This window comes from Paenibacillus soyae, from assembly GCF_024623455.1.
Classification (GTDB): Bacteria; Bacillota; Bacilli; order Paenibacillales; family Paenibacillaceae; genus Pristimantibacillus; species Pristimantibacillus soyae.
Map to the genome: position 1 here is coordinate 1 of NZ_JANIPJ010000008.1, position 57,671 is coordinate 57,671.

General features: G+C 48.4%; 35 protein-coding genes. 27 read left to right on the forward strand and 8 right to left on the reverse strand.

The window, feature by feature from the left end; all coding sequences use genetic code 11:
* From NQZ67_RS12515 to NQZ67_RS12575, 13 genes are all read left to right on the forward strand, one after another.
* A partial coding sequence (locus NQZ67_RS12515) for a sulfatase/phosphatase domain-containing protein (protein ID WP_257445950.1) occupies positions 1-413 on the forward strand: 413 nt, incomplete at its 5' end.
* A gap of 41 nt (positions 414-454) precedes the next feature.
* Positions 455-1,708, forward strand: coding sequence for a hypothetical protein (locus tag NQZ67_RS12520; protein WP_257445952.1), 1,254 nt, complete (start codon positions 455-457; stop codon positions 1,706-1,708).
* Positions 1,709-1,910: 202 nt separating this feature from the next.
* Complete coding sequence (locus NQZ67_RS12525) at positions 1,911-3,542, forward strand: extracellular solute-binding protein (protein WP_257445955.1); 1,632 nt, start codon at positions 1,911-1,913, stop codon at positions 3,540-3,542.
* 183 nt (positions 3,543-3,725) lie between these two features.
* Positions 3,726-5,354, forward strand: a complete 1,629-nt coding sequence (locus tag NQZ67_RS12530; protein WP_257445958.1) for an extracellular solute-binding protein — start codon at positions 3,726-3,728, stop codon at positions 5,352-5,354.
* 42 nt (positions 5,355-5,396) lie between these two features.
* Positions 5,397-6,983, forward strand: coding sequence for a sulfatase family protein (locus tag NQZ67_RS12535; protein ID WP_257445960.1), 1,587 nt, complete (start codon positions 5,397-5,399; stop codon positions 6,981-6,983).
* A gap of 61 nt (positions 6,984-7,044) precedes the next feature.
* Positions 7,045-9,303, forward strand: coding sequence for a GH39 family glycosyl hydrolase (locus NQZ67_RS12540; RefSeq protein ID WP_257445962.1), 2,259 nt, complete (start codon positions 7,045-7,047; stop codon positions 9,301-9,303).
* A 133-nt stretch (positions 9,304-9,436) separates the two neighbouring features.
* Entirely contained in the window at positions 9,437-11,797 is a 2,361-nt protein-coding gene (locus tag NQZ67_RS12545; RefSeq protein ID WP_257445963.1) for a helix-turn-helix domain-containing protein, read from the forward strand.
* A 176-nt stretch (positions 11,798-11,973) separates the two neighbouring features.
* Positions 11,974-14,031: a BNR-4 repeat-containing protein gene (locus NQZ67_RS12550; RefSeq protein ID WP_257445965.1), complete on the forward strand. Its 2,058-nt coding sequence runs from the start codon at positions 11,974-11,976 to the stop codon at positions 14,029-14,031.
* Positions 14,032-14,263: 232 nt separating this feature from the next.
* Positions 14,264-15,919, forward strand: a complete 1,656-nt coding sequence (locus NQZ67_RS12555) for an extracellular solute-binding protein (RefSeq protein ID WP_371825297.1) — start codon at positions 14,264-14,266, stop codon at positions 15,917-15,919.
* A gap of 207 nt (positions 15,920-16,126) precedes the next feature.
* A complete protein-coding gene (locus tag NQZ67_RS12560) occupies positions 16,127-16,981 on the forward strand; it encodes an ABC transporter permease (protein WP_371825301.1) in 855 nt (284 codons plus the stop codon).
* A 14-nt stretch (positions 16,982-16,995) separates the two neighbouring features.
* Positions 16,996-17,877, forward strand: coding sequence for a carbohydrate ABC transporter permease (locus tag NQZ67_RS12565; protein ID WP_257445971.1), 882 nt, complete (start codon positions 16,996-16,998; stop codon positions 17,875-17,877).
* A gap of 30 nt (positions 17,878-17,907) precedes the next feature.
* A complete protein-coding gene (locus tag NQZ67_RS12570; RefSeq protein WP_257445972.1) occupies positions 17,908-19,029 on the forward strand; it encodes a glycoside hydrolase family 88 protein in 1,122 nt (373 codons plus the stop codon).
* Between the two features lie 342 nt (positions 19,030-19,371).
* On the forward strand, positions 19,372-22,416 hold the full coding sequence (locus NQZ67_RS12575; protein WP_257445974.1) for an alginate lyase family protein: 3,045 nt from the start codon (positions 19,372-19,374) through the stop codon (positions 22,414-22,416).
* Positions 22,417-22,870: 454 nt separating this feature from the next.
* On the opposite strand, the gene NQZ67_RS12580 is transcribed toward NQZ67_RS12575, so the two are convergent.
* Positions 22,871-24,148: a TolB family protein gene (locus tag NQZ67_RS12580; protein WP_257445976.1), complete on the reverse strand. Its 1,278-nt coding sequence runs from the start codon at positions 24,146-24,148 to the stop codon at positions 22,871-22,873.
* Between the two features lie 146 nt (positions 24,149-24,294).
* Here NQZ67_RS12580 and NQZ67_RS12585 point away from each other — a divergent pair, with 146 nt between their 5' ends.
* The 6 genes from NQZ67_RS12585 (at position 24,295) to NQZ67_RS12610 (ending at position 31,288) form a co-directional block, all read left to right on the forward strand.
* On the forward strand, positions 24,295-25,140 hold the full coding sequence (locus tag NQZ67_RS12585; protein WP_257445978.1) for a helix-turn-helix domain-containing protein: 846 nt from the start codon (positions 24,295-24,297) through the stop codon (positions 25,138-25,140).
* Positions 25,141-25,177: 37 nt separating this feature from the next.
* A complete protein-coding gene (locus NQZ67_RS12590) occupies positions 25,178-27,349 on the forward strand; it encodes a family 78 glycoside hydrolase catalytic domain (protein ID WP_257445980.1) in 2,172 nt (723 codons plus the stop codon).
* A gap of 139 nt (positions 27,350-27,488) precedes the next feature.
* Positions 27,489-28,637: a mandelate racemase/muconate lactonizing enzyme family protein gene (locus tag NQZ67_RS12595; RefSeq protein ID WP_257445982.1), complete on the forward strand. Its 1,149-nt coding sequence runs from the start codon at positions 27,489-27,491 to the stop codon at positions 28,635-28,637.
* A 43-nt stretch (positions 28,638-28,680) separates the two neighbouring features.
* Complete coding sequence (locus NQZ67_RS12600; protein ID WP_257445984.1) at positions 28,681-29,670, forward strand: 2-dehydro-3-deoxygalactonokinase; 990 nt, start codon at positions 28,681-28,683, stop codon at positions 29,668-29,670.
* Complete coding sequence (locus NQZ67_RS12605) at positions 29,664-30,293, forward strand: bifunctional 4-hydroxy-2-oxoglutarate aldolase/2-dehydro-3-deoxy-phosphogluconate aldolase (protein ID WP_257445986.1); 630 nt, start codon at positions 29,664-29,666, stop codon at positions 30,291-30,293. Before NQZ67_RS12600 ends, NQZ67_RS12605 begins: the two co-directional genes overlap by 7 nt.
* A 98-nt stretch (positions 30,294-30,391) precedes the next feature.
* Positions 30,392-31,288 (forward strand): AraC family transcriptional regulator, encoded by an 897-nt coding sequence (locus tag NQZ67_RS12610; protein WP_257445988.1) that lies wholly within the window; start codon positions 30,392-30,394, stop codon positions 31,286-31,288.
* Between the two features lie 50 nt (positions 31,289-31,338).
* On the opposite strand, the gene NQZ67_RS12615 is transcribed toward NQZ67_RS12610, so the two are convergent.
* A complete protein-coding gene (locus NQZ67_RS12615; RefSeq protein ID WP_257445990.1) occupies positions 31,339-33,252 on the reverse strand; it encodes a glycoside hydrolase family 127 protein in 1,914 nt (637 codons plus the stop codon).
* Positions 33,253-33,965: 713 nt separating this feature from the next.
* Positions 33,966-35,543 (reverse strand): sulfatase family protein, encoded by a 1,578-nt coding sequence (locus tag NQZ67_RS12620; RefSeq protein ID WP_257445992.1) that lies wholly within the window; start codon positions 35,541-35,543, stop codon positions 33,966-33,968.
* 196 nt (positions 35,544-35,739) lie between these two features.
* Between NQZ67_RS12620 and NQZ67_RS12625 the strand changes: the two genes are divergently transcribed.
* From NQZ67_RS12625 to NQZ67_RS12660, 8 genes are all read left to right on the forward strand, one after another.
* A complete protein-coding gene (locus NQZ67_RS12625; RefSeq protein WP_257445994.1) occupies positions 35,740-37,170 on the forward strand; it encodes an aldehyde dehydrogenase family protein in 1,431 nt (476 codons plus the stop codon).
* A 1-nt stretch (position 37,171) separates the two neighbouring features.
* The gene (locus tag NQZ67_RS12630) at positions 37,172-38,572 is read left to right on the forward strand and encodes a sulfatase family protein (protein ID WP_257445996.1); all 1,401 of its coding nucleotides are present in this window, start codon (positions 37,172-37,174) and stop codon (positions 38,570-38,572) included.
* Positions 38,573-38,739: 167 nt separating this feature from the next.
* A complete protein-coding gene (locus tag NQZ67_RS12635; RefSeq protein WP_257445998.1) occupies positions 38,740-40,995 on the forward strand; it encodes a helix-turn-helix domain-containing protein in 2,256 nt (751 codons plus the stop codon).
* A gap of 173 nt (positions 40,996-41,168) precedes the next feature.
* Positions 41,169-42,062: an ABC transporter permease gene (locus tag NQZ67_RS12640; protein ID WP_228551494.1), complete on the forward strand. Its 894-nt coding sequence runs from the start codon at positions 41,169-41,171 to the stop codon at positions 42,060-42,062.
* Positions 42,063-42,077: 15 nt separating this feature from the next.
* Positions 42,078-42,968, forward strand: a complete 891-nt coding sequence (locus NQZ67_RS12645) for a carbohydrate ABC transporter permease (protein ID WP_257446001.1) — start codon at positions 42,078-42,080, stop codon at positions 42,966-42,968.
* A 49-nt stretch (positions 42,969-43,017) separates the two neighbouring features.
* A complete protein-coding gene (locus NQZ67_RS12650; RefSeq protein ID WP_257446002.1) occupies positions 43,018-44,655 on the forward strand; it encodes an extracellular solute-binding protein in 1,638 nt (545 codons plus the stop codon).
* 93 nt (positions 44,656-44,748) lie between these two features.
* Positions 44,749-47,766, forward strand: coding sequence for a glycoside hydrolase family 2 TIM barrel-domain containing protein (locus NQZ67_RS12655; RefSeq protein ID WP_257446003.1), 3,018 nt, complete (start codon positions 44,749-44,751; stop codon positions 47,764-47,766).
* A 74-nt stretch (positions 47,767-47,840) separates the two neighbouring features.
* A complete protein-coding gene (locus tag NQZ67_RS12660) occupies positions 47,841-53,777 on the forward strand; it encodes an S-layer homology domain-containing protein (RefSeq protein ID WP_257446004.1) in 5,937 nt (1,978 codons plus the stop codon).
* A 151-nt stretch (positions 53,778-53,928) separates the two neighbouring features.
* Here the strand turns inward: NQZ67_RS12660 and NQZ67_RS12665 are convergent, their stop codons facing one another.
* The 5 genes from NQZ67_RS12665 to NQZ67_RS12685 all read right to left on the reverse strand — a co-directional run bounded on the left by NQZ67_RS12665 (position 53,929) and on the right by NQZ67_RS12685 (position 57,493).
* Positions 53,929-54,702: an IclR family transcriptional regulator gene (locus NQZ67_RS12665; protein WP_257446005.1), complete on the reverse strand. Its 774-nt coding sequence runs from the start codon at positions 54,700-54,702 to the stop codon at positions 53,929-53,931.
* Between the two features lie 172 nt (positions 54,703-54,874).
* Positions 54,875-55,426 carry a 6-phospho-3-hexuloisomerase gene (hxlB, locus tag NQZ67_RS12670; protein ID WP_257446007.1) on the reverse strand — a complete coding sequence of 184 codons (552 nt, stop codon included), beginning with the start codon at positions 55,424-55,426 and terminating at the stop codon, positions 54,875-54,877.
* A 6-nt stretch (positions 55,427-55,432) separates the two neighbouring features.
* The gene (gene hxlA / locus NQZ67_RS12675) at positions 55,433-56,065 is read right to left on the reverse strand and encodes a 3-hexulose-6-phosphate synthase (RefSeq protein WP_257446008.1); all 633 of its coding nucleotides are present in this window, start codon (positions 56,063-56,065) and stop codon (positions 55,433-55,435) included.
* Positions 56,066-56,221: 156 nt separating this feature from the next.
* On the reverse strand, positions 56,222-56,596 hold the full coding sequence (locus NQZ67_RS12680) for a winged helix-turn-helix transcriptional regulator (RefSeq protein ID WP_257446010.1): 375 nt from the start codon (positions 56,594-56,596) through the stop codon (positions 56,222-56,224).
* 123 nt (positions 56,597-56,719) lie between these two features.
* Positions 56,720-57,493 carry an AraC family transcriptional regulator gene (locus tag NQZ67_RS12685; protein WP_257446011.1) on the reverse strand — a complete coding sequence of 258 codons (774 nt, stop codon included), beginning with the start codon at positions 57,491-57,493 and terminating at the stop codon, positions 56,720-56,722.
* Between the last annotated feature and the right edge of the window lie 178 nt (positions 57,494-57,671).

A 57,671-nucleotide genomic window follows, 5' to 3' on the forward strand; every position in this document is an offset into this window, starting at 1 on the left:
CTGAGGGCAAGCAGCAGAGAGAATTAACGATGGGTCAATATAACCGGAATGAATTCGGTGTATATATGGCCGTTACGGAACGATACAAATATATCTACTCAGCGCCGGACAATAAGGAATGGTTGTTCGACTTGCAGGTTGATCCGGAAGAAACGCACAACTTCTTTAACAATCCTCTGTACAAGGATCAAGCGGAACGAATGAAACGCCAGTTGCTTGAGCAACTGAGAGCGGATCAATGCACGACGATGATTGACGGGGATGATTGGAAACGTTATGAGCCGCAGCAGCTCCCGCCAGAGCGTGACGCACTCTTGCTGCTCCAGGATCCGCCTGCAAGCATTCCTTGTATTCCTGGATATGAAAGAAAATTCGAGGTTAATCAAAACGATTTGTTTCGGATCAAATTTTAACAGGTGTCAGTGACTTTGCAGCGTGAAATGAGGAGAGAACCATGGACAAGACAGTATTAACAATCGAGGGCGAACAGTTTGTTATTAATGGAAGAAAAACATATTCGGAGATTGAAGGCAGTCCTTCTCATGTTCATGGCTTATTAATGAATGCGAGATTTGTTCAAGGTATATTCGATGACAAGCAAGACCCCAATCGATTCCATCGTTTTGGACGCAGGTTCGATCCGGATCAGAATACGAATGATCTTATTGCAGCATTGCCTGAATGGTATCGGGCAGGACTTCGAGCATTTACCGTTTGTTTTCAGGGCGGGGGTCCATGCTTTACCTTACAGAATTCAACGATCGATAATAATCCATTCTCCGAGGACGGCACTAGCATTGATCCGGCTTACGCGGATCGAATGGACCGTCTGATCAGAGCGGCTGATGAATGGGGCATGGTCGTTATTGTCAGCTACTTCTATACTGGGCAGACCGGACGACTGAAGGATGGCAAAGTGGTGTTGAATGCTGTTAGGGCAGCATCTCGCTTCTTGAAGGAAGGCGCTTATACCAATGTCATCATTGAAGTTTGCAATGAGCATAATATTGCGCGTGACCATCCATTGATTGCATCGAGCGAGGGAATGATCGCCTTGATGGAGATCGCCCGTTCGGAATCCGGGGGGATGCCTATAGGCTGCAGCGGCCTGGGAAGATATATTAATGAAGAGGTTTGCAAGGAAAGTGACGTTATACTCATTCACGGCAACTGGCTAACCCGTCAACACTTTTATAATCATATTCAGCAAGTGAAGGCATGGGCACCCGGAAAGCCGGTTGTATGCAACGAGGATTCGCCGGACATCAGTAAGATGGATGTGGCTTTTCGCACCTATACATCCTGGGGGTATTACAATAATATTACGAAACAGGAAGTACCTGCCGATTGGACGATTACACCTGGTGAGGATCAGTTTTTTGCTGAGCGTATGGCAGCAGAATTAGGTATTGACAGGCCTCCAATTCCAGAGGATGAACAGTTTTATCTACAAGGCTTTGAGGCGGATATGTCCTATGAAGGAAAACGTTGGATTCGGTTAGCGAGCTTGTATCCTGAGAAAATCAATTATGTGGACTTCTACCGAAATGGGGAGCTGTATTTCACAAGCTATGATAGTGTCCATGCTGTGAATCATAAGAAAAACTGGGAGATGGGCGCAGTAGAAATGAGCTCTGAGAAGGAGGAGTGGAGAGCAGTTGTCCATCTGCATGATGGAAGGATTATAGAGAAATTAGCCAAGCTATGATTGGATACGAATACGCTGCATGAAAGGAGTATTAGGCTTCTCTCATGCGGTATTCGGGGCTCTATTCTGTGTGTCTGAGCGATGTGCATGATTGGAGTATGGGCTGAAAACCAGTTATTTCGAAATAGCGTCATAAAGGGTTATAGTGAAAGCGTTACCTGCTGAACTTCTTGTGGAAAAAACGAAAGGGGAGTGTTACAACATGAAGAAAAAGATGTTGGTATTAGTGGTAGCTGTCTCAATGATGATGAGCATGATTGCTGCCTGTTCGACCAAGGAATCCGAAGAGAACAACTCCGAGAATGCTGCAGTTCCTCAAAACTTTAATGCGACCGGTTTCCCTGTTGTGAATGAGAAAGTGACGCTTAAGTTAATGGGAGCGAAGGCGGCCAATCAGGGTCCTTGGGATCAGATGATGTTTTTCGAGGAAATGGAAAGGTTAACAAACATTCATTTTGAGTTCGATACTCCGGACAACAAGGTGTTTCAAGAAAAGAAAAATTTGACCTTTGCCAGCGATAACTTGCCTGATGTATTTTTTGCGGGCTCTCTGACAACCTTTGATCAGATCAATTATGGTAAACAGGGTCTCCTTATACCTCTTGAAGATTTGATTGACCAGTATGCACCGAATTTCAAAGCATTGATGGATAAAAATCCTGCCATCCGTCGAGCCATTACAGCACCAGACGGTCATATCTATGCGTTGCCTCAAGTCTCAGATATCATTCGTGATATGATGTTCTTCCGAACCTATCTGAACGCAGAGTGGATGGAAGCGCTGGGCAATCCGCAGGTTGCGCAAACGACGGACGAGCTATTAGAGCTGTTAAAGCGTTTCCGTGACGAAGATCCGAACAAGAACGGGAAGCAGGATGAGCTTCCGTTATCCTTCCTTAATGTGAAGAATGATTCCTTGAATATTCCTAGAACGTATATCATGCCTGCCTTTGGTGTGCTTGAGGATAGACCGAATCAATCCCGCTTGCAGGTGTCCGGAGACAAGGTTAGTGCCGTATTCATGTCTGAGGGCTACAAAGAATTCTTGAAGTATATGAAGACCTTGCATGATGAGAAGCTTCTTGACCCAGAGATATTCACTCACACGGATCAGCAGCTGAAGGCCAAAGGGCAAGAGGGCTTGATCGGAATGACCATGCACGCTGCGCCGTTCTCCGTATTCAAGGTTGAAAAGCCTGAGGATAATGAAAAATATCCATTAGTGATGCCGTTAACGAGTGCTATGAACAGTGAGAAGCTGTTCACCCCGCGTCCTAATATTACAATCGGCACCTTTGCTATTACCAAAAATAATCCACATCCAGAAGCAACGATGAGATGGGTAGACTACTTGTATACGACAGAGGGCTTTATGCTAGGCAATCAAGGAATTGAAGGCGAGGCCTGGAAGTGGAAGGACGATAATAAAAACGAGTGGGAAAGAATTACGCCAGAGGGTATGAACAAGGAGGAGTTCCGCGCTCAGAACACACCTGATATTGGCTCAACGATCCCGCTTCTGAAAAGCATGGAGCTTAATTATAAACAAAATGACTTGGTCAACAATATTCTCAATAAGCAGGCGGATGAATTGTCGCAATACGCCAAAGAAGCTATGCCTCTGTTGTTCCTGTCGGAGGAAGAGGAGAGCCGGGCAAATATTCTGAAAAACGATCTGATGAACTACATCGCACAAATGGAAGCAAAGTTTGTACTTGGCAAAGAGAGCTTTGATAACTGGGATGCTTATGTGTCTACGCTTAAGAAAATGAATGTAGATGAATATGTGGAGATCTATCAGAAGGCGTATGATCGCTGGATAGCTACGAACTAAGGCTGTAATGTACGGCTGTCCTGCAAGTTAACCATGGAATATAGTAAAAAATAATGCTGGGAAGCTCCACTTTTGTTGCTGCTGTTGTCGGCTGCAATAAAAGTGGAGTTCAACCACCTGTTGTGTAAGCGCTTAATTTAGTGAGTTATTATCCATTTCGAGACAAGGGGGCGTTCATTGCATATGAAAAAGATGACGATCGTACTATCTATTCTAATCTTGTTTAGTATGTTGTCCGCATGCTCAACCGACAGCACTCCGCAACAGAGTGACAACAGCAAAGCGATACAAAATTTCAATGCTTCTGCTTATCCAATTGTAAACGAGAAGATAACCTTGAAGCTCATGGGATCAAAGTCGCCCCTGCAAGGCCCATGGGATCAGATGATGTTTTTTGAAGAAATGGAACGAATGACGAATATTCATTTTGAGTTTGAGACACCTGATGATAGTGCATATCAAGAAAAGAAAAACTTAACATTTGCGAGCGGAAATTTGCCGGATGTATTTTTTGGTGGGAAGTTATCCTCCTTTGACCAGTTCAACTATGGCAAACAGGGTTTGCTTATTCCTCTTGAGGATTTAATTGATAAGTATGCGCCTCATCTCAAGGCTTTACTTGACAAGGATCCTTCTATACGTAAAGCAATTACAGCGCCGGACGGTCATATCTACGCATTACCTCAAGTTTCGAATATTTCCCGGGATATTATGTCTCTTCGAACGTATCTGAACGCGGAGTGGATGGAGGCGCTGGGGAATCCGAAGCTTCCAGAAACAACAGATGAGCTATTGGAGCTGCTTAAGCGTTTTCGAGATGAAGATCCGAATAGGAATGGGAAGAAGGATGAGCTTCCTTTGAGTTTTAACAATGTTAAAGGCGATTCTTTGCATGATGCCAGAGCCTACCTGATGCCGGCATTTGGCCTGCTGGAGGATCGTTATAACCAATCGCGTTTGCAGGTTGAGGGAGATAAGGTCAGCGCGGTATTTTTGTCGGATTCCTACAGACAGTTCCTTACATATATGAATAAATTGCATGCCGAAAATCTTCTTGATGCCGAAATATTCACACATACCGATCAGCAGCTGAAGGCAAAAGGACAGGAAGATCGGATTGGCATGACGTTTCAAGCTGCGCCTTTTTTAATTTACAACGTTGATGTTGCAAATGTGGAAGCCAATGCTAAATACCCCTTGGTGCTGCCGTTAACAAGTCCAATAAATGATAAAAAGCTGTTTAGCCCGAATCCCCATATTGTAACAGGAACCTTTGCTATTACCCAAAAGAACAAATACCCTGAGGCAACCATACGGTGGGTCGATTATTTGTACACCTCAGAGGGTTTCATGCTCGGCAATCAAGGAATTGAGGGCGAAGCTTGGAAATGGAGAGATGAGAGTAAAACCGTATGGGACCGTCTTGTTCCGGAAGGTATGAAAGCAAATGAATTTCGTGCAAAAAACACACCGGATGTAGGTACGCCAATTCCACTTCTAAAAAGCAAGGAGTTGAACGATAAGCAGTCGGATGTACTTGCTGCGATTCTAAATGAACAGGCGGAAAAACTTACAGCCTTCGCTAAATCCCCGATGCCATTGCTCTTTCTAACAGAAGAAGAGGAGAACAGGATCAATATTCTGAAAAATGATCTGCTGATTTACATCTCTCAGATGGAAGCAAAGTTTGTTCTAGGTAAAGAAAAGCTTGAAAATTGGGATGAATACTTAGCGACCTTGAAGAAACTGAATGTAGACGAGTATGTCGAGATATATCAGAGGGCATACGACCGCTGGAAAAAAGCTGAATAATCACATTTAAAAATATAATTTCTACGTATGGAGTGAAGTGAAATGAACCAAAAATCATTAAATATCCTGTGGATTTCGTTAGAAGATACGAGTCCAAGGTTTGGCTGTTACGGAGATGCGGTTGCCCGAACGCCTCATATCGATCAGCTCTCAAGGGAGGGCTGCCGCTATCCTAATACGTTTGCTACTGCCGGCGTTTGTGCGCCCAGCCGTTGTGCGGTTATTACGGGGATGTATTCCACCTATATAGGCGGACAGCATATGCGGACCACTCATACGAACCAGGATACCCCTGAATTACCTACGCCTTATGAAATTGTTCCGCCTTCTTATGTCAAAGTATTCTCGGAATACTTAAGGGCACAGGGCTATTATTGTACGAACAATCTAAAAACCGATTATCAGTTTAAACCTCCTGTTACGGCATGGGATGAATGTGGACCAGATGGACATTGGCGAAATCGCGGAGCCAACCAGCCTTTTTTTGCGGTGTTTAATACGACCGTCACGCATGAGAGCAAGATGTGGCCTCAGGAAACGGAAGAAATTAAGACGAATCCGGATGAAGTCGTGCTTCCGCCATATTTGCCGGATACCCCGCTTGTACGTAAAGCTATAGCTCGGCATTATGACAATCTATCATTAGCAGACGACTACGTTGGTACTCTGTTGCAGCAGCTTGAAGAGGATGGCCTATCAGAGAATACGATAGTCATGTTATGGAGCGATCACGGCGAAGGGCTTCCCAGAGCAAAGCGGTGGACATATGATGCGGGCATTCGGGTACCGCTTATCGTTCGCTGGCCGGGTCAAATCCAACCGGGGACTGTCAATGAACGACTAGTGAGCTTGATCGATTTGGCCCCGACTGTATTAGAGCTTGCTAACCTCCAGATACCTGCTCACTTGCAAGGAAAGAGCTTTCTCCATGAGGGCGAAGAAAGAGGATACATTTATGCTACACGCGATCGTTACGATGAATCCTATGATATGGTGAGAGCGGTTCGTGATAAGCAATACAAATATATTCGGAACTATTATCCTAACCAGTCTTATCAGCTATGGATTCCGTTTCTGAATCAGCATCCGATCCAGAGAGAACTGTGGCGATTGCATGAGGAAGGGAAGCTGGAGGGCTTGGCTGCACAGTTTGTTGGGAATGGCAGACCTGCCGAAGAGCTGTACGACTGTGAAGCTGATCCCTACGAGCAGCACAATCTGGCCGGCAAGCCGGAGTATTCAGAGGTGCTTCGACGTATGAGAGAGGCCTTGGAGCAATGGAGAATGAAATACGATCGTCTTGGCGAGGTGCCAGAGACGGAAATGGTCGCACAGATGTGGCCCTCCGGCAAGCAGCCGCAAACTGCCAAACCGCGATTTGTAACTGTGGATGGAGGGATATGCGCTTCAGAGCTTATTGAGAGTGGAACAGTTAGTCGGCCGGCACTTGTTCAAATCCATTGCAGCACGCAAGGAGCATCTATTGCCTATAAGCTCGATGACAATTCACCTCAGTGGAGCTTGTATACAGGCGCCATTCGAATACCCGAAGACGTTGTACAGCTTCGTGCAAAAGCTATTCGTATAGGCTATCAGGAGAGTATAGAGACGGTGTTGGCATTTGAGTAGCCTTAAAAGAGATACAGCAGCCTAAAACGTTTGATCTTAAAATAAAGGATGGTGTTATAGCTTGAAGATATTAAGATTAGCAGTTGCGGGATGGCTAGTGGCAGCGATTCTATTAACCGGCGCAGGTTTACAGCCGATAGGAGCAGCCTCGGAGGAAGAAGCATCGGCTTACACCGGGATTAAGAAGGATTTGGGCACACTCATTCCGTTTTGGAGATATCATCCAGCGCTGGGTGAGCACTTGGGCGCACCTCTCAGAGCTTTTAAGACATTTGCAAGTGATGAAGACGTGACGTTCCAATACAACAATCGTCCGTATGAGAAAGAAGCGATTTTTGGAGATCATATAAATATCGTACGTTTCTTGGGAGGCTGGAGTCCGACTGGCAGAAATTATTATGGTACCAATCTTGGTGTAGAAGGTGTAGCTCAATATGATCTCGCATACCGCGATGAAGAAGGCAACATTCAGTACAGATTTGGAGAGGGAGTATCTGATGATCAGAATTATGTGAAAATTAGACTGGACCCCTACATCCAACATGGTTATACAAGACCTCGCATCGTGATTGACAATATACCTTATGCGTTCCCTGAGGTTCCGAGTGTAAGTGTCTATGGACAGAATGCGCCCCCAAGAGATTTGCAGGAGTGGGAGGACTTCATTGAAGCGTTGTGTCGTGAGTTGGTTCGGTTGTATGGCTATGACCTAGTGAATACATGGTCGTTCAGGGTGGCAACAGAAGGCAATGATCACAAGAGATTTACGGGAAGTATGGAGCAATTTCTTGCATACTATGAGGCTACGGAAAAAGGAATTACCAAAGTGCTTCCAGGAGCGGGGTTCGGCGCATACAACGGTTTTGGAGAGTTTGGGGAACACCTATCTACTGTTGCTTCTTATGCAAAGGAAAACGGTCTCAAATTCGATTGGATCGCAGCCTCCACCTATTCGGGCGGCGTTAACAAAGATCCTGATCTGGAAGCAGAAAAATTAAAAAATACGGTTCAAATGGTGAGGCAGCATGCTGCCGATGGGGAGCAATTACCCTTTGAGATCCACGAATACGGCTGGTTCTGGAGCAATGAATTTGGACTTCCGACCAGAGAGCAAGGCGCAAGAGGGGCAGCTGGAAATTTCCACTTCCTAATGAATCTGTTGGATGTAGGACTCAAGCAAATCTATCATTGGAATACGACCGAGGATGTATGGATCGACGATAACAATTATACCTTCCTTTCATCGCTTTTTTGGTTGTTTAGTATCTTAAATTACGCTGAAGGTGCGCATACTTATGAACTCCACACTCGCATTCCCGAGTCTACTGACATAGTCAATCAGAAATACAAGGCCGTTGGTTTCTTCGGTGCCAACAGCGGTATGGATATGCTTATGGTCTCTTCCTTTAATATGAAAAGAACGAATAAGGTAACGGGAGATGTGACCGTCTACATTCCGAAATCGATTGCTCCGAACTTGTCTGATCAGTCCAATATAACCTATACGCTCCTATCAGATGAAACAGATGTGTATCATCGGCTCAAGACGGACTTTGGGAATGCTGGGACACTTCAGTTGAAAACGCAAAAGCCGGGTGTCATATCCGATCCTGCAACAATGGGGGGCAGCACTCCAGAAGCCAATGATGTAATTGTCAATAATTACGAGACATATGAAGGCATGATGAAGGATTCCTTAACTCTCAAAGAGTATGAGGGAACACTTATTGATAAAGGGGATCATTACGAGCTTACAGTGAATACAACGTCCGACTCTGTCCTGGTACTTTCTTTTGAGGCTGTTGACCGTACACCGCCAGTCATTCAATTGTCTGTTTCGCCGAACGAAATCGTGCTCAACTCTGAAATTTTATACGTCGATGTGTCAGATGCAGACAGTGGCGTTGCTTCTGTCTCAATGACAATAGATGAAGCAGAATTTCCATATAACGAAAACCTTCCATTGTGGGATCTGCCTCTTGGTGAACACGTATTGAAGGTAACCGCAATCGATGAAGCGGGGAATCCGTCCATTCATACCCTGTCCTTTCAGCTAACAACCGATATAAATACGTTAATGAATCATGTTGAACGCGAAGTCGATCAAGGTCATATCGCAGTCCATATGAAGAACAGTCTACTCGTTAAGCTGAGATTCGCTCAAACGGTATACTCACGGGGTCATAAGCAAACAGTTTCACACCTGCTGAATTCATTTGTTAATCAAGTAGCTGCTCAATCTGGAAAAACGATTGAGACTATCGTAGCACAACGTTTAACGAGAGATGCAATGTATATCCATGAGAGGTTAAATAAGTAGTCAAATGAGATGCAAACTGTTACTTAAATCGTACTGCACGACTGGCCCGCTTCATTCATTGATTGCGGGCTTTTCTTCTAGTTCGTTTCTAGGCCATGAGAATTGAATGATCCTCTTGAGGAGAGAGTGCTGAATGAGAAGAAAACGCATCCAAAGCGTGACTATAACCTGGTTTCTTTCCTATGTCATCGTACTATTATTGCCGATGGTCATCAGTGTATTCGTATATCAGGAATATTCGAGGTCCTTAAAGAATGAAACAAGAATGGCCTATTCTTCTTTGTTGATGCAGCTGCAAGAGGCTGTCGACAATGATTTGGAAAGTATGAAGCGTTTGAGCCATCAGATCGCTTGGGATCAGAACATTCAGAACCTATTGAGATACACGAATCAAGATGTCTCGCAAGGGGGCTTCAGCTATGATTTGTTTTTGCTTGCCCAAAACTTATCACAATACAAGTCCACTTATGTAGATATCGACCAGTTCTATATTTATCTCTCAACCCCCTATCCGACGGTGGTGTTTCCCGGGGTTGTGAATGAACCGTTAATGGCTTATCAATTTGTTCATATGAATGAGACGTACTCCTATGAAGCATGGATTGGAAGCATGCAAGATAAAGTAAATCAGGGCTTAATTTCCATGCCGAGATTAGGAGATAAACCGGCAATTGCTTTCGTGCAAAGCTTTGAGAGTGCCCGCACTAGAGGGCCAGCCGGTATGAGTGTTGTGATGATTGATCAAGCACGAATTTTGTCAGTCATTCACAAGGTTCAGTTATTCAACGAAGGCAAAGTATTCATTGTTAATCCGAACAATGAACTATTGGTTTCCAGTGATGAAGCTTCCGAGGAGCTGCTGGAGGTACTGAAGCTAGAGCAACTATCATCTCCATCAGGCTATGTCAGCTTCGAGTCGGAAGGGCAGAGGTTTGAGGTCATCTACCTTCAGTCACCAGCTACTCAAACCAAATTCATTTCCATTGTACCGAGTCAAGTATTGTGGGAAAAAGCAGAAAAGGTACGAAGCTTAACTTATTTGAGTCTGCTGGCAAGTATATTAGTCGGGGTTATCCTGTCTTTGCTGCTCTTGCGGAAAAATTACGGACCCATTCGTCGCCTACTCCACAAGGTAACGGAGAAAGCAGGGGGCTCCGCTCTTCAACGCGAAGGGAATGAATTTGCTTATATTGAACATTCATTGAATCAGACGTATCTGAAGATGGACGAAATGTTGGTCGATATGAAGCAGAATCATCACGTGCTTCGTTCCTATTTCATCTCCAGATTGCTCAAGGGCAAGCTGGACTCCAGGCTGCAGATGGAGGATACCGCAGCGGCTCATGATATTAGCTTCATAAGTGAAGAGTTTGCGGTCATGCTGCTGCTTGTGGAGGACGCCGATGACTTCTACCAAAGAGTCGAATGGCTGAAGCCAACCGAGCAGCAGCAGATGCTTCAATTTATTATATCCAATGTCGTGGAGGAATTGGCCAAGCAAAAGCATAAGGGATTCGTGGTCGAAATAGACGATGTATTCGCATGCCTGATCAATCTCCATTCGTCCGAAGTCGAGCACAATATGAACGATCTGATGCAATTAGCACAGGAGGCGCAAAGCTTCTTGCATCAGTCGTACCAGATTAACTTGACAATATCGATCAGCACAATTCATAGCTCGTTGACTGGTATTCATCAAGCTTACCTGCATGCACTAGATGCAATGGAGTATAAGCTGGTGATGGGGAGAAGGGAAATCATACGGTATGACAAGATTCGATATGAACCGCGGGCGAATCAGAATAGGACCTATTATTATCCACTTGTGATTGAGCAGAAGCTTATCAACGCGGTAAAAACAGGCAATAAGGAGCTGGCTGTTCAATCGTTAGTTGACATTATAGAACAGAACTTCACCCATCACATTCAATCGCTTCCTATCGTTAAATGTCTAATGTTTGACCTTGCCAGCACCTTGTTGAAAACAATGAATGAGACTGACTTCGTTGAAGAGCTAGAAGGGAACACAGCAAGTATCATTGAACAATTAATGCACAGTCAGACCGTTCAGGATATGCAGGAACAGCTCATAATATGGGTGAGTAAGGTTTGCGAGTATACATTTGAGAAGCGTGAAAGCCAAATTACCGAGAGCCGGCAGCGTGCAGTCCAGGATCTTGTTCATGATGTAATGAGTTACATTGAAGCAAATGTGAGCGATGCCAATCTGAATGTAGCTATGATTGGTGAGCTCGTACAGATGAGTCCGACTTACGTATCAAAGCTGTTCAAGCAGCATACAGGGGACGGATTACTTGAATATCTGAACAAATATCGTGTTCAGCAAGCCAAAAAACTGATCGAGGACCAACAGATGGGCATTAAAGAAGTTGCGGAGAAGGTTGGCTATACAGAAGCGAACACTTTTATACGCATCTTTAAAAAATATGAGGGGATTACTCCGGGAAAGTATAGGGATTTCTTAATGAGGTGAAGCAGTCATAAGCCATTCTCTTCCCTAATTGTTCAGTTGGAAAATTGTAAGTGACATTTGAGGAATTGTCGATATACACGCGGGCTCTTTGTCTGTAGGATAGGGCACAAGAAGGGAGGGTAAGTAGCTGTTGAAGGTAAGTGAAGGATAAAACAAGTGAGAGGATGGTTGATGCAGTGGTAAAAAAGAGCATCTGCAGTGGTATTGTTCTCAGCCTAATCATCAGTACATTGTTTTGGATCAACGGTTCCGAGGCTATGGCATCTAATACTAAGCACGATCCCATTTCTAAGCACTACCCCATTGAAGATACCTATATTCGAAATGGCGCAGATTCAAATGAAAATTACAGACTTGCGAATGAAATTGGAGTCAAAGACAACAGCTCCTCAACAGGCAGAATTGGCTATTTAAAATATAATTTGTCATCGTATAAGAGCGATGTAGCTAACAAAGCGACTCTAAGGCTATTTGTGCGGTCTAAAACTACTGGAAGCATCATCAACAATATATTCGGTATTGCGAATGAAGTCTGGGATGCCGGCACCATGACGTGGAGCAACGGGTCGCCGTATCATGATGTGGCTTCCAATCTGTATCCCAGTATACAGGATATTACGACCAATATTGAGGGCGGATACCTGCTGGATCGCCAAATTATTACTGCGGCAGGCACGTACTATGAATATGATGTTACGGATTATGTCAATTCAGAGCTTTCCAGTGCAACTGATAAGATTATAGCATTCCTGCTTACGTCGGAAAATGATCTCAATGTAAACTATGACTCTATGGAATCGGGAAGCAATAAACCAGAGCTCATCCTAGAGCATCCCGCAACTGCTCATACAAAAGTTAAAAAGCTATCAGACACAATTCTTGCACAAGATGGATTAACCTTTGCTGATGTCAAGTTTGGTTTCTTTCCCAATGTATCAGGAGGCTCAATTGTTACGTATAACGGTTATCAATACACGGTCTATTACAATAGCGATAGGCATGTATGCGTAGCTCGAAGAGCAAGCGGCAGCGAAGCCTGGGAGATTGCTGAATTAACGGATTATTTGTTTACGTCCATTGATACGCATAATTATGCAACTCTCGGCATTTCCTCAGATGGCGTTATTCATCTGACCTTTGATCACCATGCCAATGATTTGCACTATCGCTCTTCCCAGCAAGGTATTGCAAATAACCCGGCTCAGGTTCAGTGGAGCTCCTCACTCTTCGGCCCGGTTACCAATCAATTATCGGGGAACACGATAACCGATCTGTCCTATCCCACATTCGTTCAAGCACCCAATGGCAACCTGCTCTTTATGTATCGCACAAGAGGCTCCGGCAATGGGTGGAGATTTCTGGCGACTTATGATTCAGCATCGCACGGGTGGACACTTAACGGGAAAATGATTCATAGCTCAGGGACTTATGTAGGCTCTTACACGGGTACAAGCACACAGCGCGGCAATTATCCATTAGGGTTTGTTTTTGACCAGAATGGGCGCTTGCATATGCCCTTTATATGGAGAGAGACGCCAGATGCGATGTCCAATCATGATATTAATTATATGTATAGCGATAATCATGGTCTTACTTGGAAGAACATTAGTGGAACTGTCGTCTCGCAGACAGGTTCAACCTATGCAACCGTTGAATCGCCGGGCATCATAGTATCGCCAATTCCCCAGAGACGAGGACTTGTCAATTCTAACTTTAATACGGCAGATGCTGATGCCGCAGGAAGAATTCACTTTATGTCACAGCATATGCCAGACGATACTCCCGATGCAGCCGCATCCAATGAAGTTGTAAGGAGATACTTCCATTATTGGATAGATGAAAACGGCAATGTCAACAAGACTAATTTACATGCTCAGGGCTCAAATTCGCCAGTGTTGTTAGCGGATAATGGCGATGCGTATTTTGTATATATTTCGAAAAGCTATACGTATACCAAAATTGAAGATCGAAAATTTGGGCAAGGCAAACTACGAATAGCAAGAGCGACTGCTGCAAGCAATTACACCGACTGGAATATCATCTACACCGATAACAGTCTGCCGGGATTGGCCGAAGGCTTGAGAATCGATGCCGACAGGTTTAAGAAGGATGGTATTATCTCTGTATTCGTGCAAGAAAACCCGAAGACAATGCTCGGGGAGGCAACAAAGGTGCGAATCATTGAATATGGAATTAAACAACCGTTTGGCCAACAGAACAAGTTGAAAACATAATGATAATATAACGGTTCTTCCTTTTTTCAGTGCTCATGCTGTGTGTCAGCAGGATCGTTTGCTGCTCGCAGCATGAGTTTTTTTGAAATTGTGAATGAAGCTGCAAAAATGATTAGCTGCATATCGAGTTTTGTAGATGGAATTTCGTAAATGATCGATATACGTTGTGGAAAATGGGCTTTTATAATCGGGAGGAGGAGTTGCAAAGCTCTCGACACAAAATGGGAGGTTGATGGTTACGGTGAGAAAGACAAAAACAAGCTTGTTGGCTGCAGTACTCGCGGTATTCATGATTCTAGTCAGTGTAACAACAGCATGCTCCAGCAATTCAGAGGAGACAGGTCAGAGCTCGAACTCTCCGACGCAAAGCGCAGCTCCTCAAGACAATTCGAACGAGGCGACGACCTATCCGATTCAAACGGACAAGAATCTTACGTATTGGGCAGGCATTAATTCCAATCTGGCTGGAATCCGATCCTCGCTCGATGAGGTTCCATTTTTCCAGGAATGGCAGAAGAGGACGGGCGTTCCGTTGACGTTCATTTCACCTACGGCGGGTCAACAGAAGGAAGCTCTCAATGTTATGCTCGCTTCTGGTGAAATGCCCGATGTGATTGAATACTCGTGGATTAGTTTCCCTGGCGGACCGGAGAAAGCCATTAAAGATGGCTACATTATTAGTCTAAATGAATTAATTGATCAACATGCACCGAATCTGAAAAAATATTTGGAGGAGCATCCAGAGGTTGATCGCTTGGTGAAGACAGATACTGGCAATTATTACGGATTCCCGTTTATTCGCGGAGATGAATCCCTCCTGGTCTTCCAAGGACCCATTATCCGCCAGGATTGGCTGGATGAGCTTGGTCTTGAGATGCCAACTACAATCGATGAATGGTATACCGTTTTGAAGGCGTTCAAGGAGAAGAAGGGAGCTACTGCACCATTATCGTTCCTAAGCGAAGGAAGGCTGGCAGCCCTAGGGAACGGAGCAATCATTGGAGCATTTGATATCAATCAAGGTTTCTATTTGGATAACGGACAAATTAAGTATGGTCCTGCAGAGCCCCGGTACAAGGATTTTCTAGCTACTATGAGCAAGTGGTATGCGGAAGGACTGTTAGACAAGAACATAGCGACAACGGATCAGAAAACGTTGGATGCAAATATCATTAGCGGAGCGACGGGTGTATCTCTTGGCAATGCTGGCTCACAGTTAGGAAAGTGGACACCGCTCCTTAGTGAGAAAGACCCGAGAGCGGTATTGGCCCCGGCGCCATACCCTGTCCTGAATAAGGGGGATGTTCCGAGATTTGGACAGCTGGATAATGCTTTCGCTGTTAATGGCACGGCTGCGATTACCTCGAAAAGCAAAAATCCGGAGCTGGCTGTGAAGATGCTTGATTATGCTTACAGCGAGGAAGGGCATATGCTCTTTAACTTTGGGATCGAAGGCGTCAGCTACACTATGGAGAACGGATATCCTACTTATACGGACTTAATGATGAAAAATCCGGATAATTTGGCTCCTGCCCAAGCCTTGTCCCTATATATCAGAGGCAATTATTTTGGTCCCTTCGTGCAAGATAAACGCTACAGCGAACAATATAACGTGCTGCAATCGCAGAAGGATTCTATTGAGGTCTGGAAGACGGATGCTAAGTCAACCAAGTTGCCTCCGATTACGGCAACACCTGAGGAGAGTACAGAGTTAGCGAAAATCATGACAGATGTGGATACACTTGTGAATGAAATGACGCTCAAAATTATTTTGGGAAGCGAGCCATTATCCAGCTATGAGTCCTATATGAAGAAGATGGAAACGCTTAACTTTGACAGAGCGATTGAAATTCAAGAAGCTGCTCTAGACCGATTCAATAAGCGTTAATAAGTACACGATAATAAGTACAAAGGTGGCTTAGAGCTCCCTAAGTCTGAGCCACCACCGCTTAACTTAAAGGCAATCAAGTAAATAAGGGGCGAGAGAATGAGACCTTCAGCATCCCCTAGCCATGCTGGGAAACCTGTTAAGAGCAAAGAATTTGTTGTTAGTCGCCTGGTGAAGGATTTGGCGCTGAACAGGTACTTATATATCATGATGATACCTGTTCTTGCGTATTATATCCTTTTTCAATACGGTCCGATGTATGGAGCTATCATTGCTTTCAAAGAGTATTCTCCGATTAAAGGAATCTTAGGAAGTGATTGGGTGGGTTTGACGCACTTTCAATCTTTTTTTGAAAGCTATTATTTCTGGCGCATTCTGAAGAATACGCTATTGTTAAGCCTGTACTCCCTTTGCTTTGAATTTCCAGCTCCCATCATTCTCGCTTTGTTAATTAATGAGGTCCGAAATAAACGGTTTAAATCCATTGTACAATCCGTAACCTACATGCCTCATTTCATTTCCCTGATCGTTATTTGTGGAATAATAAAGGATTTTACGAATAGCGGGGGCTTGATTAATACCTTTATTACCTATCTTGGCGGAGACGGGCAGGCAATGCTTCAGAAGCCAGAGCTCTTTCGGAGCATCTATATCATATCCGACATATGGCAAGGTATGGGATGGACATCCATTATCTATTTAGCTGCGCTCATGAATGTGGACCAAGAGCAATTTGAAGCGGCCCGAATCGACGGAGCCGGGAGGTTGAGGCAAATATGGAATGTATCCCTTCCAGGCATACTGCCAACTATTATCATAATGCTCATTCTCCGTATTGGCAATTTGCTTAGCGTAGGGTTCGAGAAGATCATCCTGTTGTATAATCCTGCGATTTATGATACTGCGGATGTTATCTCATCCTTTGTTTATCGTAAGGGCTTGCTCGAATTCGGATGGAGCTATAGTGCGGCTGTTGGTTTGTTTAATTCTGTAGTCAATCTGATATTGTTGGTGCTTGCCAATCGTCTGAGCAAAAAATTTAGCGAGAATAGCTTATGGTAAGGGGGGTGAGCAGCATGAAGACGAAAAAATCCGGACTTGAACGGACATTTGATATTTGCTTATATGCAGTCTTGTCGGTTTTGGTTGTCGTTACCTTGTACCCTCTCATCTATGTGGCATTTGCATCGATTAGCGATGCAGCATATATCGTTGCTCACAAAGGAATTTTGTGGAAGCCGGTAGGGGTCAATTTTGAGGCGTATAAAAGCGTTTTTGCCAATGATGCCATATGGAGCGGATACAAGAATACATTATTTATCATTGTATTTGGGGTTATGCTGAATTTATTCATGACGTCGCTGGGAGCTTACGTGCTGTCACGCAAAAATGTCATGTTGAATAAACCGATTATGATTTTTATCATCATTACGATGTTCTTTCATGGGGGTCTCATTCCCTTTTATCTGGTTGTGAAGGGTGTAGGACTGCTCGACACGCTTTGGGCGCCTATTATTCCATTTGCTATTAACACGTTTAATTTGATTATATTAAGAACCTCGTTTCAATCCATTCCAGATAGTCTGGAAGAAGCGGCTAAGATGGATGGTGCCAATCACTTTGTTATTTTGTTCCGTATTATTCTGCCTTTATCCCTGCCCATCATGGCGGTCATGACGCTTTATTATGCCGTGGACAAATGGAATGGATGGTTCTATTCTTCAATCTTTATTAGTGACAGAGATTTATATCCGTTGCAATTGGTCATCAGAGAGATTCTGATAGCAAACTCGACAGAGGGGATGACAGCTGGCGGATCAGGAAACGACTTATTCCAAATTGGCGAAACGATTAAGTATGCGACCATAATGGTGTCAACTTTGCCTATTCTAATGGTTTATCCTTATTTGCAGCGATATTTTGTTAAGGGAGTAATGGTTGGATCACTAAAGGGCTAGTCCATCGGCTAGCAGGGGGAGGATATTCAAATGGCGGATAGTTATTGGTTCGATCACGCCTGGGAACAGACAGTAGAGAAGGTGAAAAGGACGAGCAGGCGTATAGGGGTGTCCTATCCGCATCTCTCTATTGATGGAACTTATGATAATAATAAGAGCTTCTGGACCAAGGGCTTCTGGCCCGGTATGCTGTGGCAAATATATAGAGAGACGAAGGATGAGCGACTGAAGGGGATTGCCGTTGCAATAGAAGACGAGCTTGATGAAGTGCTGAACGGATTCTATGTCCTGCATCATGATGTAGGCTTTGTATGGAGCTTAACTTCAGTGGCACAGCATAAACTGCTGAGCAGTGAAGCTTCCAAGCGAAGAGCGCTTACCGCTGCAAGTCATCTCGCAGGGCGGTTTAATCTGAAGGGCAGCTTCATTCGAGCATGGAATGATCAGCAGGGCGGCGGCAGGGACAACCGAGGATGGGTCATTATTGATTGCATGATGAATCTTCCTATCCTTTATTGGGCGTCCGAAGAAACAGGCGATCCGCGTTTCAAGCATATTGCGATCGAGCATGCGGATACCGTGTTGAGAGAGCATATTCGTGAAGACGGCTCTGTTCATCATATTGTTTGCTTTGATCCTGACACCGGGGAAAGAGTAGGAGCAATGAGCGGCCAAGGCTATTCGCCTGATTCTGCGTGGTCGAGAGGCGCGTCATGGGCGATTCATGGATTCGCTTTGTCTTATCGGTATACAGGTGAGCAAAGATATCTGCAGGCAGCGAAGAAAGCAGCACATTATTTCATCGCCAGTCTGCCCGAGGACCATGTCCCTTACTGGGATCTGAGAGCGCCGCTTGAAGAGAATATGCCGAGAGACACTACGGCTGCAGCTTGTGCGGCGAGTGGATTGATCGAAATAGGCAGATCTGTGCCCGAACAGGAAAAACGATTTTATCTGGAGTGGGCAGAGCGAATCATGAAATCGCTCTATGAGAATTATGGAGCATGGGATACAGAAGAGGAAGCGCTGTTGGTGAAGGGGACATCCCATTACCCTGCAGGACTTGGCATTAATACGCCTATAATCTATGGAGACTACTTCTTTATGGAGGCGTTGTCCAAGCTGAGGGGCAATACAGAATTGTTTTGGTAATAAGCATCACTAAGCCTACAGCTTTGTCATAGGGGGGGAGGCTTAGCTGCGTTACAAACAGAACGAAGCAGGGGCGAAAAGGCGGTGAAAGGTGTCACTGAAGGGGTTTTCGTTAGGCGTTCGTTTTTTCAACAGATCACGGAGGATCTCTATTACCAGTCGACAGCCATAGGTGCATCCGCATTAAATGTGTATTGATGACAATAAAATTACAATCTTGAATTAATTACAAGGAGGTGAATTCCCGCCTAGACTTCATTCACACCAGCACCTCTGATGCTGTCAAAGTGGAGATCTTGAGAGTGAACGAGATAACATTAATTTATTGTGGGAGGGAATTAAATGAATAATGTGAGGAAACTAAAAAGAGAGGGTTTAAGTTTATTGGCGGGATTTATGGTTATGATTATCGCTATATTACCACCAGTAGCGTCTTTGGGCTTAGTTGAAGCTGCAGCACATGCTGAAGAAAAATCAGATCATGCAATACAACTTACTAGGAGTGAACTTTTTGAGGAAGATACAGTATTGTATGCACCGCTTGATAAGGTGCTTAAAGGTTTTGGACATACATCAACTCTAGATGAACCCTCCGAAATGATTCGTATTACAGCTGGTCGAAAAAGTATTGAAATGAAGCTCGGAGAATCCTTTGGATATTTAAACAGCCTGGAAATATCACTCCAGAAACCAGCAACAACAGTTGATGGTGATGTATATGTACCACTTACATTTTTCTCGGACATATTGGATCTTGAGGTGAATGTGCAAGATGAAATAATTAATATTTCTGAACAAAAAGAAAAAAATATAAGCAGGACAGATAAGCTTATATACTTCAACGAAGACTTAATGGAAAAATCTAAAGAAAACCTGCATAGTGGTGTAGAATCATATGCTGCCGCATTTAATAAAGTGCAAACGGATGCTGAGAAATTTATGAATGCACCTCTTAACCCGGTAACTAATAAAACCCTATTACCGCCAAGTAAAGATAAGCATGATTATATGAGTACTGCGCCATACTTCTGGCCAGATCCAACTAAGCCTGATGGACTTCCCTGGATATCCAAAGATGGTCAGTTAAATCCTGCTTCCAGAGGAAATGATACAGATTTTACTCGTACAAGCCAAATGTTTGAGGGTATTGGAAATTTAAGCCTTAGTTATTATTTTACGGAGGATCCAAAATACCTTGAAAAAGCGTATGAAGTCATTAAGGTGTGGTTTATTGATGAAGAAACAAAAATGAATCCACACATAAAATATGGTCAGAGCATCCCGGGTGGTGTAGATGGAAGACCTCTGGGTGTTATTGAATGGACCTCAATTGTTAATGTTATTACTGCGTTGCAGATGCTTGAAAAACAGGACATGATATCTCAGGATGATATCAATTCAATGATAGACTGGTTTAAAGCGTATGCATCATGGCTTACAAGAAGTGATATGGGAATAAGAGAAAAACAACAGCATAATAATCATGGCTCCAATTATGATTATCAGTTAGCAGGCATCTTATTGTTTATAAACAATTATAAGGATGCTGTGCAGCTATTTGAAGATGCTAAGGTCGAAAGAATTGAGGATTATATTGAGCCAGACGGAAGTTTGCCATATGAACTTAGAAGAACCAAGTCAGTCAATTACCATAATACTTGTTTGTGGCCCTTAGTACAGGTTGCTGAGATTGCAGGAAGATTTACAGATGTGGATCTTTGGAATTATACATCAGCAAAAGGAGTATCCTTAAAAAAGGCTTTTGAAAATCTCGCTCCATATGCAAAAAATGAGAAGGAGTGGGAGTGGGAGCAAATTGAGGATGCGGCAGAAATTAAAATGGCTGAAAAGATACGGCCACTTTTCCTTAAAACAAGTAATATATTTGGGTATGCCATTGATGGTATATCAGAGCAGGCTATTAAAGTTTCAGCTGTTGATAGCTTGAGTTACAACATTCAGGGAAATGATAAAGGTATACTCTCCGCCACATTTATTCTTCAACCTACGGCAGAAGAATCGACTATAAGACTGAACTGGATGGTTCAGAAAATGGGAGCTACAAAATATATTCTTTACAGAAAGGATTCTGAAGATGATACGTATTCAGAATTGACAAAAATAGACTCTTCCACTGCAAAACAATATGTAGATAAAAAGGATCTTGAATATGGAGAAACATATTATTATAAGATTCAAGCGTTAGATGCAAATAATGTCATTATTGATGAACTTGAGTCAAATGAAATCAAGTTTTCGAGTAAATGGATTGATTTAAAAGAAAAATTGGCTAATGCAACTGAAGGTGAAAAAATTACAATAGATCTTTCCAAATGCGAAAAAATGCCCCCTTTTATTTTTAATACAATCAAAGGAAAGGATATTGAATTTTTGATTAATACGGATAGTGAGTTTTCAGGAGTTGACGCTTCATGGGTTGTAAATGGCACTTCAATAGAAAAAGCTATTACTACTGATATACTTTTTGATGTAACTAATAAATTCTCTATTACTTCTAATGATAGAATGACACAGCTCCCAGAAGGTGCAGAAACATATATGAAGCTTGGTAGGGTTTACACTTTACCATACGGTTTTCAAGCGAAACTCAATATAAATCTCGGTGAGGAATATGCGAATGATGTGGCTAAATTATATTCTTTTGGGGCCGAGGGAATAATTGAAGTGAATTCCGGTGTAACAATCAATCAAAATGGAAGCGTAGTATTTGATATTGTAGACGCACCAGATTATGCTATTGCAATTTATGATAATGATTCAACCGCGCCGGTAACGACGGATAATGCTCCTGCGGGCTGGTCCAATTCTGATGTGAAGGTAGAGCTGGACGCAACGGATGCGGCAAGTGGTGTTGAAGCAACGTATTATTCAATTAATGGAGGTAAACCGTCAACAGGTTCGACAGTATTGATTGAAGGCGAAGGGGTCCATACATTGCAATACTGGAGCGTCGATCATGCAGGCAATCAAGAAGAGGTGAAAACCAAGCTCATCCAAATCGATAAGACAGCCCCAACGGTTGAGATTAATCTATCCGCGGAGGTGCTGTGGCCGCCGAACCATCGTATGGTTCCTGTAACGACTAAAATTTATGCATATGATTCACTTTCGAACGTCAACGTCGTCCTTCAATCCATTACTAGTAATGAGCCAGACGATGGCGCGGGTGAAGGGGATAAGGCAAACGATATTCAAGAAGTAGAGTGGAATACGTTTGATCTGGAGTTCCTGCTTCGCGCGGAACGGTCTGGCATAAAGGCGGGTAGAACGTACACGATTACTTATCTTGCCATCGATGAGGCAGGAAACCAAGCGGTCGCTTCGGTAGAGGTGAGGGTACCTCATTCGGTATCAAGTGAGAAGTAATCAATAAGTAATGTGATAAGGGGATGTCCCGAATTCCAATGTGACTTAAGGACACCCCTTCGTTTTGGAGCTGGAGCTGATGAACGTTTAGTATTAGAATTACATCCGGCTTTTCCTGGCAGGACTGGATTTTGCGATCTGCATTACTCTAAACCAATATCGCAAAAATTTAAAAGGAGCTTCGGAAATGACCGGCGCAATTGCGTGTGCCGGTCATTTTTTAGTGCGCCCAGCATGGGCACTATCTCTAGAGTTCAAGTCCCGAATGGCAAAGGCAGTAGTAGCCACAGCTCAAGACAAGGGTGTCCATGTGAGATGGAATCTGAAGGAAGTCGGCGGCAAACGTTGCAATACATGCACCGATACAGATGACATCATTCGAGTATAGTTAATAAATCGGATATTTACCGTGAAGTGGAGTTATCGTTATAGTGTTGGAATAATAGCAGGCATATTAGAAGTCTGTTCCCACCAAGCTGGACATGTCAGCGATGAATACCCGGCGGGTGCCTCCTACAAAGCCATTGAATACAAGATGCTTATAATCTGGAGTCCAAGCAGGATGAGGATCAACCCGAAGCGCATTCGTAACCTTCGTTCCCGGGTTGGCGACAGGGATTCGAACAATTGTTGCTTCACTTCCTGACTGCAGATCAATGAAGCGCAGAGGCACCGTTCCATCGCCGAAGGCTACATTCTCTTGCTCATAGGAGTCCGTCACTATATGCCGTCCATTCGGATGGACGGTGGGGTGGCCTGAGCCGGGAATGTTGTCGATGATCTTCTTTATATTGGAGCCATTCGCATCGACTTGGACCAATGACAATTGCTTGTCGTCATCCAGACATAGATTCATCGAGAGTCTCTGTCCATCAGGGAACCAGTTAATATGATGACCGCCCTTCTTCCATTGCTCCGGCCCAACCGCGACACGAATGTCACTGCCGTCTGTATTCATGGTGACAACCCAGAACCGGAGACCCTCTGCGATTTTGTTCCATGGCTGCGGATCGTCTGTATGAAACCATCTCATGGTGAATAAAATACGATCGCCTTGCGGGTTGAATTTGCAATGGAAGCCATAACATTCGCCATGCTTGTACATTTCCTTATCGATAGCAGGCTCGGCGCGGTCGAATACATCCTGAATGGAGACTAACAGCTTTCTCTCGCCGGTTGCTGTATCCAAAGTATATAAACCGTCATCATCCCGGAAGCCATAGTTACGCGGCACATACTCGTCAGGAACAACGATGCCATAGCCATACTGCGTGCGTCGCATTCTCTTGGTGCATGCGGATATAATCGTTTTGCCGTCCGGGGAAATTTTGTAGATACTTCCCTTCATTATTTTTTTGTCCCCGGTATGCGGGTTCAGACGTACACACAGCTCTTGCCACGTCTCTGGATCAACATCGTTGTAATAAATAAATTCGTCGTCAGGTCCCCAGTTGATGTTAGCGCCCAGCTGTGTCTCCCAGCCGTAGGTTGGAGAGACGATTCGTTCCTCCGCTGTATGCAAATCAACGAGCACAATATGAGCCGCAACACCTGGCTCTGGCAGTCGCTGCTCTTGCGGCAGCTGAAGCAACGCGGCATAACGCCCGGAAGGGCTGATCGGCGAGGTGTCGAAAAAACGATGAAAGCAGCCATCTGTTTGAGGGGTTATACATTTTACCGGAACAAGTGGATTAAAGTCAGTATAAGTGGGGAAATCCTTGCTTATGTTCACTAGAGCTCACTCCTGTCAGTGATATAGGTGGATCAAGCTAAGTTGTCCTGCTACTATTGTATAGGCTGTATAGGGAGGAGTCTTTGCTTGGATGAAGGCATTATTTATCTGAAGGAAGGTTTGTGCTGGTGGAACGGGGGGTAACTATGCACAAATTGGAGATAGAGCTGATCTGGATATCGCGATATGACTACGAAAAAGGTAAACAACTGGCTGTGCACGCTCATGACTATTATCAAATCATTTATTTGATTGATGGGGACATTAATTTCTCATATGGAGGGGAGCCATATCCGTTGAATCGTGGGTATTGCGCCGTTATTTCACCTGGAGTAGAACATGGCTTTATTCATGATAACCAATCAGTTGTCAAAACACTTGATGTCAAATTCCGCATTCACAGCACCAGGTTAAACCAACTGATGAAGCAAATCACTGGACTGCATGCGACGGTGCCCAAGGAAATGGTGGTTTTGCTGGAGCAGATCAAATATGAGGGAACGCATCAACAGCCTTTTTTTCGCGAGATGGCCAGCTTGAATTTGTTGAAAATCGTGTACATGCTCCACAGAAAATCAACAGAGGCACAGACCTTCAGACATAGCCGCTTATTAGGTATGGAGGTATCGTCTGGGACGGAAGATGGACAGGCAATCGTTGAACGGACAAAGGAATATATCCAGCATCACTATTCGGGCGAGCTGCGAGTGGCGGATATGGCGAAACGCATCGGGTTTCATAAAAATTACATGGGACAAATGTTCAAGCAAGTATGCGGCCAATCGATCTCCATGTATATCAAAGAGCTCCGAATCGGAAAGGCTAAGGAATTACTGGCCTATTCGGAACTAACGCTTAAAGAAATTGCACCGGAGGTAGGCTTTAAAAATATTCATCATTTTAATCGCGTGTTTAAGCAGGTAGAAGGAATTAGTCCTGGACAGTGGAAGCGGAAGGAAATTCAGGGCATACGCAAGGACATTCATTTTTGATTCGAGCATATAAGGATCATGCCAAAGGAGCGATAACATGGATAAAGTATGGTCAGCAAGCTGGTTAATGGATAAGGCGTTTGAAGGGGTGTCCCCTCCTGACAATCTCTTTCATAAAGAACAGAGCAAGCCTGTTGCTATAGAGCACAGAGTGGATCTAGCCAATCGTCACTGGTTAATTAGGAAATCGTTCGAGCTGGATAAAAGCATGAAGCGCGCTGTACTGGATATTACAGCTGATGATTACTACAAGCTATATATCAATGGGCATCTGGCAGGTCAAGGACCAGCCCAGTCTACATTTGATCATTACTATTATAATCGTTACGATGTGACGGAGCTTCTTCGTCCTGGGCCCAATGTAATTGCTGTTCACGTCTATTATCACGGATTAATCTGCAGAGCGTATAACAGTGCAGACAATCGGCAAGGTATGATTGCGGAGCTTCGAATCGATGATGAGGTATTCGTGCATACGGATTCGACCTGGAGATGCTGGAATACGGAAGAATACGGTCACGGTGAAATCATAGGGTATGATACACAATTTGGAGAGCCCCTTGACCTGCGGCTCAAGCAGCCGGAATGGAAAGCCAACGGATTTGACGATTCTGCATGGGAAGAGGCTGTTGTCCAATCCACCGATCATGTGCTGTATCTGCAGCCTACCCCTCCTGTATCGGTATATGAGAAGTCTCCTGTTCAAATAACACAAGCGGCGCCGGGGCATTACCGCATAGATTTTGGCGAAGAAGTGACGGGACAAGTGAAGTTTACTGCTAGCGGACAGGCTGGAAGCAAAATTGAGGTTCGATATGGTGAAGAGCTTCAGGACGATGGCGCTGTTCGTTATGAGATGAGATGTAATTGTATTTATCAAGAGGTATGCACCTTGTCGGGTGGCGTTGACGAGTTTGAGTTTTTTGATTACAAAGCGTTTCGTTATGTAGAGCTGTTGTCTTATGAACCGGGGATTCACGTTGATTTGACGAGTATAGCAGCAATCGTGAGGCATTACCCGATGAAGGAGGACGCGTGTATCTTCGAATCCTCTGACTCTTTGTTAAATAATATTTGGTCAATCTGTCGGAATGGGGTGAAATATGGCTCTCAAGAGGGGTATGTGGATTGTCCCTCGCGCGAGAAGGGGCAATACTTGGGAGATAATACAATAATAGCTCCATCCCAGGCCTACTTGAGCGGCGATCTTAGATTATACCGTAAAGCACTGCTGGATTATGTGATCCTCTCCTCCAAGGTGTGCCCGGGTCTAATGGCTGTTGCGCCGGGACATTACATGCAGGAAATTGCCGATTTCTCCCTGCAGTGGCCGATGCAGCTGTTGAAGTACTACAAAATGAGCGGCGATATGGAATTCCTGCGTGAGATGTATCCGCATGCCTTGGGAATATTAGAGCATTTCGCTTCTTATGAAAGAAGTGACGGGCTCCTGGAGCGGGTCACGGATAAATGGAATCTAGTAGATTGGCCTGATGGACTGAGAGACGGATACGACTTTGATCTAAGAAAACCGGTTGGCGATGGCTGTCATAATGTCATAAATGCCTTTTATTATGGAGCGCATGTGAGTGTAATGGAAATGGGCGGAATTCTTGGCGAATGTTCAGATAAGCAGAAGCTAGCAAGCTTGCGCCAGGCTTATACCGATGTCTTCTATAATCGAGAAACCGGTTTGTTCGTGGATGCAGAAGGCTCGAGGCACTCCTCTCTGCATTCGAATGCGCTGGCTTTGTTGTTCGGATTAGTGCCTGAGCAAGGGAAGCAGTCGATCGTTGCGCTTATTCGAGAGAAACGTCTGGCTTGCGGCGTATATATGGCATATTTTGTCCTGAAAGCTCTTGCTGTCGCAGGGGAACACGAGCTTGCTTACGATTTGATGACGTCCTCGGATGAAAATTCCTGGGCGACGATGATCAAGGAAGGGGCCACTACCTGCTTCGAGAGCTGGTCCAAGGAGCATAAGTGGAATACAAGCTTATGTCATCCGTGGGCCAGTGCTCCGATCTTGATTCTCATTGAGGATATCATGGGCCTGTCTCCGGCAGAGCCGGGCTGGACGAAGATAGGCTTCAAGCCTCACATTCCTCAAGCGCTCGATGCTCTCCAGTTAGAATTCGAGACACCAGCAGGTCGAATAAGCGTGCGCTATAAGGACAACAACATACAACTCACGATGCCAGTCACTTAAGCATTATATGGAATTTGTGTATTGCGGAATAAAATATAATTGAGCCAATATGGATCAATAGTTTATATATAAATTTATATTTGACATAAAAAACGAAGGGGGTATAATTGAAGTAATCGAACGCGAAGGGGAATGCGGGATGCGGATAACAAACGTTCAAGTGCATGTCATGAAATCGCTGCTGGAGGAACCTTTTTATTTCTCTCAAGGCTGGGTGAAGCAGCGCTCTTCGGTGCTGGTGGAGATCGAGACGGATGCCGGTATTACAGGATGGGGAGAGTGTCTGTGCCATGGGCTCCAGCCGCCGGAGATTGCCGCCGCCTTTATTAGACACGCGTTTGCGCCACTTCTAATAGGAAGAGATCCTCATGACACGGATGTGCTCTGGGAGGAAATGTACAATCTGTCTCGTCCTTACGGCCAAGGCGGCGCGGCGGTGAATGCTATTAGCGGCATTGATATCGCATTGTGGGACATTAAGGGTAAAAGCTGCGGCCTTCCCGTCAGCAAGTTGCTCGGCGGCACGTTCCGCACGCAGGTTATGCCATATGCGACCGGCTTCTACCGGACAGCGAAGGGCAGCTACCCCGCGGATGGCGTAGCAGAGGCGTTGCAGCATAAGGCGAATGGTCTCCGCGCCATGAAGCTTAAGATCGGCTTCGGCATAGACGAGGATCTGGCCTTGATCACCTCCGTCCGGGAAGCGGTGGGACCGGAAATGCGGCTCATGGCGGATGCCAATGGCGCCTATAACACGGGACTGGCAAGAAGGCTGCTGCTGGAGTCGGAGTCGTCTAAGCTGTATTTTATGGAAGAGCTGCTGGCTCCTGAGGATATTGACGGCTACAAAGCGATCCGCCATCTTACAGGAACATTGATTGCCTCCGGTGAGAATCTGTTCGGCAAGATGGGCTACCGTCACTGGATTGCGCAAGGCGCGCTTGACATTGTGCAGCCGGACCTCTGCTCTTCGGGAGGCTTCACGGAATGCAAGAAGATTGCGACGCTCGCGCAAGCCTGGAATACGTTGATGGTTCCGCATGTATGGGGCTCTGGAGTTGGCCTTGCCGCCTCCCTCCAATTCATTGCTTCATTGGCGCCGACCCCGCTGGGCCTCTTCCCTGAGGAGCCTATGCTGGAATACGACCAATCGTCCCATCCATTCCGCGTGGATCTGATTGGTCATGCCATTACGATGAAGGATGGTATGGTGTCGATTCCGGATGGACCTGGTATTGGTGTGGAGATTAATCGCGACATTATTGAAAAATATGCGGTGACTGCTTGAAGCGGGCAGGCGAATTCTTGCGCGCTGTTGAGGGGGACTAGGTTTGAAAGTAATCGTTATTGACTGCGGAACAACCAACTGCAGAATGAGGCTGCTTGATGGGGATAGGCTATTGGCTAGTGTTACAAAACAAACGGGGGCGGGCAACTCAGCGCAATTAGGTAACAACTCTAGCTTGAAGTGGGCGCTGAAGGAGAGCTACGAAGAGCTAGCTGCCGCTGAACCGGTGGCTATGCGGGAGGTTTATGACATTGTCGCATCCGGTATGATAACCTCCAGCGCAGGGCTGATGGAGATTGAGCATCTGATGGGACCAGTCAATCTAATTGATCTGACCGGCTCGATCAGGCGCCATCTGTTTCCGGAGTTATTCCCTCAGCCTGTTCTGTTCGTACCTGGTGTGAAATTTATAGGAGCTGCATTGGCGAATCACGATATGATACGAGGCGAGGAGACCGAGCTGTTTGGTTTTTTGGAGGTACTAACATCAGGGAATGAGGTTAATAAAGAACGATTGTTCATGCATTATGGCTCTCACCACAAATGGATCAGAACCAGAGAGCGCTCCATCATAAGCAGCAGCACGTCGATCTCAGGCGAACTGATGATGGCTGTCATGAACCATACGCTGCTAAGAGACAATACACTCCATCTAGAAGATGTGGTTCCGGATCCGGATTGGGTACGGAAAGGGGTAGAGGCGGTAAAGCAATATGGAGCGGGCCGCGCCCTTTTCCAAGTTCGAACGCTTAATGTGTTGGACAAGCAAGATAAACAAGCGTCAACAAGCTTCTTCCTCGGAGTCATTGCTGGCCAGGACTTAGCTATGCTGACGGAAGAGTTGCTGTACGGTGTCGAAGAAATCGTCTTATATGGACGAAACTTGTTTCCTTCCATCGTTGTTCCTATTCTGAAGGACTTTTACCCGAGTATTGCCATTCGGGTTGTTCCGGAGGAAGAGTCTGGCTGGTTAAGCGTCTACGGAGCGGCGAGCCTATACAGACAATATAAAGAGGAGATGAAGGGATGTTAACCGTACAGCAGCAGATTAATAGAAGCAAGATCGTAGCGATTCTTCGCAATGTACCGCTCGACCGTTTGCCGAGAGTCATGGAGGCTCTCTATGAGGGCGGTATTCGAGTGGCCGAAATTACGCTGAATTCGGATGGCGCCCTTGACGGTATTCGGGTAATGAGGAAAATGTACGAGGGGAAAATGTCGATTGGCGCCGGGACAGTTATTACCGCTCTGGACGTGGAACGCGCGACGGATGCAGGGGCCGAATTTCTAATCTCGCCCCACACGGATGAAAGAGTGATTGAGGCGGCGTTATCCCACTCCAGCGTCCCAATCCCCGGAGCGCTTACGCCGACGGAGGTTGTGCGTGCTGTAACGGCTGGAGCGCCGTACGTGAAGCTGTTCCCTTGCACGACCTTTGGCCCGAGCTATGTGAAGGAGCTGCTGGCGCCCTTGAATCATGTCAAATTCATGGCGGTCGGCGGCATAACAGCAAAGCTGGCAGCGGCTTATATACAGGCTGGTGCGATTGCGGTCGGAGCCGGAAGCGGTCTGGTCTCCCATGCCGATGTTATGGCGCATAACTATGCCGCGATAACGTCCAATGCGCGTGAGCTTGTAAGGCATATTGAAGGCTGACCTGTATCAATGGTAGGATGAATAGATAAGCTTATGGAGGAATCGTTCCGGCGATTCCTCTTTTGGTTGGAATGGAACAAGAGGAGGCGTTGCTGATTATGCAGCATACCGTCAAATTCCGAACGGATCGGGTGCCCGCCGTGGACAATGTTGGCTTGTTCAGGACAACCGCATTGTGGGCCCATATGGACCGTGTTCTGCCTCATGACGTGTTGATTGTTGTCAGGGAAGGACTTGTCCATATTATTGAAGATGGCACGGAATATCATATTTCGCCCGGCGAGGTTTTCCTGATGAAGCGGGGCGTGCGCCACTATGGCTTGCCGCAAACGCTGCCAGGCTCCGAATGGTATTGGATTACGTTCGGCGCTCCGGAGACGGAGGAGCATGATCACCAGATGGCAGAGACGGAGACAGAAGCAGAGGCAGAGATTGCGGATGCTAAGGGAATGAGCCTGCTGAGGGGCCAATTGCCCCAAACCATTGAGCTGAAACGTCTCAAGGTGAGCGACTTTCAGGGCATCTGCGTCAGAATGAATAAGCTCTTGCATCACTATGCGATGGGAACGGCTTACGACCGGCTGAAGCTTAATGTGGGTACTCTTGACTTGCTGCTGGATTTGCACCGGGATGTGACGGACTCCAGCGGGAAACGCCATAAGCTGTATGATGATGTGAAAGCCTTCGTTCAGCGGCATCTGCACGAGGATATTCGGTCGGAGCAGCTGGCAGAGTCCCTGCAGCTGAACTATTCCTATATGAGCAGAGTGTTCTCCAGAGAAGCGGGCATGTCGATCCGGCGCTTCATTATGGAGGCGAAGGTGAAGGAGGCGATCCGGCTGTTCAGTGAAAGTCGGCTTAATATTTCGCAGATCAGCGAGAAGCTGGGCTACAACAATCCGTATTATTTTACCCGAATATTCAAGCAGGTGACCGGTTACAGCCCTACGGATTATCTCAAGAAGGGGTATTATGACAAGGGCAGCTTTCAATAAAACGGGCCTTGAACGAGAGGACTCGCCCAAGGCCGGCAGGATCAAGCGTATTAGATCAGCGGCAGCCAGACGGACATATCGGTCTGACCACGATTGTTCCATGCGTAATAAGGCACAAGCCTTACATCGATTTCTGCCATGTCTAATGCTTCAAATGGCTTATAGAGGGTGTCGGAATGGTCCTCCTGCGGGATCTTCAGCGCCGTGCCATGCAAGGTTGTGACGCCGCCCAGCAGCTCATGATCGTAACGGGCCTCGAACCGCGTAGAGAGCGGAATTCGAATCTGATCAATGGCCATGCCTTCAGGGAGATCAATGCTCTCCAGACAGTAGACGAACGGACCGTACATGAAGGCAACCTGGCCGCGAGCCTCTTCGACCATTGGGTTGGCAGCAATACGTTTCACGCGCATAGGCAGCACCAGCTCGATCTGATCGTTGGCTTGCCATTTGCGCTTCAGCTCGAAGTAAGTGCCTGCCGCTGGTTGAGCCTGTTCTTCCCCGTTGATTCTGACTGTTGCGCCGTCAGCCCATTGCGGGATCCGAAGATGAATGGAGGTCTCCGCATTCAGCGGGCTGTTGATTGTCATCAATACCGTCTCTTCAGCAGGGAAGCTGGATTTCATCGTCAGGCTGAGCGTCTCGCCTGAGGACAGCACGGTATTCAATTCATTGCCGCTGTACAGATGAATATACAGGCCGTCACTGGATTGACCGTATGCCCATTGATTTAATCTTGCCAGCGTGCGAAGCACCTGTGGCGGGCAGCAGTAGCATGTATGCGTGAACCATCTCTCGGTTCTGAAATGCTGCGTTTGCGCCGAGTGGTGGTTGAAGAGCTTGCCGTTTCTGGTCTCCAGCGGATTGGTATAACAGAAGTGGTGGCCGTCCAGGGTCATGGAGCCCAGCAGGCTGTTGTACACAACCTTCTCGAACACGTCCATATACTTGGGATCCTGAGTCAGGCTGAACATGCGCATCGACCACATCGCATTGCCGATATTGGCGCAGGTCTCCGTGTAAGCGGAGCGGTTAGGCAGATGGTAGTCGGTGCCGAACGCTTCCCAGATCTTGTCGCCATTCGGGGACAAGCCGTTGTAGATGGAGCCGATGCCGCCCGTCAGGTACATTTTTTTGGTATACATATTGTCCCAAATTTTCTCCAGCGCATGCATCACAGTCTCTTCGCCCGTGTGGGAGTAGACGTCTGCAGCGCCAGCATACAGGTATACAGCCGTTACAGCATGTCCCGTTGCTTCCGTCTCTTCACGCAGCGGTGTGCGGTCCTGGTTCTGATCCTCGCCTCCGTAGCCGGCGCCTCTCATCGTCATGAAGATATCGGCCAGCTTCAGGTAGGTCTCGTTGCCTGTAATGCGATGCAGATCAACAAGGCCCATAATATTGGAAGGGTTCCAGCCGTAATGGATGAGATGCTTCGGACATGGATTGAAGGTTTCGTTCAGGTAATCGGCCGCTTTGATCGCAACCTCTAGGAAGTTGGTTTTGCCGGTTGCGGTGTGGTGCACGCATGCCGCGGTTAACAGATGTCCGAAGTTATAGTCCTCATGATAGATGCGCTGACCCCAGCGCTTCTTATGGCTAAGCTGAATGTTGGTGCTGATGTAGCCGTCTGGATCCTGCGCCTTGGCGATAAAGCCAATGTACTTGTCCATCTTCTGGTCAAGCGCAGCGTCCTTGGTGATGGCATACACATGCGCGCAAGCCTCCAGAAATTTATAGCAATCGCCGTCGGACCAGTCCTCTCCGTAATGGCGGTCCGTCTTGAGTCCAGCAGCTACCTCGAAGTTGGGCATATAGGTGCCGTTTTCTTTGACATGAATGGCCTTCTCCATAGAATCAATCATTTCTTCATGGCAGAGGTGGAAGCGATCCGCCCAGAAGCCTGTTGTCCACTTGGCGTCGGTCATATTTAATGGCTTTACTTTTCTCATATCCTGTTCCACGGTATACCCTCCATTTAAGTCTGAATTGTCCTGCTGCCTTTATTTTAACGAGATTCGGTTATGGACAGCCATGCACTATACCATACAAAAGTAGTACCTTTTTTACCACTTATGCATTTATAAGATGTTGAGATATCCGATTGTGAAAATTCGTCCACTGAAAGTCCTCGATAAAGGTTTTCTAATGGCCCAACTAGCTCACCTCGAAATTCTCGGACACCCATTACCTGCAAAAAGTACAGTTATTTATGCGTTTGGCGCCTTATAGAAGCTGTTAACTGTAGAAGGTACAGTTATTTTCATCAGCTTGGGGAGATGAGGTGAATTGTCGGCGATTTAAGTGTACGTTATGCAGCTAATCTCTCTGGAATGCAGATGATGCCCCGAAATAACTGTAGGTTTTGCAGGTAATGCTGCACCCGCGTGGACCTGCGTAGACCCGGGTAAACCCGCGTAGACCTGCGTAGGAACCGTGTAGACCCGGGTAAACCCGCGTAGACCTGCGTAGGAACCGTGTAGACCCGGGTAGACCCGCGTGGACATAAGCAGATATACATTGATCTGTAAAGAACTATTAGATCAGCATTGCTGCCAATTGGTCTATATTGCTCTGCCATGACCTGCTTTGCATTACAATGGAAAAAAAGTGAATCAGGACTAACCCTAGGGGCTAGTCCTGATTCACTTCGTTGACCGTTTACTCGGGGTCACGCTTACTGCTCCACATTAACCGGCTGCTGCCTCTTGCACTGGGTAAGCCCCTTCTGTCCTTGAATGGCATGGGCGACCTTCGTCCAATTATTGGTTTGGTCCAAAATAAACTTATACACCGTGTTCATATTCGCCTGTTCCAGTCCCCGATAATTCGCGAGCGGCCCCAGGCCTTCCTTCCAGCTCCGCAGCTTGCTCAGCAGACCTTCCTTGATCTCAATGTATGCGGGATCGTCGAACAGATTGTTCTGCTCGTAGGGGTCCCGCTGCAGATCATACAATTCCCCTTCAACCAGCGGCTGGTCGAAGAAGGCGGAATACTTCAAATAATGATCGCCGTACAGCTTGTCGTGAATATTCTCCTGCTCGGGGTAATGCGTCAGCTTCCACCTCGCATCTCGGATCATAAGGGCAGGCTCGGTATGAATAGACCCGCAATAATAGAGGCTGTGCGCTTCCGTGCGATGAACCGCCTTCTCGCCCCGGCATACCGGCAGCAGGCTCATGCCTTGCACGCCTTCGGGAATTGGAATGTGTGCCGCATCCAGCACCGTTGGCATAATATCGATAATTTCGGCAAAGCTCTGATGGCGCATGCCGCCGTTGTGGCCGCCAGGCAGCTTCACCAGAAGCGGAATCCGGACCACCGGCTCATACATATGACCCCATTTCTCAATAAAGCCATGCTCTCCCATCATGGCGCCATGATCCGAGGTAAAGATAATAAGCGAGTTGTCGTAAAGCTCCAGCTCCTTCAGCTTGGCAATCACCTTGCCGATCCGATCGTCGACATGAGTGACGAGGCCATAATAGCTGGACATGCTTTTGCGGTAATCCTCCGCATCCAGCTTGTCGAAGCCGCGAACCTTGTGGAAGTAGCGTTGGGTAATCGGTTTGTCCGCCAGCGTTCGGCCGGCATTGTCGGGCAGCGGCAGCTCCGCCGGATCGTACATATCCGCGTAAGGCTGAGTTGGCATATATGGCGTATGGGGATCCAGAAGAGATAAATAATGAAAGATAGGATGATCCGAATGAGGCACGTCCTGAATTCGATCGATGTAAGCCTCCGTTAGCCGGGAACAGGAGGTTTGATCGGGAGGAGTAGGGCTTTTCCCATGAATAACCAGAGGGATGTCGCCTTCATTTTTTTTGAAGGAGGACTTGCGGCGCATCTCGGGCTCCTTGATTCCAAGGAAGCTGGTATAGGGATCGGGGGAGCCGTTCATAAATTCATCGAAGCCGCATTGCTCCGGTGTCCGGTGTACATGCAGCTTGCCATACATCGTTGTTGTATAGCCGTGCTCGCGAAGCAGCTCGGGCAGCGGCTGCTCGTCTTCAACCATACGCATGGCATTGTCTAGGATGCCATGGCTAAGCGGATTGCGTCCGGTCATGAGACTGGCTCTGGCGGGCACGCACATCGGGCAGTTTGTATAGGCTTGCTCGAAGATGACGGAATCCTGCGCAAGCTCATCCAGGTGAGGGGTTCTCACGATTGAATTGCCCATAAATCCCAGGCTGTCAGCTCTAAGCTCGTCGCACATCAGAAAAAACACATGGGGACGATTGGCGGATGCCATTAGATATCACTCCTTGTAAGGTATTACTTGAAATATACTATATAATTTATATTTAATCAATTTGGATAAATATAAAATGAGCTCGTGAATTCGGCAATCCAATACCGTTCAAAAAACACATTGACATCTCCACGTGGCGTCGATATCATTTAAATATATATTATTATTTTATAAATGAAATGGAGCTGGAGATGACATGTACAAACATTATATAGACGGCAGCTTGGTTCAAGGTCTCGGGCTGACATTAGCTGTACACAATCCGGCAACTGAGCAAGAAGCGGGCACGCTGCTGAAAGCGACGGAGGAGCAGGCGCAAACGGCGCTGGAAGCGGCGCAGAAGGCTTTCCCTATATGGTCCGGCTATTCGCTGAAGCAGCGTGGAGAATGGATGGAGCGTTTGGCCCAAGCGATTGAAGCGCGGCGTGAGCAGATTCTGGAGGTGCTCATGAGCGAGACAGGCAAGCCGCTTCCTCAAGCTGTTGAGGATATGGAAATGCTGCCCAGATGCTTGAGATATTATTATGAGGAAGCCAAGCGGCTGCATGGCCGTATAATCGAGGATGAGGACCAAGGCATCATGAGCCTGATGAAGAGGCAGCCTGTTGGCGTTGTGGTCGGCTATCTGGCCTGGAATTTCCCGCTGCTGAATCTGGGCTATAAGCTTGGACCGGTGCTTGCCTCGGGCTGTACCTGCGTTATCAAGCCGTCGCCATTGACGCCGCTGACCACGCTGCTGATCGGCGAGATCGCGGAGGAAATCGGATTCCCGGCGGGCGTCATTAACCTGATTACAGGCGATACGATCGAGCTGGCGTCGGTTATGAACACGAGCACCATTCCGCGTATGCTGACCTTGATCGGATCCACTTCCGCAGGCAAGGCGATAGTAGGCCAATCTGCGACCTCAATCAAACGCTTCTCCCTGGAGCTTGGCGGCAATGCCCCTGCCATTGTGCTGCCTGACGCCGATGTGGAGGCGGCTTGCGAGCAGTTGGTGAATCTGAAGTTCGGCAATGCCGGCCAGATCTGTGTATCGCCGAACCGCGTGTTCGTACACGAATCGTTATATGAGACCTTTGTAGCCAAGGCTGTCGAGAAGGCGAACCGGGTTACACTGGGCTGGGGCCGCGAGCCCCAGGCGGTGATGGGCCCCATGATCTCGGCGGGGCATCGCTCCAGAGTGCAGGAGCTCATCGCGAGCGCAGTTGCAGAAGGCGCGTCAGTTGCGGCAGGCGGAGGCATTCCGAACGGCATCGACAAGGGCTACTACCTGGAGCCGACCATCATAACGAATGTGACGCCGTCCATGCGGATTTGCAAGGAAGAAATATTTGGACCAGTTATGCCTATTATGCCCTATTCGGACCGGGAGCAGGTTATTCAAGAGGCGAACAATACTGAATTTGGTCTTGCCTCTTATGTGTTCGGCACCGATATTAACGATATACTTCATATTGCCGAATCGCTTGAGGTGGGCACGGTATGTGTCAATGGCCCCCATTATTCCGTGGAGCTTCCGCATGGCGGCGTGAAGGAAAGCGGCATTGGCAAGGACTGCTCCGTCTACAGTCTGGAAGAATATTATACGGTGAAGCGGATCACGATACGGAAGGGGAAGTCGTAAGATGGCCCATAAGAGCAAGCCGAACATTTTGTTTCTGATGACGGATCAGCAGAGAAACGATACGTTCTCCTGCATCAATCCGGAGGTGCTGACGCCATACCTGGATGAGCTGATTGGAGACAGCGTCTTCTTCAGCAATGCCCGCTGCGCCAATCCATCCTGCGTGCCGTCCCGGGCTGCGATTATGACGGGCAAATTCCCGTCGGAGTGCGAATGCCCGACCTTTATTACGCAGCTTCCCGCTCATGAGACTACCTTTATGACTCGTCTGCAGGAAGCGGGCTACCATACGGCTGTTATTGGCAAGCAGCACTTTGCCGGCTCCTCCATCAAGCGGGGCTATGACGAAGAGATGATTATTGATGGCCATAGCGCCTTCTACCCGGACGATACGATTCAGCCCTACCTGGATTATCTGGCAGAGCATGGCGTCGATAGAAAAGCGGTTATGAGCAAGACGCTAATCAGCGGCGGCACATGGAATGTAGAGTCCCAATATCATCTGGATGATTATTTGGGCGAGCTTGGCAAAGCATGGATGGATAAGAAGGGACGTGCCGCCCAAGCGGACGATAAGCCGTGGTTCCTCACCCTGTCATTCTCCGGACCGCATCATCCCTATGACTGCGAAGGAACGGAATATGCGGAGCTGTATGATCACGAGAAGCTGTCCGCTCCGGAGTCCACTTACGCCGATCTGGACGAGAAGCCTCCACATTTCAAGAAGATGGGCTCCTACGCCGATATTTATCTCAAGCATTTCTCGGAAGAAACGTTCAAGAAGACGAAACGCTCTTATTATGCCAATGTCAGCCTCATTGATCGGAAGATCGGCGAGCTGATCCGAATCATGAAGGAGCACAATCTGTATGATAACACGCTAATCATCTACACCTCCGATCATGGCGACTTTATGGGCGACTTCGGCATGGTGGAGAAGATGCAATGTCTATCGGACAGCCTGATGCGCGTGCCTCTCTTTGTTAAGCCGCCCATTCAAGGCTTCCAAGGCTTCGAGGTGAAGGATGACGTGCTTAATATCGACATAGCGGCAACCTGTCTGGAGGCGGCCGGAGGGGAGGTCCCGAGCTCCCTGTCAAGTTATTCCTACACGGGATATTGGGATGAGACAAGAGAGAAGAAGGTCCGCGAAGCCGTCTATATGGAGGCTGGCACGATCAAAGGCTGTATTCATCAGGGAATGAAGACGGTACATTACATGGACCGAAGCTACGGAGAGCTGTACGATCTGAACAATGACCCGCTGGAGCGGCGCAACCTGTGGAATGATCCCCGTTATACGGAGCAGAAGCTGGAAGGCTATCGTTTCATCGTCGATCATATGTACAGGGCGATTCCGAAGTCCGATGTGCCATGGAATGTGGGAACGCCGGACATTTAAAACCATAAACTTCATGAGCGTATTTACCGTATCCAGTGTGAGGATTCCCCGCACTGGATATGCTTATTTCTGAGGCCTGCTGTACGGAAGCGATTTGTTTGTGTTAAGTTAATAGGATCGCGCTTTTTTCCATGATTCCATTCTCGAAGTAAAGGAGCAGCATGAGCATGAGAATGAAGCTGGGCAAGATGTCTTTGTTCTACAAATACCTGATTTCCTATGCGCTCTTGCTTATACTTCCGGTGCTTGTTACCGGCTTTTTTGTTTATCAATATTTTGTAGGGATGCTTCAGACGCAAGTGCTTCAGTCCAATCACGGGATGCTGGAGCAGGTTAGAGATACGATGGACACCCAGCTGTCCGAGATGAGGAATATCGCGATTCAGCTGTCGGCCAAACGGGAATTCGATCCGGAGCAGCTTGGCGAAGCTTATGCCGTCTACGAGGCGAAGGAGAAGATCAGTCTCTACGCGGAAGCCAATACGTTTTTCTCGGAGGTTGTATACAAAGCCCATGGGGTGCCGCTGCTGATCTCGTCGAAGAGCACGTATCTGCCCTCCGTGTTCCATCAGATGTATCTCAAGGAACAGATGGATTATGAGCAATTTGAAAAGCTGCTGGCGTTAGACGAGGTTCATGTCCAGGCGGCCGCCTCCCTGAAGAGTGAGCAGGACAGCTCCTGGGATCCTTATATCTCCTATTCCGTTCCCGTGCCGGAAATTGGCTCCTCCATTGATACGAAGGGGATGCTGATCTATCTTATCAAGGAAAATGAAATGAAACGCATGCTTCAGTCCTTTCTTCCTTATGAGCAAAGCAATGTCTATATCGTGGATCAGCAGGGAGAGCTGATTACGTCGTTGTCCGATCAGCTGAAGCTTCCGAAGGAGCTGCTGTATTCAGAATCAGAGCTTAGCGGAATCAGGCAGCTGGGCGGCGAGCCTTATTATGTGTCCAGAATCACCTCCGCATCCAGCGACTGGACGTATATTACCGTGGTGTCGGAGACCCAGCTGATGAAGCCGGTTGATGAGCTGAAATATAAAGCAACCATTGTGCTGGCTCTCATTCTTATTATTGGCTCCAGCATCATCTACATCAATATGCATGTGCATTATAATCCGCTGCGGAGGCTTATTCGCATTGTGGATGAGAAGCTGCAGCAGTCAGACGGCGGCTCACGGCAAGGACTGGACAAGCTGCGATCGGCATTCGATTATATGAGCACTCGGAGCATGACGCTGGAGAACCAGGTCGAGCTCAGCCGACCGGCGCGCAGACAGCAATTGCTTACCCAGCTGCTGCAAGGCGGGACGGGTGATGAGGAGGCGTTCCGCCAAGCCTGCGAGGAGCTGGGCATCAGGCTTCGCGGTTCATACAGGGTCGTATGTATGCAAGCGCATCCAAATGAAAGGCTCGATTCCGCTGACTCCGCGCCGGCGACTTCATGTCCATGGAGGCTGATGGTTCCCGATGAGATTGACATGTATCAGGTGGAGACGATACAGCCGCATCGCTGGATTTGGATACAGGAGTGGCAGGAAGGGGAAGCTTGGTCCACATGGCATAAGGAGCTGGACGCGGCAACTGGCATACCATGGACGATCGGCGTGGGCGACAAATGCAATGAGCTCAGCGAGCTGCCCAAGTCCTATATCGGCGCGTTAACAGCGCTCCAATTCCATCTTATAGCGGGAAGCGATCGCGTCATTCTGCCGGATCAGCTCTCTTCCGGTGACGACAAGTTTTTGGCTTATCCAGCGCGCGAGCTGGACATGCTCAGCTTCCATTTGAAGGAAGGCGATCTGGCGCAAACGAGACGGTATATGGAGAATACGCTGGAGCAGATCCGGGCGAGGAGCCAGTCGCTGCTGACGGCCAAATACATCTATTTCGACATTGTCCATACGATTCTCAAAGCTGTGTCCAATGAAGCGCTTCATCGCGGCATTGCGATCTCTTATCCCGATATTATTGAGCTGACGCAGTGCACCTCCTATTCCCAGATGGATGCCATCGTGTGGAAGACGCTGGACGAAATTGCGCCGCTGCTGGAGAAGCAAGAGCAGCCAGGGGAGGATATGCTGCTTCAGCAAATTATCGAGCTGCTGCACGCCAAATATGCGGATTCGCAATTCAGCATTCAAGGCATGGCGGGCCACTTCTCGCAATCGGCCTCCTATCTCTCCCGATATTTTAAGGAGCAGACGGGTCGAACGGTGTCGGATTATTTGAATGGCATTCGTATTGATGAAGCAAAGCGCCTGCTCATCGAGACGGATCTAACGGTTACGGACATTGTTCAGCGAATTGGCTACAGCGATCCGTCGAGCTTTATTCGGAAGTTCAAATCCGAGCTTCAGCTCACTCCCGGCGAGTATAGAAAACGTATGCAGAAACCGCACGAAAGACCGCCTCAATAGGTGAAAAATGCTCAAAACCCTTGATGTATCAACGGTTTTGGGCGTTTTTTATTTTTCGCATATAGGTGAAAATCTCGCTGATTGTACTCTTCCGCCCTGCTTGATACGATGAATGGGCACCTTGGTGAAAGCGCTTTACAACATCGGCATTTTTCGAAATTGGAGGGAATCATGTGTTGAACCGCTGGAAACGACATTACGAGTTATACTTGTTATTGCTTCCAACACTGCTTTATTTCGCCGTATTCGAATACGGGCCAATCTACGGCTTGCAAATCGCCTTCAAGAACTTTGCTCCCTTCAAAGGAATTAGTGGAAGCCCATGGGTCGGATTCGACAACTTCCTTCGTTTCTTTGACAGCTATAAGTTCTGGGACGTGCTTGTGAATACGCTGACGATCAGCGTGTACGAGCTGCTGCTGTTCCCGATACCAGTCATACTGGCACTGCTTATTAATCAGCTGACAAGCAAGCGCTTCAAAAAGCTGGTTCAGACGGTAACGTATGCGCCTCATTTCATCTCAACCGTCGTTATCGTAGGTATGCTGAACCTGTTCCTGTCTCCGAGAAACGGAATCATTAACCAGCTTTTGGAGACGCTAGGGCTGGAGACGATCTTCTTCATGGCCAAGCCGGACTGGTTCGCTTCGATCTTTGTATGGTCGGGTGTGTGGCAGAATGCGGGCTGGGGAACGATTATTTATTTGGCCGCGCTTACCTCCATCAATCCGGAGCTGCATGAATCCGCGGTTGTGGATGGAGCCAGCAAAATCAAGCGAATCCTATACATTGATCTGCCAAGCATTATGCCTACGGTCATCGTGCTGCTCATTCTCAGTGTCGGCAACTTTATGTCCGTTGGCTTCGAGAAGGTGTATCTCATGCAGAATCCGCTTAACGTATCCTCGGCAGAGGTCATTCAGACATATGTGTACAAGACCGGCTTAATAGGCGCGCAATACAGCTATTCCGCTGCAATCGGCATGTTTAACTCCATCGTTAACTGTCTATTGCTCCTGATGGTTAATTTCCTGGCGAAGCGCTTTGGCCAGAACAGCTTGTGGTAGAGAGGAGTCAACACGATGGAAACTTGGAGTCGCAGCAGAGGAGATAAGCTATTCGATTGGACGAACATTATGTTCTTCCTTCTTATTCTCGGGATCGTCATTTATCCGCTGTATTTCATTATTATCGCTTCGTTCAGCGATCCGGATCTGGTGAATGCAGGCAAGGTGCTGCTTATTCCCCAGGATATTTCGTGGATCGGCTATGAAAGAATTTTTGGAGACGCAGAAATTTGGAATGGCTATAAGAATTCCATTATGTATACGGTGCTCGGCACCATCTTTCGAGTGTCCCTAATTATTACAGGGGGATATGCCTTGTCCAGAAAGGATCTTCCTATGGCAGGCACGCTGATGCTGTTGATTCTGTTCACGATGTTTTTCCATGGCGGTCTCATTCCAACCTACCTCCTGGTGAAGGAGCTTGGAATGGTGGATACCATGTGGGCCATGATTGTACCCGGTGCGGTCAGCGTCTATCAGCTCATTATCGTAAGAAGCTTCTTCCAGTCCAACATTCCCCAGGAAATGCTGGAGGCGGCTATGATGGACGGCTGCGGCAACTTCAAGTTTTTCCTGCGTATGGTGCTGCCGCTGTCTCTGCCGATTATCGCGGTTATGGTGCTGTTTAATGCGGTAGCGATGTGGAACTCATACTTCCAGGCGCTCATCTATCTGAATGACGCAAGCCTTCATCCGCTCCAAATCGTGCTTCGCAAAATATTGATTATTAGCGAGGCGCAGCTGGATCTCATCGATGCTTCAGGGGATGCAGCCGAGGAGCAGAAGGTATCCGAACTTATCAAATATGGTATGGTGGTTGTCTCCAGTCTTCCCGTTCTTGTGCTGTATCCATTCCTGCAGCGCTATTTCGTCAAAGGTGTCATGATCGGCTCGGTGAAAGGCTAACTGAGCTTCATGAATAGATGCTTTACTACAATTTAGGAGGTCAAAAAAAATGAGAAAAAAATGGTTCGTAACAGGTACGGCAATGCTCGTCACGATGACTATGCTTGCTGCAGGCTGCTCCAATGGCGGCAACAACGTAAATAATGGCGGCAATGAAGGGGCAAAGCCTCAGGAGAGCACTGCGCCAGTAGAGGAGAGCATCAAGTTCCCTCTTGAGAAGCCGATTGAGCTGAGCATCTTCGCAGCAACCGATCCGCAGGTGAAGAAGGATTACAACGAAATGCAGATGTTCAAGCAGCTTCAGGAGCAGACGAATGTTAACGTGAAGTGGACTATGGTGAGCACAGAGCAGCTTGTGGAGAAAAAGAATATTACGATTGCGAGCGGCCAGCTTCCGGACGCGTTCTTCGGCAGAGGTGTGCTGAGGGATGAAGAGGTAATCAAGCTGAGCAGCCAAGGCGCGTTAATTCCGCTGGAGGAGCTGATCGAGGAGCATGCTCCAAATCTGAAGAAGGTATTCGAGCAGCGTCCGGAATTCAAGAAGCAGATTACTGCGCCGGACGGTCACATCTACTCCTTGCCTACAACGGTAGAGCGTGATTTCAATGGTATTCCTTCCGCCTTGTTCATGAACAAGAAATGGTTGGATGATCTGGGATTGGCTATCCCAACAACAGTTGACGAGTTCTACAATGCGCTGAAAGCGTTTAAGGAAAACGATCCGAATGGCAACAAGAAGGCCGATGAAATTCCATTCTCCTTCGTATTCGGCAATAACTCGCAGAATGGTCCTAACGCATTGGCAGGCGCCTTCGGCATCCCGAATGACGACAACCGCGATCATCTGTACATCGACAACGGTACGGTGAAATATGCACCAGAGCAGCCGGAATACGAGAACTACGTGCAATTCATGAGCAAGCTGTACAAGGAAGGCTTGATGGATCAAGAGGTGTTCACGCACAACCTGAACGCTTACCAGACGAAGATTCGCAGTGAAGTGCCGCAGGTTGGCGCATTCTTCACCTATTCCCTTGGCTCCGTATTTGGTAATGTTCAAAATGATTATGTAGCGGTACCGCCTCTCAAAGGCGCTAATGGCGAGCAAGGGTGGCTGCGTATGCCTGTAGGCTTCAGCATCGGCTCCTTCGCGATTACAAACAGCAACAAAAACCCTGAAATTACAATGAAATGGATTGACAGCATCTATGAAGAGAAGCAAAGCTTCCAGTTCGAATCCGGTCCGTTCGGTCTGACCTCCAAGGAAAATGCTGACGGCACAATCGAGAAGCTGACACCTCCAGAGGGCGTGGCATTCGGAGCGTTCAAGCATTCCGAAGCACCTGGCAACGGCGCTGTGACGATTGTTCTTCAAGATATGGTAGATCGTTATATCGATGCTCAAGCGGATGAGAAGCGCACTTATTACAATATGTACGATCCTTTCGCTCCAAAAGAAATTTTGCCATCCATGCTGATGACAACGGAGGACATCGAGACGCTGGCTCCGATCCAGCTTGACCTGGGTGGACCAAACGGCTTCTATTCTTCAAACTTTGCACAATTTGTAATGAACGGCTTCACGCATGCGGATTGGGAAAACTACGTGGCGCAGCTGAAGAAGATGAACATTGATACGTATGTGTCCATTTACCAAAAGTATTACGACGCTTACAAAGCGAAGTAAATAACGGTCAGTCAGCCATATGAACCTGGAGCTTGCTCTCCAGGTTCCCTTTATATCCTAAGTAAGCAAGTTTCATTTGAGGTGAAAAAAGCGATGCTGCACTTAACAAAATATTGGGACGATCTCCATGTCCTCCATGTCAATCGAGAGGAACCGCGCGCGCACTATATCCCCTATGCGGATGAACGGTCGGCGCAGTCAGCCAAGCGAGGCCAGTCGCCACTGTACCAAACGTTAAACGGGCAGTGGAAGTTCCGGTACTATAACAGCGTGCATGAAGTGAAGGATGCCTTCTATGAGGACGGCGTCGATGTCAGCGGCTGGGATGATCTGCTTGTGCCTTCCTGCTGGCAGTCTAACGGCTATGATCAGATGCACTATTCCAACGTCAATTATCCCTTCCCTTGTGATCCTCCATTCGTTCCCGATCGCAATCCGGCGGGCTTGTATCTTCGGGACTTCCAGGTTCGGGAGGAATGGCTCGGCAAGCAGAAGCACGTTGTATTCGAGGGCGTCAATTCCTGCTTCTATCTGTGGGTGAATGGCTCCTTCGTCGGGTATAGCCAAGGAAGCCGTATGCCGGCAGAGTTCGACCTGACGCCTTATCTTCGGGACGGCAGCAATCGAATGGCCGTTATGGTGCTGAAGTGGTCGGATGGCTCGTACCTGGAGGATCAGGATGCCTGGCGGTATTCCGGCATATTCCGGGATGTCTACTTGCTGGCTCGCAGCGAAAGCAGAGTGCGTGATGTCTTCTACCGGGCGGATCTGTCGGAGGGGCTGGATCAGTCTGTTGTGCAATGCACAATCGACACGGTTGGCTCCGTAGACGTAACTATACAGCTCGTAGACGCCTCCGGGGTGAAGCAGGGGGAAGCATCGGGAACCATCGATGGCTCCGCCACGTTCAGCCTGACTGTGGAGCAGCCGGAGCTATGGCATGCGGAACGGCCCTATCTCTACAGCCTGTTCGTCACCGGCGGCGGTGAGGTGCTTCATTTCAAAGTGGGGATGAGGAAGGTTGAGGTTCGGGATGGCGTGTTCCTGATTAACGGGCAAGCGGTGAAGCTGAAGGGCGTTAACCGGCATGATTCGCATCCGGAGCTTGGCCAGACGATTCCACTTAAGCATATGATTCAGGATCTGCATCTCATGAAGCGACACAATGTGAACACAGTCAGAACCTCTCATTATCCCAATGACTCACGCTTCCTGGATTTATGCGATGAGCTGGGCTTCTATGTAATCGACGAGGCGGATCTGGAGTGCCACGGCGTATTGCACGCGGGTGATTATCATATGCTGACGAAGGACCCGGCATGGGAGGCTGCTTTCATAGAGCGCGCCATTCGGATGGTTGAGCGTGACAAAAACCATGCATGTATCGTCATGTGGTCCATGGGCAATGAGTCCGGTTATGGCGTCAATCATATTGCCATGGCGAGATGGACGAAGGAGCGGGACTCGTCCAGAGTCATTCATTACGAAGGGGCTGCGCTTAAATATAACGGCCATCCCGATACCGATTGCCTGGATGTCAACAGCCGTATGTATGCGACGGTTCAGGAGCTGCTGGATTACGCGACGAATGAGAGTCTGAACAAGCCGCTACTGCAGTGTGAATACAGCCATGCCATGGGCAATAGCTGCGGCGACCTGCAGGATTATTGGGATGTCATCTACAAGTATCCCAAGCTAATGGGCGGCTGCGTGTGGGAATGGTGCGATCACGGCATTAAGGCTGTATCGCCGGAGGGCGAAGCTTACTTCGCTTATGGCGGCGATTTCGGTGATAAGCCGAGTGACGGGAACTTCTGTATCGATGGACTGGTCAGCCCAGACCGAATTCCGCATACGAACCTGCTGGAGCTGAAGAAGGTTATTGCGCCAGTGCTGCTGGAGGCGGAGGAGCTGTCGAAGGGTCTGGTCCGTGTCACCAATCGCTACGATTTTATCGATTTATCGGATTGCGTAATGGCTTGGAAGGTAGAACGGGATGGCGAGACGATGGAGCAAGGCTTACTGCCTGTTCTCCATACCGCGCCGAAGCAGTCCGAGGTTATCGAGGTGCCTTATACAATACCGGCTGAAGGTGGACGCTGGTTCCTGCAAATAACGGTCATGCAGAGCCGCGATACGCGCTGGGCGGCTGCGGGGCATGAGCTGACCAGTGAGCAGTTCGAGCTGCCAGCCCCTCATTCCTCTATGGATCAAGAAACGACGATTGCCTGGAAGCCATCCTTGAAGGTGCGGACAGAAGGCTCGGAAGTAACGATCGAGGGCTTTGATTTCCTGCATGTATTCGATCTGCAGGCCGGCACCTTCACAAGGGTGACCAAGCATGGAGTACCGCTGCTGCAGGGTATGCCGAAATTCCACATCTGGCGGGCACCGGCAGATAATGACCGCAAGATTAAGGTGTTCTGGAGGCAGGAGGGCTACGATCGAATCGAAACGAAGGTGTACCGCTCTGAGATGACGCTGGCTGCCGCTGACAAAGTCAGGTTCGAGGTCGAATTCTCGCTGGGCGGCTACATTAAGCTGCCGATCCTGAGGGGCACATCGATATGGGAGATTGATGGCGAAGGCGTCATTACCGTTGCGGCCGAAATGAAGGTTCGTGAGGAGCTGCCGTATTTGCCGCGAATCGGTCTGCAGTGGATGATGCCGGGGGGCAATGAAGAGCTGGAGTACTTCGGCTATGGTCCTCATGAAAGCTATGTCGACAAGAGGAGAAGCGTACGCAAAGGGAAATATGCGCTGACTGTCGATGAGATGTATCAATCCTATGTCGTGCCGCAGGAGAACGGCTCTCGTTATGGAACAGAGTGGGCGACGGTAAGCAACGCGCTTGGCATGGGACTGAAGTTTACAAGCCCGGGAAGTTCATATTCCTTCCAGGCGCTGCATTATACACCGGAGGATCTGACCGAGGCGATGCATACGTATGAGCTGAAGCGTCGGAAGGAGACCATTGTTCACCTCGATCATCGGATGAACGGTATCGGCTCCAGCTCCTGCGGAACGGATCTGCTGGAGGCTTATCAGCTGAGCGACAAGGAATTTGCCTTCAAGCTGGAGATTGCTCCCGTTATGAAGGAAGACGAATAAGAGATAGAAGCGATGGCAGCCTGAGATCGCGCAAGCGTCGATATCGGCTGCCCATCGATTCAAGGAGGTCTATAATGAAGAAGACAATTGCTTTATGGTTATGTATCGTGATGATCAGCGCATTGGCAGTACCGCCAATTGCCGCTGCTTCGCCGCAGCTATCTACCGCACAGGAGCTGGCGGACTATTTGAAAACAAAGGGCGGAGATGCGTCAAAAATTATATTGGCAGACTCCAACACAACGGTTCAAGTCAGCACTCCCGTCACACTGAATGAGTCCTTTGCCATTCCGAGCGGCATCAAGCTGCAAGGCTTTGTTCAGATGAATATTCAAAGCGATATTCAGGTTTATGGCAAGCTTCAGGACAGTCGCGGGCTTGATTTCCGCAAAAACGGCATAGTGGGAACGGGTGCCGGCTCCTTCGTTCTGCATGCGGGAAGCAGCTATTATCAGCAAGGCGTAGAGGTGGTTGGCGCAAATGGACACTTTATGCTGGGTGCAAACGCCAGTGTGACGTTATCCGCCAGCAATCATTTTGAGATTACCTCCGGGACCGTAACGGTTGCGGCAGGCAAGACAGTAACGGCAGATATGGCCAAAACAATTATTGTCGCGGATGGCGCGACGCTGGTGGTCAACGGGACCATTGCGGATGGCATTCTGCAGATGACGCCTCCACCGGGCCAGGCCGACACGACGGCATTAGTCCAAGCCATCCATGAAGCCAATACGAATCGGGCATCCGTATCCATCAGCGTGGATGGAACCGATGTAACAGCGCCCGGCATATGGGTAAGCTCCACTGTAATGAGTCAATATGAAAGCGCTATTCTAGCTGCGACCGCAGTAAGGGATCAATCTGGCGCGACCCAGCTGGAGGTAGATAACGCCGTCGCCCAGCTGGCAGCAGCTACAAGCAGCTTTAATGCCGCCAAGGCGCAGGGAACAGGCAATGGGGTCATTCGTATTGCGTCGGCATCTGAACTAGTGGCATTCCTGCAAACGCTAACAATTGACGATACCAAAGTAAAGCTGAATGGTAACACGGCCGAGCTGTATGAGCCAGTTGTGCTGGATAAGGCAATGTCCATTGCAAGCGGGGTGAAGCTTCAGCTTTTCACACAGCCAACGGTCAGCACCACTCTGGACATCTATGGCATCGTGCAGGACAGCCGAGCTCCGGAATTGCGTACAGGCGGTTTAATTGGAGCCGGCACAGGCAAAGTTAACTTCCACACAGGAAGCAGCTATTACCAGCAAGGAACAGAGGTAATTGGCGTTAACGGCATCTTCCGCTTGGGAGCCGACACGAGAGTGGCCGTTCGAGCGGATCAGCATCTGGATCTTGCAGCAGGCATGGTCACCTTGGCCAAGCCGGTGACAAGCCAGGTATTTAGCAAAATTACGGTATCGGACGAAGCAACCTTCAACTTCTCCATTGCCAATATCGGAGAGGGAGTCGCCTATTTCCCGGCGGGGCTTCACAAGGTGCAGCTGACAGAGGCGCTGGCCATCGCAGAGGCCCATCGCGACTTCACAAGCTCCAGCGTGGACGGGCAAGATGTGGGGTCCGACACCCAGTGGGTAACACCCGCTGTTAAGGACAGCTTTGCGGCTGCCATTCAAAGTGCAGCTGCCGTTCGTATGGATCCGGATGCTACGGAATCGGATTACGGCCAAGCTCGGGCGGAGCTGGAGACTGCGACCACATCGTTTGTTGCGGCTAAGCAGCCAGGAGCGCTTCCTGTTGCGGAGATCACAACAGCGGGGCAGTTGCTCTCAGCCATCCAAGCCTTTCAGACCGGTGGGGAAGAGGTTGTCAGAGCGCTTAATAACGAGGTTGTGAACGGTGTCACCTACCAGGTCATCGAAGTGTTCAAGCCGGTGACCATCCCTAGCAATGTGACGGTGCCAGCGAACGTTCGTTTGAAGTATACAGCTCAAATGACGGTGCACGGTGTCATAACGGTGAGGGGACAGCTGCAGGATTTCCGTGATGAAGGCTTTATTATCGGCAATGGAGCGGTAGGGGCCGGGGGTATTGGAGCCGTACAATTCATGCCGGGCAGCGCATTATATATTAAAGGCAAAGGAGAGACGGTTGGTCCTACAGGGCTGCTGGCGCTGGATGCCGGATCGGTGCTGTCGCTGTATGCGAAGAACAGATTGGAGCTGTCCAAGGGCTCGGCCAAGGTGCTGAAGCCGCTTATTGTCGCCCTGACCAATGATGCAGTTATTGCCGAGGGAACGACGCTTACCGTTATCGCTTCCATTCCAAAGGAAATTAACGTCGTGTCCTATGGCAAAATAATTGACGCCAGCATTCAGAATACGGAAGCCAAGCTGGGTATGATAGCTGTGGAAGCGGCTTCCTCTAACGAAGCTGTTGTGACGGCGGAATTGGTGGAGGGACGTGTCTATCTGACGCCAGGAGCCGCAGGCTCAGGACAGGCGAGAGTGACATTAACCTCGGAAGACGGCAAGGCAGCGTACATTGATGTCATCGCGGCAAGCGGAGCCATTATCGATAAGACGGTTATGAAGTATGGCGCGTTATCCCCGAGCGAGCTCAAGGCTCTTATTCGAGTTAGAACGAATGAGCTCGAAGAGCTGATTACGCTGGCAGAATCCAGAAGCCTGGATGCGGAGCGGGAGAAGGGAGCGCTATGGTTCGCGGGTGAATTCGACAAATACGCGGATTGGGATGAGCAGAACATAGCTGTTAACAAAAAAATGTTCGCTGTCATTCCGACTTATAGCCCGGGAGGACGTTCTCCCGAGGAATTGGCCGTGGAGCTGCCTGAATTCGAAAGAGTCGAAATTATCGCTATGCTGGAGGCTGCCATTGCGGAATTAAACGCCGTACTGGACGGAACGGTAACCAGAAGACCGGTTCGCCTTGTAGACTGGGATGGCATAACGCTGCAGGGCAGCAACTTCTACAGCAATGGCAAGCCTGTGTTCCTGCATGATTATTTCTCCAAGCCGCTGGATGTTCCGAAGGACAATGCGACGCTCTATAATCATTATCTAGGCAGCATTGATCTGCCGCGCTCCATTAATCCAAGCTTTGTGACCGACAATTCAGGTACGCCGGCACCGGATAAATACGGAGATCTGCAGAATCGCCCAACAAGCAACATGGGCTACACCATTCTATGGCATGATCCAGCTCCGGCATGGGCAGTCAGTCAGAATGGGGATACGATGCGTGATGGTATAACAACCTTCACCAAATATGATATTAATCATCCCGCTATTCGTTCGATATGGGAGGATGTGCTGAGCCATACCGGACCTATTACATCCGGCAAGCCCTATACGGAGCTTGGCTATCTCTTGGCGAATGAGCCGCATTGGTTCCTGGAGAAGGGCCACTGGGCTGTCGCGAAGAAGGCGAACGGACAGGAGGGCATATCAGATATTGCGCTTCAGCAGTTCGCCGAGTGGCTGCAGGATCGCCATGGATCGGTTGACGCGATGAACGCGCTGTGGAGCACCAGCTTCGCCAGCTTCGATGCAGCAGCAAGAGGCGTCATTCCAATGGACAAATCGTACAAGGGAACGCCGGTAGGGTATGATGTATCCCTCTTCAATATGGAGAGAGGCACGGAGTGGCTGACCTTCCTGCATGATCAGGTGAAAGCGAATGACCCTGATGCCAATACGCATATGAAGCTGATGCCCGACCTGTTTGCCGAAGGCAATCGCACGCATGGCATCAACTTCGAGGACTTGACGGAGATGGCGGAGATCATCGGCGACGATGCGAAGACGCGGAAGGTGAACTTCAAGGCAACCGGTTCCTCTGAGGATTGGACGGAGCATTATGCGTACTACTGGAAGGAGCTGGGGATGTCCTATGACTTCATGCATTCCGTCAGCCCGGAGAAGGCACATGTCAATTCCGAGGTGCATTTCCTCTCCACAGTAGCGTACAGAGACCTATACATGAAGCCGGAATATGTCCGCTCCACCTACTGGCTCGCAACTGTACTGGGCATGGATGCTGGCTTCACCTGGTTCTGGGGTCGAAATCCGGACGGCTCCATCGAGAACCGACTGATGAATACTACGGTTCAGGGCTTGCTGGAATCTTATCCGGGAACGGTTGCCCAGCAGCCGCGTGTTGCCAATGAGCTGAGCAAAACCATGATGGATCTGAATGCGTTCTCCGAGGAGATTGTACAATTCCAGACGCAAGAGAAGCCGATACGCATCTATTACTCCGAGACATCCGCGATTAATGACGAGCATTATGTGGATGATCAATTCGAGCTGTATGAGGCGTTGAACTTTGACGGCGTTCCGATTGGCTTTGCGACGGAGGGCATTATCAAGAAGCAGCCGCATTCTACTTGGGACGTCATTGTGGTACGTGAGACGCCGAGTGTGACAGACGAAGAGTTTGACGCGCTGCAGGGTTATCTGAATGCGGGCGGTACAGTCATTATCGATGAAGAAAGCTTGGCCTTCAATGAGTATAAGCAGCCTCGGACAGCTTCGCTTATGCCTGGCAATGGCACATTGATCACCATGCCTGGCGATGCGACGGCTATGGCGAGCGAGGCGCTGGATATTCTTGATGAGGCCAACAAGCTCTCTCCAGTGGAGCTGAAGGAATCCAACGGCCTTGCTCAGAAGGGCGCATTATGGCGCGTTGTCCAGGCAGCCGACGATCGGTATGTCATGACTGTTATTAATGTAGGGAAAAATACCGCCAATCTGGAAATTGTGATGGCGGATCAGTCTTCCGTGACAATTACCGATATGATGACAGGGAAGGAGCTGGCCACAGCCTTCACTCTTCCATCGGAAGGTGTTCTGTTGTTGGAGATTGAGGTACATGAGAAGGAGCAGCCAGCTCCGCCTGTTATTCCTGTAACTACAGCTCCACCCCTGTCGACACAAGACCCAAGAGCTGAAGTCATAAGCAATCCTCGCGCAGATCGTGGCGTGATCAAATGGAATGTGCCGGCGAACAAAAACAAGGTGCTTCTGCCAGCTCAATCATCCGGCGTACAAGGTCAGAACAAGCTGCAATTGCTCTCCGATCAGCTTGCGATTGACATTCCTGCTTCCGTATTGAAGGACCTGACCTCAAGCCTGGGGCAAGGCTCCATGGAAGGAGCTGTTGTATCGGTGGCCTTCGATACGTTAACCGAGTCTCAGTCCCAGTCCTTGGTGGCTGCGGCGATGCAGGCGGGCAAGGTTCAGCTCAAGGCGGCGACGTCTATGATCGACTTCACGTTAAGTGTTGTGGATCAGAGCGGCAAGGAGATGAAGCTGTCCAGCTTCAAGGAGCCTATCACGATTTCCTTGAAACTGAACGAAGGGGCGGAGCTCTCCCAGCTCGGCATGTACTTCATCAGGGAAGACGGCCTACTTGAGTATGTGGGAGGAGAAGTTCGCGACGGGATGCTGGTTGCTGAGGTTCAGCATTTCAGCACTTATGCCGGTCTGCAATATAAGAAAACCTTCAAGGATGTGCCTGCGTCCTATTGGGCTGCGCCTGCCATTGAGATGCTGGCTGCCAGAGGGATTGTAACGGGTGTGACCTCTGATGAATTTAAGCCGAAGCAAAGCGTAACGCGCGCCGAATTTGCCGCATTGCTTGTGCGCGCTCTGGGGCTAAGCGCCAGCGCCTCCGCTCCATTCTTGGACGTAGCGGAATCCGATTGGTATGCAGAGGCTGTAGCGGCTGCTTATGAGGCAGGGCTTGTTCAAGGTGCAGCAGCCAATCGGTTCTTGCCGCATGCTTCGATTACACGGCAAGAGATGGCGGTTATGCTCTATCGCGCCAAGGCCTATATCGACCGGATTCCGGCCCATGGGCAGGCCAAAACGGCGTCAGATCTGGACGAAGCAGCAGTATGGGCGCAAGAAGCGATTGCCGATATGCTGAAGCTTGGCTGGATGCAAGGACGCGGTGAAGACGTATTTGCTCCGCTGGGGATTACGAGACGGGAAGAGGCAGCACAGGTGCTTGCCGCCATTCTCGCGCCTTAGCGGCAGATTGATAAGAAGAAAGAAGGAAGCCCGGACGTCGATGTCCGGGCTTCTTTATCATATAAGAAAGCTTTCTCTATACTGGGCTTATATTCAATACGAAATGTAGGCAGCGCCGCGAAGGACGGCGACAGCCGTTTCACCTTGCACGCTATGGTTTCCTGTAGCCAAGCTGCTCCGAGATCGCCTGGGACTGCTCCAGAGCGAGACCGATATAGCGGTCCATAGTCTTCTTCGACATGCGGAAGATGGGACCGGATACGCCAATGGCTCCTTCGATCTGGCCGGCCGCATTCATAATGGGCACACCGATGCACCGAAGTCCCTCACAGGATTCCTCCATGTCGAGCGAGTAGCCTTGTGAGCGAATCTGCTCCGCTTCCTCTCTGAGCTTCGCCGGATCGGCAATAGAGCCGGGAGTTGCAGGCTCCAGCTCATGATGGGCCAGATACAGCTCCAGCAGATCCGGACTGTAGGCCAGCATCGCTTTGCCCATCGCGGAGGTGTGGGAGGGATATTCCAGACCCACAGTCGAGAGAAACTTGATCGGCTCCAGACTCTCCAGCTGATCCACAACCAGCGTTCTGCCCAGCGAGCCTGGCCTCGTGAGCAAGGTCGTTTCCCTTGTGCCGTCTCTGAGGGCGCGCATGGAGGGCTCCGCTACCTCCTTCAGCGTAATCCGGTTGGCGATGGAGCTGCCAAGATAATACAGCTTGCCGGTCAGCTGATAGGTGCTGTCACTTTCCCTTTTCTGAATATACTTCTTCTCCTCCAGCTCCTTCAAAATCCGAAAAACAGAGTTTGTTGTTATGGATAATGTGTTGCTGATCTCCGTAACCGAAAAGGACTTGTTCTCTCTGGCCATTAGCTCCAGAATATCCAGCACCTTCTCGGCTGCTGGGGCCTTATATTTCTTGTTCGTCATGAGCGCGGATTGCCTCCATCATTAACCGATTCATAACTCCATAGTATGTTACTTCAATTGAAGGTTCAAGGGGAAAGTTGCTGAAGCGGTGGTCAATCGAAGCGAACAAACAGCAACACGGCATCCCATTCCATAGGGGAAGGGGATGCCGTGTCCAGGTTTGCCGGGGATGCTATTCCAGATTGGCGTGATTGTTGTACATCGCTGTACCTTGAAGCTTCATGTTCTCCATTAGCCGAAGCACGGTCGCATCCAATAGAAGCAGCAGGCATTGCTCGAACAACGTGCCCATGGGCTGATTGGAGCTGCCCGATGTGCTGTCCTTGGTAACAGCTGGGATATGCACAATGGTAGAAGCCAGTTGACCTATGGTTGAATCTGGAGCAATGGTCAAGACGCCAATCGTTGCCTTGATGTTATGGGCTTTAGCTGCCATGCTTGCCAGGGTTTTGGTCTCGCCTGAGCCTGAACCGATGAGAAGCAGATCTCCTTCGGCAATGCCGGGTGTGACCGTTTCGCCTACGACATAAACGCGGAACCCCATATGCATCAGTCGCATGGCGAATGCCCTCATCATCAGTCCCGAGCGTCCGGCCCCGGCTACAAAAATGTTCCCGGCTTCTGTAATCTGCTTGGTCAGCGCCTCGATTTCGTCCGAGTTGACGGCTTTAAGCGTCCGGTCAAGCTCCTGAAGAATAGAAGATGAAACAGTCAGCATATTCATCCGTGCTTACCGCTGTTTAATAAGCTCATGCATTTGAGCTGCTACAGCCTGCTTGTCGCTTGCACCCGTAATGCCGCCGCCGACAATGACCAGATCCGGCTGCGCGCTGATGACCTCAGGCAGAGTTTGAAGCTTGATGCCGCCTGCAATTGCTGTTTTCGCCTGCTTGACGACACGCTTGATCGTAGCCAAGTCCTCAAACGAATTTTTGCCCTCCGCCTGATGGTCATAACCCGAATGAACGCAGATATAGTCTACGCCAAGCGCGTCAATCTCTGCCGCACGCGAGGCAATATCTTTAACATTAATCATATCGACCATAATCTTTTTGTTTTGCTTACGCGCCTCGTTAACCGCACCCTTGATCGTTGAGTCGTCGGACACACCAAGCACAGTAATAATATCCGCGCCGGCTTCGGAAGCCTTCATGACTCCATAACCGCCGGCATCCATAATTTTCAGATCGGCTAATACCTTCAGCGTCGGGAACGCGTCCTTTATTTCTTTGACGGCGCGCAGGCCTTCGTTAATGACGACAGGAGTGCCAATCTCGATAATATCGATATAAGGGGCAACCTCTTTAACGACTTCTTTTGCCTCCGGGATGTTCACAAGGTCTAATGCCAATTGCAGTTCCATAGGTTGAATCTCTCCTTTATTGAAGGTGGTTGATCGCAATGAGTTTATGGTAGTACGATCGCGCAAGGAATGGAAGTACGCACTTTCAAGTAAGTCCGTATCCTGGAGGAAACTGCCCTTGAAACAAAAACAGACTCCAGGCGGAGTCTGTCGATTTTAAGGAGAGCAGGAGGTTGTGCTTCTTCCGAGCACCTCTTCGCCATAATGCTTGCCCCAGTTATACATCAGCTTTAAGATCGGGAACAGGCTTGTTCCGTGCGGGGTCAGTTTGTATTCGACCTTCGGCGGAACAACGGGATAGACGGTCCGTTCCACAAGCTGGTCTTCTTCAAGCTCGCGGAGCTGATTGGTGAGAATCTTTTGCGTGATATGTGGAATAAGCTTTTGCAGCTCACTGAACCGTTTGGTCCCATCCATGCCCAAGTGCCAGAGTATAATCAGCTTCCACTTTCCTCCGATTAATGCTAGGGTCAATTCTTTCTCACAGTTAATATGATCAATTTCGATTCGGGAACGAATATCTTTCGCCACAGTTAAGCACCTCCACCTCGGTATTCCGTCTTCATAGACTATAAGAATATTAGCTTCATGTCCAGTCCAGGGAAGAACATTTGAGCTGTCACGGTTGAAGGGCTCCGCGGCCGAATCTGATTCTTATAACCGATGAGTCTTTCGGTATTCCGAGGGGCTCATCCCTATATGCAGGGAAAAAACTCGGCTGAAGTAGAAGCCATTGTCATACCCGCACTCCTGTGCGATATGATCCACGGTAAGGGGGCTCTCAATTAAAAGTCGCTTCCCGTGGTCAAGGCGAAGCTGGCGTACATATTCCGAGGCTGAGCAGCCGAATGCAGCCTTGAAGCGACGGGTAAACTGGACGGGACTTAGCCCTGTTTCATCTGCAAGCTCTTTCATCGATACATTCTGGAAGGCCAACTCTTGAAGCTTGCGTCGCGCGCTGAGCATGAGAGAATCTTCTGTGCCCCAATAATCAGCCATTGGAAGCAGCTGCTGCAGAACGTAACCGTCCCAAAGCTCTTGTATGAATCGATTGCGCCACAACATGGCCTGTTCGGGAGGAAGAGCGTCAAGCTGCTGCAAGTATCGGTAAGCAGAGGCAAGGCGTTCTTGGTCGGCGAAGGTCAGCTTGCCCAGCGGCAGGTTGGATGGAGGTGTTGACCATTCAAAGCCCAGATAAAAAAAGCTGAGCGGCTGCAAAACTTCACGCCGAAAAGCCGTTCCAGGCGGACAGACCACCCAATCGCCGTTAACGGCTTCTCCCTCTTCCAAACTGCCTAATTCGTACCGAAAGCGGCCCCCTAGCACTGCAAAAGCGACCCAATGGAGGTAGATGTCTTCTTTGTACTGAAAGGCTTGTTTTCTCTCCCAGTAATGATAATGAAGCAGTCGAATTTCTCCGGTGTACAATCCGATGGTGTTCACCTCGTCTATGAAATAAAGTATATATCTTATGATACTTTACTGTATGTCATATGAAAACAGGGTGATATAAGATGAAATAAAAGTATATAAGTTCAAGTTCAGAAAGTCTAGTTTTCAGCACAAGAGCTTATGCTTCCGATGCTGCGTTTTTTTCAAAAACGCT

Excerpts from the sequence above, each read along its gene's own strand:
- hxlA (WP_257446008.1), bottom strand. The coding sequence starts at position 56,065 with ATGGAACTGCAATTGGCATTAGACCTTGTGAACATCCCGGAGGCAAAA.
- hxlB (WP_257446007.1), bottom strand. The coding sequence starts at position 55,426 with ATGAATATGCTGACTGTTTCATCTTCTATTCTTCAGGAGCTTGACCGG.
- NQZ67_RS12660 (WP_257446004.1), top strand. The coding sequence starts at position 47,841 with ATGAAGAAGACAATTGCTTTATGGTTATGTATCGTGATGATCAGCGCA.
- NQZ67_RS12625 (WP_257445994.1), top strand. The coding sequence starts at position 35,740 with ATGTACAAACATTATATAGACGGCAGCTTGGTTCAAGGTCTCGGGCTG.
- NQZ67_RS12560 (WP_371825301.1), top strand. The coding sequence starts at position 16,127 with ATGATGATACCTGTTCTTGCGTATTATATCCTTTTTCAATACGGTCCG.
- NQZ67_RS12535 (WP_257445960.1), top strand. The coding sequence starts at position 5,397 with ATGAACCAAAAATCATTAAATATCCTGTGGATTTCGTTAGAAGATACG.
- NQZ67_RS12620 (WP_257445992.1), bottom strand. The coding sequence starts at position 35,543 with ATGGCATCCGCCAATCGTCCCCATGTGTTTTTTCTGATGTGCGACGAG.
- NQZ67_RS12570 (WP_257445972.1), top strand. The coding sequence starts at position 17,908 with ATGGCGGATAGTTATTGGTTCGATCACGCCTGGGAACAGACAGTAGAG.
- NQZ67_RS12545 (WP_257445963.1), top strand. The coding sequence starts at position 9,437 with ATGAGAAGAAAACGCATCCAAAGCGTGACTATAACCTGGTTTCTTTCC.
- NQZ67_RS12575 (WP_257445974.1), top strand. The coding sequence starts at position 19,372 with ATGAATAATGTGAGGAAACTAAAAAGAGAGGGTTTAAGTTTATTGGCG.
- NQZ67_RS12645 (WP_257446001.1), top strand. The coding sequence starts at position 42,078 with ATGGAAACTTGGAGTCGCAGCAGAGGAGATAAGCTATTCGATTGGACG.
- NQZ67_RS12590 (WP_257445980.1), top strand. The coding sequence starts at position 25,178 with ATGGATAAAGTATGGTCAGCAAGCTGGTTAATGGATAAGGCGTTTGAA.
- NQZ67_RS12610 (WP_257445988.1), top strand. The coding sequence starts at position 30,392 with ATGCAGCATACCGTCAAATTCCGAACGGATCGGGTGCCCGCCGTGGAC.
- NQZ67_RS12630 (WP_257445996.1), top strand. The coding sequence starts at position 37,172 with ATGGCCCATAAGAGCAAGCCGAACATTTTGTTTCTGATGACGGATCAG.
- NQZ67_RS12655 (WP_257446003.1), top strand. The coding sequence starts at position 44,749 with ATGCTGCACTTAACAAAATATTGGGACGATCTCCATGTCCTCCATGTC.
- NQZ67_RS12585 (WP_257445978.1), top strand. The coding sequence starts at position 24,295 with ATGCACAAATTGGAGATAGAGCTGATCTGGATATCGCGATATGACTAC.
- NQZ67_RS12525 (WP_257445955.1), top strand. The coding sequence starts at position 1,911 with ATGAAGAAAAAGATGTTGGTATTAGTGGTAGCTGTCTCAATGATGATG.
- NQZ67_RS12565 (WP_257445971.1), top strand. The coding sequence starts at position 16,996 with ATGAAGACGAAAAAATCCGGACTTGAACGGACATTTGATATTTGCTTA.
- NQZ67_RS12555 (WP_371825297.1), top strand. The coding sequence starts at position 14,264 with ATGGTTACGGTGAGAAAGACAAAAACAAGCTTGTTGGCTGCAGTACTC.
- NQZ67_RS12595 (WP_257445982.1), top strand. The coding sequence starts at position 27,489 with ATGCGGATAACAAACGTTCAAGTGCATGTCATGAAATCGCTGCTGGAG.
- NQZ67_RS12650 (WP_257446002.1), top strand. The coding sequence starts at position 43,018 with ATGAGAAAAAAATGGTTCGTAACAGGTACGGCAATGCTCGTCACGATG.
- NQZ67_RS12520 (WP_257445952.1), top strand. The coding sequence starts at position 455 with ATGGACAAGACAGTATTAACAATCGAGGGCGAACAGTTTGTTATTAAT.
- NQZ67_RS12605 (WP_257445986.1), top strand. The coding sequence starts at position 29,664 with ATGTTAACCGTACAGCAGCAGATTAATAGAAGCAAGATCGTAGCGATT.
- NQZ67_RS12665 (WP_257446005.1), bottom strand. The coding sequence starts at position 54,702 with ATGACGAACAAGAAATATAAGGCCCCAGCAGCCGAGAAGGTGCTGGAT.
- NQZ67_RS12530 (WP_257445958.1), top strand. The coding sequence starts at position 3,726 with ATGAAAAAGATGACGATCGTACTATCTATTCTAATCTTGTTTAGTATG.
- NQZ67_RS12635 (WP_257445998.1), top strand. The coding sequence starts at position 38,740 with ATGAGAATGAAGCTGGGCAAGATGTCTTTGTTCTACAAATACCTGATT.